Origin of the sequence: Streptomyces sp. NBC_01142, assembly GCF_026341125.1 — a bacterium.
Taxonomy (GTDB): Bacteria; Actinomycetota; Actinomycetes; order Streptomycetales; family Streptomycetaceae; genus Streptomyces.
In genome coordinates, this window is the sequence record NZ_JAPEOR010000001.1 from 111169 (window position 1) to 167391 (window position 56223).

Consider the following 56223-nt stretch of genomic DNA (forward strand, 5'->3'; position numbering starts at 1 on the left):
GTCGAGCAGACCGTCGAGGCCGGTGCGAAGGCGCTGCTGCGCGGCAGCGCCGAGGGCAATGTGCTCTCTCCGTCGGTACTGACGGACCTCGCGGCCGACTCGCCGGTCCTGCAGCAGGAGGTCTTCGGCCCGGTCGCGATCATCGTGCCCTTCGACGGGGAGGACGAGGCGGTACGGATCGCCAACGACACTCCGTACGGCCTGAGTGGCGCCGTGCACACCGGTGATATCGAGCGCGGTGTGCGGCTCGCCCAGCGGATCAACACCGGCATGATCCACATCAATGACAGCACCGTCCACGACGAGCCGATCGTCCCGTTCGGCGGCGAGAAGCACTCCGGCAGCGGGCGGCTGAACGGCGAGTCGATGATCGAGGCGTTCACCACCCAGAAGTGGATCTCGGTGCAGCACGGTCGCTCGCAGTTCCCCTTCTGACGCCTGCCGATCCCCTTCCGATCCCCCCTCTTCCGGTCCGCTTTCGATTCTTCTGCCCCTTTCTGGGATCTTCTCGGCCACGGCCCCTTGCGGACAGAACCTGTCCGCAAGGGGCCGTAGCTTGAGTGGTGTCAGAACGGCTCCGGAAGGCGGACATCATGGTCACTCACGTTCCCGCAGAGGCCCAGGGCGACGAGCGCGGCGCGCTTCTCTCGTTCGTCGAGGCGCAGCGCGGCGCCGTCCGCCGCTCGGTCCTCGGACTGACCGAGGAGCAGGCGGCGAGCCGGCCGAGCGCCAGTGAGCTCTCGCTCTCCGGACTGCTCAAGCATGTCGCGGAGACGGAGCTCAACTGGCTGCGGATGGCGCAGCAGCAGCCGAACGAGAAGGAGCGCAACGAGGAGACCTGGCCGGACAGCTTCCGTCTCGTCGGGGACGAGAGCATTCCCGGGATACTGGCCTTCTGGGAGAAGGTCGCCAAGGAGACCGAGGAGTTCATCGGCTCGGTGCCCAGTCTCGACGACACCTTCCCGCTGCCCGAGGCGCCCTGGTTCCCCAAGGACGGCGCGGTGTCGATGCGCTGGCTGCTGCTGCACCTGGTGGAGGAGATCGGCCGGCACGCGGGCCACGCGGACATCATCCGCGAGTCGCTGGACGGCAAGGGCGCCTTCGACCTGGTCGCCGAGGAGCAGGGCGGCAGCTGGGGCTAGTGCTGCGAGATCACCCTTCGCCCGCCTGCCGCCCCTCCGCCAGGTCCCGTACCGCCCGCTCCAGCCGCGTCTGCCGAGTCTCCGGCGTCGCGGCCTGGAGCAGCGGGAGCATCACGAGGTAGCGGGCGGTCCGGTCGAGCGCGTCGAACGCCGCACGCGCCGCCGGGTCCGCGGCGAGCGCCGCCGCAAGGTCGTCCGGGACAACAGCTGTCGCTTGCGAGGCGTACGCGCGGTCCCAGCGGCCGTCCTCCTGGGCCCGTTGGACCTCGGCGAGGCCGGGCTCTCGCATCCGGCCCGCCACTGCCAGCGCCGCGACCTTCTCGACATTCACCCGCGACCACATGCTTCTCGGTCGCCGTGGCCCGTACTTCTGCAGGTAATACCGGTCGTCCAAGCCCCGACGCTGCCCGGAGATCCAGCCCCAGCACAGCCCCACGTCGACCAGTTCGCCGTCTGTGACCGACGCGATCCCCGACGCCTTCTTCGCCACTTTGACCCACACGCCCTCGCGACGGGTGTGATGCTCGGCCAGCCAGTCCTCAAAGGCCGCCGCATCCGGGAACGCGACGACTTCCACCCCGTTGAACTCCTCCATGCGGGCCAGGCTAGCCCGGCCGAGCCCCGGTGAATTCCCGGTCACAGCACTAGGCCATCAATTGGCCCGGGCTCTTGCCCTGGCCGCCCCGGCCCTCGCCCTCGCCCCGGCCCTCGCCCTCGTCGGTGACGTGGTCGGTGCTCTCGACTGCGGCGGCCCGTTCCCGCAGACGGGCCGCAGTCTCGTCGTCGTAGAGCCGGTCGGCTATGTCCGCCCGCAGCTCGAGGAGACGGACGAGCTGTGCGGGGGTGGGCCGCTCGTCCTCCAGGCCGAGCGCCCGGTCCAGGATCTTCGCGGCGCCCGCCAGGTCCTGCTTGGAGTCGGCGAACAGCGTCGCCATGTGCAGGGCGCGGGCGAAGGTCTCCTTGGGGGCCGGCCGGTGGTGCTGGTCCTCACTGGTCTGTTTGCCAACGCGAATGCAGTTGCCGCCGGGGTCCGTCATCAGGAACTGGCGCACCCCGTAGCTCATGTCCTTGAGCGGCCCGATCCGCGGCAGACCGCGGGTCGGGATCTTTCCGTACGCTGCCTTCAGACCGGTCCGGAAGGACTCGTACAGCGAGTCGACGTCATCGGTGAGGACGTAGCAGGTGCTGAGCGATGCTGCGGGGTCGTACTGCTTCATGCCGAAGAACTGCAGCTCGATGCCGCCACGCTCCACGACGGCGTACGGATTGGGGCTCTTCTGCTGGAAGGTCACCTCGAAGCCGAGCGCGGTGTAGAAGTCGAGCACCGGCTGGAGGGTCTGGCACGGCAGGATCGGAATCGTCTTCTCGGCCATGCCAGCTACTCTAGTCAAAGTTGAATAGAAGCGACAGTGGGCAGTGGTTGTGCGGCGCATTGTCAGAAGCCTGCGAACAGGAGAACGAGGTACGCGGATGTCTGCGATCCGGTTGCTGGTCCTCGGAGCCGTACGCCAGCACGGGCGGGCGCACGGCTACCAGGTCCGCAATGACCTGGAGTACTGGGGCGCCCATGAGTGGTCGAACGCCAAGCCCGGGTCGATCTATCACGCACTGAAGCAGATGGCGAAGCAGGGACTGCTGCACGCACATGAGATCGCGCCCTCGACGGCCGGCGGGCCGCCGCGTACCGAGTACGAGATCACCGAGAAGGGTGTCGAGGAGTACTTCGGGCTGCTGCGTGAGTCCCTGACCGTCCACGACCAGAAGATGGACATGCTCTCGGCCGGCATCGGCTTCATCGTCGACCTCAAGCGGGAGGAGGCCGTGGCGCTGCTGAAGGAGCGGGTGCGCGCCCTGGAGGAGTGGCGGACCTCGGTCACCGAGTACTACACGCCGGAGGAGGGGCCCGAGTCGCTGGGGCACATCGGCGAGATCATGAACCTGTGGGTGCACTCGGCGGACCGCGGGGCGGAGTGGACGCTCGGCCTGATCGAGCGGATCGAGCGCGGTGCGTACACCTTCTCGGGGGAGGGTGACGGCTTCGTCGGCGTCCTCGCGGACGGCGAAGAGAATCCGTACGCGACGGGTGTCCGGCATGAGGGCGATCGGCACTAATCAAGTTTGACCAATCGCGGATCCCGAGTTGCCTTCGGGCTCGTAGTCAAGTTTGACTACCTGTCTTGAGGGTGCTGGAGGAGACGTATGACGGACGCGATCGTCATCGAGGGCGTGCGGAAGCGGTACGGGGAGGAGCGGGCGCTGGACGGGCTGGACCTGGTGGTGGCGCGCGGCACGGTGTACGGGGTGCTCGGGCCCAACGGTGCGGGCGAGACAACCGCCGTACGCGTCATGGCGACGCTGCTGCGGCACGACGAGGGCGTGGTGCGCGTCGCCGGTCACGACGTACGGACCGAGGCCGGCGAGGTACGGCGCCGGATCGGGCTGCTCGGCCGGCACGCGGCGGTCGACGAGAGGCTCGGCGGCCGGCAGGACATGGATGTTCGGGCGGCTGTACCACCTGGGCGCGCGGCGGGCGGGTGCGCGGGCGGGCGAACTGATCGCGGTGTTCTTCCCGCTGGCGGTGGGGCGGTTCCGGCGGCTCGATCACTGAGCCGCCGGAAGTGGTGGGCCGCTGAGCGGAACCTTCGCGGGGTTGGCGGTGTAACAGGGGCAGAGCTGTTCATCGCGGACCCCGGGGGGAGTTCATGCAGTCGTTCACGCCGCGCTTCATGCAGTCGTTCACGCCGCGCTTCATGCAGTCGTTCACGCCGCGCTTCATGCAATTGCTTGCGCGGTGGTTCGTTCAGGGGGCGGCGGGGATCGTCGGCGGGCTGAGGTCAGTGGTGGAAGGCCGTCGCCGCCGCCGTGTCCGAGCTCAAGGGGTGCGGCTGACGGCGCAGTTCCGGCAGCAGCCGTTGGAGGTCCTCCAGCAGCAGCTCGGCCAGATCGGCGGAGAAGCCGTTGCGGCAGACCACGCGGAGTACGGAGAGATCCTCGCGGTTCGCCGGGAAGGTGTACGCCGGCACGAGCCAGCCGTGCTCGCGCAGCCGCCGCGAGACGTCGAAGACATCGAAGCTCTTCACGTCGGGCGCGGTGGTGAGGGCGAACACGGGCAACTGATCGCCCCGCGTGAGGAGTTGGAAGTCACCCAGCGCCTCGATCCGTTCCGCGAGCGCGAGGGCCACGTCCCGGGTCGTCTGCTGGACAGCCCGGAAGCCCGCCCTGCCCAGCCGCAGGAACGTGTAGTACTGGGCGACGACCTGCGCGCCGGGCCGGGAGAAGTTGAGGGCGAAGGTGGGCATATCGCCGCCCAGATAGTTGACCTTGAAGACCAGCTCCTCGGGCAGCTCGGCGGGCGAGCGCCACAGGGCCCAGCCGACCCCGGGATACACCAGGCCGTATTTGTGGCCGGAGGTGTTGATCGAGCTGACTCGGGGCAGCCGGAAGTCCCAGACCAGATCCTCGTCGACGAACGGCGCGAACATCGCGCCGGAGGCCCCGTCGACATGGACGGGGATGTCGAGGCCCGTGCGCTCCTGGAGGGAGTCCAGCGCCGCGCAGACCTCGGCGACCGGCTCGTACGACCCGTCGAAGGTCGAGCCGAGCACGGCCACCACCCCGATGGTGTTCTCGTCGCAGAGATCGGCCGCGGCCTGCGGGTCGAGATGGAAGCGGTTGCCCTCCATCGGCACCAGCCGCGGCTCGACCTCCCAGAACGTGCAGAACTTGTCCCAGCAGACCTGGACGTTGACGCCCATCACGAGATTGGGCCGGGCGTTGGCGGGATAGCGGCCGGTGTTGCGCTTCGCCCAGCGGTGCTTCAGCGCCATCCCGGCGAGCATGCAGGCCTCGCTGGAGCCGGTGGTCGAGCAGCCGACCGTGGCGGCGGGGTCGGGGGCGTTCCAGAGGTTGGCGAGCATCGCCACGCACCGCCGCTCCAGCTCGGCCGTGCGGGGGTACTCATCCTTGTCGATCATGTTCTTGTCCCGGCACTCCGCCATCAGGGTCCTGGCCTGAGGCTCCATCCAGGTGGTGACGAAGGTGGCGAGGTTGAGCCGGGAGTTCCCGTCGAGCATCAGCTCGTCGTGGACCAGTTGGTACGCCGTGGAGGGTGGCAGCGGGCCGTCGGGCAGCTGGTGCTTGGGCGGGGCCTGGGTCATTCCGCTGACCGGGTCGGCCTCCCCGTAGAAGGGATTGAGGGAGAGTCTGCGCGCTTCCCGCTCTTCCTCCTGGTCGGAGGAGTCTGTTGCGCCCTGGTGGAGTGGCATTGCTCGCTCTGCCGCCCTTCTCAGCTCTCGGAGGCCTCGGAGGCACTTCAACCGTGACCATATGGACAAAGTGGACCATCGGCTCGTCGGGCTTGCACCTCACGTGGCGTAAGGACTCAGGCTGAGGTGCGTACCGAGAAACGAAGGAGCGGAAGGCGATGAGCTACTCCGTGGGACAGGTCGCCGGGTTCGCCCGGGTGACGGTGCGCACGCTGCATCACTACGACGAGATCGGACTGCTCTCCCCGGGCGGACGCAGCCATGCGGGCCATCGGCGTTACGACGACGCCGACCTCGACCGGCTGCAGCAGATTCTGTTCTACCGGGAGCTCGGCTTCCCGCTCGACGAGGTCGCGGCCCTGCTCGACGACCAGGCCACCGGAAGAGCTGACCCGCAGGAGCATCTGCGCCGGCAGCACGGGCTGCTGACCGCCCGGATCACCAAGCTGCAGGAGATGGCCGCCGCCGTCGAACAAGCCATGGAGGCGAAGAAGATGGGCATCAACCTCACGCCCGAGGAGAGGTTCGAGGTCTTCGGGGACAGGGACCCGGAGCAGTACGCGGAGGAGGCCGAGCAGCGCTGGGGCGGCACCGACGCCTACGCCGAGTCGCAGCGCAGGACGGCGTCGTACACCAAGGAGGACTGGCTCCGGATCAAGCAGGAGCAGGAGGAGTGGGGCGCCCGCTTCGTGGCCCTCATGGACTCCGGCGCGCCGGCTGCGGGCGAGGCGGCGATGGACCTCGCGGAGGAGGCGCGGCAGCAGATCTGCCGCCTCTACTACGACTGCACCTACGAGATCCACACCTGTCTCGCGGAGATGTACGTCGCGGACGACCGTTTCCGGCAGTTCTACGAGGACATCAAGCCCGGCATGGCCGAGTATCTGCACGCCGCGATCCTCGCCAACGCGGTGCGCAACAGCTGAGCGTCCTGGCCCGGGCTCGGTCTCACCTCAGGTCCGGGTCAGGATCACCGCCGTGCCGTAGGCACAGACCTCTGTCCCCACGTCTGCCGCCTCCGACACATCGAAGCGGAACATCAGCACCGCGTTCGCGCCGCGCGCCCTCGCCTGCTCGACCAGCCGCGCCATCGCCTGGTTGCGGGTCTCCACCAGGGTCTTCGTCAGGCCCTTCAGCTCGCCGCCGATCATCGATTTGAGACCCGCGCCGATCTGGCTGCCCAGGTGCCGTGAGCGCACGGTGAGGCCGAAGACCTCACCGATCACCTGCTCCACCCGAAATCCGGGAACATCGTTCGTGGTGACGACCAGCACATCGGAGCTTGTGCCCTGTCCGCCGCCGTAATCCTCGATGCCCATGTGCGTCCACCTTCCTGTTGCTGTCCCGAGGCTTCTGACCCACAGCTTTGTCCCAGTCCGAGCACAGTGCATCCTGGGCAGGCCGGTGGAACGTGGCGTCGCCCCGATGCGTTGATAGCTTTGGGCGGCCGACCACGCCGATCGACGATCGACCGACTATCGACTCTGGAGCCCGGACCTCGTGACTACCCTTGCGCTCGGACCGAGCTGGCTGGACCCGGACTATCTGATTGCGACCTTCGGGCTGATCGGTGTCCTGGTCATTGTCTTCGCCGAATCCGGCCTGCTCATCGGCTTCTTCCTGCCGGGCGACTCGCTGCTGTTCACCACCGGTCTGCTGGTGACGACGGGGAAGCTGGACGACCTCCCGCTGTGGGCGGTGTGCACGCTGATCGTGCTCGCCGCGGTCGTCGGTGACCAGGTCGGCTATCTCTTCGGCCGCAAGGTCGGCCCGTCCCTCTTCAAGCGCCCCGACTCCAAACTCTTCAAGCAGGAGAACGTCGAGAAGGCGCACGAATTCTTCGAGAAGTACGGCCCCAAGTCGCTGGTCCTTGCCCGCTTCGTGCCGATCATCCGTACGTTCACGCCGATCATCGCCGGTGTGAGCCGGATGAACTACCGCTCGTTCATCACCTTCAACATCATCGGCGGCACGCTCTGGGGTGCGGGCGTCACGCTGCTCGGTGCCGCCCTCGGCAAGGTCGAGTTCGTCCACAAGCACATCGAAGCGATCCTGATCCTGATCGTGCTGCTCTCGGTGCTCCCGATCGCGATCGAGTTCCTGCGGGCCCGCTCCAAGAACAAGAAGGAGGCGGCGGCCGGACCGGTCGTCGACGGCCCGACGGCCGCGCGCGGCCGCCACGCCAAGCGCTGAGAACGGCTACGGGCCCGGGGGCAGAAACCCCGGGCCCGTACGCGTACTCGCACGCCGTGTGCCGGCCCCCGCCCCCGCCCCCGGAGGCCGTACGCCGCTAGAAGCCGCGGGTCCGCTTGGCCGCGCGGCGTTCGGACGGGCCCTCGGCGCCCGGCACCCTGAGGAACAGCCGGGAGATCTCGCCTCCCAGGTTCACCCCGATCGCGATGGCCAGCGCCAGGGCGGCCGCCTTGGACAGCGAGGCGAGGCCCGCGTTCAGATCGTTCCTGGCGATCTCGAGCAGTCCGAAGTACGTCGCGCTACCGGGCAGCAGCGGGCCGATCGCGGCGGTGACGTACGGCAGCGCGGACGCGAACCGGTAGCGCGAGAGCATCTGCCCGAACAGGCCCACCAGACCGGCGGCGGCAGCCGTCGCGGCGACGGGCGAGACCTCCGCGGTGTCCGCGAGAGCCCCGTACACCACCCAGGCCACCCCGCCGTTGAGCGATGCCAGCAGCACCGTGTTGCGCTCCTGCTGGAGCAGTACGGCGAAACACAGCGACAGCCCCATCGCCGCCAGCGTCTGGATCCACGGCCGCTCCACGCTGTGGATGGCCGTCTCCGGGTTGAGGCCCGCATCCAGCGCGACGCCCAGATACAGCACCATCAGCACGCCGACGACGATGCCCACGACGAGATAGCCGACCTCCAGCAGGCGGGCGGCCGCGGTGATGTAGAAGCCGGTCAGACCGTCCTGCACGCCGGCGACCAGGGCTCGCCCCGGGATCAGCGCGAACAGTCCACCAGTGATCACCGCGGAGGCGCGTACGTCCAGGGGCGTCGCCGTCAGGGCCACCCCCATCGCGGCAGACGGCATGGCGGCGGCGACGAACTGATAGAACTCCGGCAGCCCGCGCCCCGCGCACAGCCAGGCCAGCCGGTCGCCGAGCATCGCGCTGATCGCCGCCGCGAGGAACACCAGCAGATCGCCACCGACCAGCACGGACGCCGAACCGGCCAGCAACCCGCTCGCCGCGGTGAGCACCCAGCCCGGGTAGGGGTGCCGGTTACGGCGGATCTCCGCCAGCCGCCGGTAGGCCTCCTCCAGCGAGACGTCGGAATCCTCCGCCTCCGTGCTGATGTCGTGGACCAGCCGGTAGACCGCGGCCAGGCGGGTGTAGTCGGTGCCCCGGCGCCGTACGGTCCGGTTCGCCGTCACCGGGTCGTCGACGAGCGACGGCTGATAAGTGATCGACAGCAGGGTGAACGTGACGGTCGGCTCGCAGCGGTCGAGGCCGTACGAACGCGAGATGGCGAACATCGCCGCCTCGACGTCCTCGGCGCCCTCGCCGCCCGCGAGCAGCAGCTCGCCGATACGCAGCGTCAGGTCCAGCACGCGGGGCACGGCGGGACCGGCCTCTTCCTGCCGCTGCACCGTCTCCGGCAGCGGCCGCTCACCGACCGGCATCCGCAGCATCGCCCGCATCCGGTCCTGCCAGGGCGCGTCCCTGGTGAGCCGGACCACGGGGATGCCGTGGGCGGGGGTGAAGGCGGGCGGCGAGGTCTTGGCGGTGTAGGTGCGGGGCGGGGCGAACGCGGACCCCTCCGGCTCGGCCGGCGCTTCGGTCGCCATCCCCGCCGGAACCGCGAACTCCGAGGACGGGTGATCCTCCTCGGACACATCCGGCTGTCCCACACCGGACGGTGAGGTGAAGGCGCTGCGCGCCTCGTCGGACTGAGGCTTCCGGTCCTCCGGACCCTCCGGCTCCGCCACCACTTCGCGATCCTCGCTCCCTCTTGTGTGTCGCCGTGTCAGCCCAGTATGGGCACGGACATGGGGCTCTCCGCACGGCGGGCGGGGTACCCCGTGGGTGCCCCGCCCGTCTCCTAGCCAGGTATGACGTGCTCATGCGTGAGGTGCGACGCGCCGCTGCGCCGGCCTGCGGCTTCCGGCCATCGGTCCGGGCCGGGCCGGGGCCGGGTCCGGTCCGGGTCCGGGACGTGCGAAGGGCGGCGCACCCCGAAGGTGCGCCGCCCTTACAGACTCCTCAGCGGCGGATCAGTGCGCGCCGCCCTGCGCCTCGAGGCGCTTGTAGGAGGCCTCGATCTCGGCCTCGGCCTCGGTGCGGCCAACCCAGTTGGCGCCCTCGACGGACTTGCCGGGCTCCAGGTCCTTGTAGACCTCGAAGAAGTGCTGGATCTCCAGGCGGTCGAACTCCGAGACATGGTGAATGTCGCGCAGGTGCTCCACACGCGGGTCGGAGGCCGGAACACACAGCAGCTTGTCGTCGCCGCCCGCCTCGTCCGTCATCCGGAACATGCCGATGGCGCGGCACTTGATCAGGCATCCGGGGAAGGTCGGCTCGTCAAGGATGACCAGCGCGTCCAGCGGGTCGCCGTCCTCGCCGAGGGTGTTCTCGACAAAGCCGTAGTCGGCCGGGTAGCTGGTCGAGGTGAAGAGTCGACGGTCAAGGCGGATCCGACCGGTCTCGTGGTCCACCTCGTACTTGTTCCGCGAACCCTTCGGGATCTCGATGGTGACGTCGAACTCCACGGGTGGCTCCTCCATGATCAACACATACTTCGGGTGGTTAAGTGTCCCTCACGCAGATGTGTGATCGCGAAAGGGGCTGGTGCGAGGTGCCAGAGGTCAGGACGTGGCAGCTCACCACGGGCGCCGCCGTGGTCGGCCTCGCCCTCGCTGCCGGGGCCGTGGCCGCGGCGGGTCCATGGGACTCCGGTCAGCGTAAGGCCGAGAAGGAGTGGGCGGCGGCTCGGAGCGACGCGGGTGGCGCACATCACCAGGCACCCGCGCGAAAGCGCCCCGCACCCGCGCCCAGCGCCCCCGGAGTGCTCGCCGGGCTGGGCGATGCGATGACCACCAAGGGCGATGCCCGGCCCACCGCGCCGGGCGACCTCGCCAAGATGCTCGCTCCGCTCCTCGGCGACCCCGGCCTCGGCTCGGTCCGTACGGCCTCCGTCATCGATGTCGCGACGGGCGATCGGCTGTACGGGAAGGCGGCCGAGGACGTCATGACCCCGGCCTCGACGATCAAGATCGCCACCTCGGTCGCGGCGCTCTCGGCGCTCGGCCCGGACCACCGCATCCCCACCACCGTCGTCGCCTCCAAGGACGGCAAGCAGCTCACCCTGGTCGGCGGCGGCGATGCCACCCTCGACAAGGCCCGTCTGGCCACGCTCGCCGACCGGACGGCGCGGGCCCTGCGGGACCGCGGGACGGCCACCGTCCGCCTCACGTACGACAGTTCGCTCTACAAGGGCCCCTGGCAGCACCCCATCGGCCGCGACAACGACAACATCGCCCCGGTCAGCCCGCTGATGGTGGGCCAGGGGCGGCTCAAGGGCACGGCCACGGGCGCCACCCGGCGTACCGGCGACCCGGCCCGTGACGCGGCCGGCGCTTTCGAGCGGCTGCTGACCGAGCGTGGCGTCGACACCTCCGCCGCCCCGGCCCCGGGCCGTCCGGCCGACGGAGCCACCCCCGTCGCCAAGGTGTTCTCCCGCCCGCTGTCGGCCCTGGTCGAGCGGACGCTGACCACCAGTGACAACGACATTGCCGAATCCCTCGCCCGCCAGACGGCGCTCGCGACGGGCGAGGAGGCGAGCTTCGCGGGCGCCGAGCGCGCCGTCACCAGGCAACTCGAGGACCTGAAGCTCCCGTTGACCGGAGCCCGCTTCGCGGACGGCAGCGGCCTCAGCCGTGAGGACAGGCTCTCCGCGCGTCTGCTGACCGAACTGCTGGCCCTCGCCGCCGATCCGGACCGTCCCGAACTGCGTTCCGTGGTGACAGGTCTGCCGGTGGCGGGCTTCAGCGGCACTCTGGAGAACCGTTACTCCTCGACGTCGCCCGGCACCGGCCTGATCCGCGCCAAGACCGGCACCCTCAGTGGCGTCAACACCCTGGCAGGCACGGTCGTCGCCTCCGACGGACGCCTGCTCGCCTTCGCCTTCCTGGCCGGGAACACCCCGTCCCGCGAGGCCGCCCAGCCCGCCCTCGACCGGCTGGCCGCCGCGCTGGCGTCGTGACGACCGGGCGGGCGGGGCAGCACGCACAGGCCAGGCAGGGCGTGACGTACAGGCCAGGCAGGGCGTCACACGCAGGCCAGGCAGGGCGTGACGTACCGGGCCGACGGGGCGTACGGGACGAACCGGCCGGTCCCAACACCTCACCGCTGTCGGATCCGACCACGTACGGTTGACGCATGACGAGCATCGGTGGTGCCGAGATGGTCGACTGGAACCTCGCTTTGGCGACCGCGACCCGCTTCGTGCGGCCGGGCCCCGACGTGAGCCGGGACGAGGCGCGTGCCGTCGTCGCCGAGCTGCGACGGCATGCCAAGGCCTCCGAGGAACATGTCCGCGCCTTCACCCGGATGATTCCGGAAGGCTCCCAACCGAAGGACACCCCGGTCCTGGTCGTGGACCGGGCCGGCTGGGTCAGGGCGAATGTCGCGGGCTTCCGCGAACTGCTCAAGCCGCTCCTGGACAAAATGCAGGAGCGTCGCTCGGGCAGCCCCGGCGGCGCCGTGCTCGGCGCGGTCGGCGGCAAGGTGACCGGCGTCGAGCTGGGCATGCTGCTGTCGTTCCTGGCCTCGCGGGTCCTCGGGCAGTACGAGACCTTCGCCCCCGCCACCCGTGAGCTGCCCGCCGGAGACCCCTCCGATTCGGGCGGTGGCGGCGGACGGCTGCTGCTGGTGGCCCCCAACATCGTCCATGTCGAGCGGGAGCTCGAAGTCGACCCGCACGACTTCAGGCTCTGGGTCTGTCTGCACGAGGAGACCCACCGCACGCAGTTCACCGGTGTGCCGTGGCTGCGTGACCATCTCGAGGGCGAGATCCAGTCATTCCTCGGGCAGACCGAGGTCGACCCGATGACCGTTCTGGAGCGGCTCAGGGAAGCCGCGCAGTCGCTCGCCGGCGCCCGCCCCGAGGGCGAGGAGGCCGAGGAGGGCCGTTCCATCGTCGAGCTGGTGCAGACCCCCGCCCAGCGGGAGATCCTCGGCCGGCTGACCGCCGTGATGTCGCTGCTGGAAGGCCATGCGGACTACGTGATGGACGGCGTCGGACCCGATGTCGTGCCGTCCGTCGCCGAGATCAGGGAGAAGTTCCAGCAGCGCAGGGCCCGCGGTGCGAGCCGCCTGGACCAGGCGCTGCGCAAGCTTCTGGGGCTCGACGCCAAGCTGCGGCAGTACCGCGACGGCGAGCGGTTTGTACGTGCCGTGGTCGAGGAGGTCGGTATGGATGGATTCAACCGGGTCTGGACGTCCCCCAACACCCTCCCCACCAAGGCGGAGATCGCCAAACCGGCGGACTGGGTCGCGAGGGTGCACCGTAAAGCAGAGTCGTGAGCGGGCGGCAGCCGACGGCAGGAGAACGCCCCCGCATTCACCCATCCGAGGGACCGTAGGCAATGGGTAGGCGTGCAATGCTCGGGGAACGGCTCGGTTCTGTCACCATCGACGCACTCTGCGTGACTGAGCGATCGAGTGACTGATCCTCCGTTCCGACTCCGACCGAGGCACCCCCCAACTTTTCACGAAGGGCACCGGACATGGGTCCCCATCCTGCGGTCGCGGCGATACGCCTGGCGGTCCGCCGCGTACTCCACGACGTACTCACCGAACACTCCGACCGCGTCGCGCGCTCCGTGGGCCACGCGGCCCCCGCGCACGCCGCCGCGGCCTGCGCGTCCTCCTCGGCCTCTGCGTTCCCCCTGACCCCCTCGTCCTCCTCGATGCATCCCGGGTCCGCGGGCGATCAGCCGCTCGTCCTCGTGGCGTGCTCCGGCGGCGCCGACTCCATGGCGCTCGCCTCCGCCCTCGCCTTCGAGGCCCGCAAGCTCTCCGTCCGCGCCGGCGGCATCACCGTCGACCACGGCCTCCAGGACGGATCCGATCTCCGCGCCACCGAAGTCGCCGCCCGTCTCACCGCGATGCACCTCGACCCGGTCGAAGCCATCAGCGTGCGGGTCGGCCGCGGCGGCGGACCCGAGGCCGCGGCCCGTGACGCCCGCTACGCCGCCCTCGACGACGCCGCAGAGCGCCATGGCGCCATCGCCGTCCTGCTCGGCCACACCCGCGACGACCAGGCGGAAACCGTCCTGCTCGGCCTGGCCCGCGGCTCCGGCATCCGCTCGCTGTCCGGGATGGCGGCCGTCTCGGGGGCGGCCGGCCGATACCGCCGCCCGTTCCTCCAGCTCGACCGGCAGACCGCACGCAAGGCCTGTCTGGTCCAGTCGCTGCCCGTCTGGGACGACCCGCACAACGCCGACCCGGCCTACACCCGCTCGCGGCTGCGCCACGAAGGCCTGCCGGCCCTGGAGAAGGCCCTCGGCAAGGGCGTCGTCGAGGCCCTTGCCCGTACCGCCCAGCTCTCCCGCGACGACGCCGACGCCCTGGACACCTGGGCCGCCGACGCGGACGCCTCCGTACGGGACGACGCCGGGCAGCTCGAGTGCGCCAAGCTCTACGCCCTGCCGCCGGCGGTCCGTCGCCGGGTGCTGCGCAGGGCCGCCATCCACGCCGGTGCGCCCGCCGGTTCTCTCTTCGCCCGGCACGTCGAGGAAGTCGACCGGCTGATCACGAGCTGGCGCGGCCAGGGAGCCATCAATCTGCCCGGCCGCGTCGAAGCGCGACGGCAGGGTGGCAGACTGGTCATTCGGCAAGGCTGACGCAGCTGCAGCGAATGCACAACGAAAGTGACCCGGGTGAACGAGAAGGACATGGGCACCGACCTTCAGTCGGTGCTCATCACCAAGGAAGAGATCGACGCCAAGCTGGCGGATCTGGCCGCGAAGATCGATGCAGAGTACGCGGGCAAGGACCTGCTCATCGTGGGTGTCCTCAAGGGCGCCGTGATGGTGATGGCGGACCTGGCACGTTCGCTGGCCACCCCCGTCACGATGGACTGGATGGCGGTGTCGTCGTACGGCGCGGGCACCCAGTCCTCGGGCGTCGTCCGGATCCTCAAGGACCTGGACACCGACATCAAGGGCAAGCACGTCCTGATCGTCGAGGACATCATCGACTCCGGCCTCACGCTCTCCTGGCTGCTGTCGAACCTCGGCTCGCGCGAGCCGGCCTCTCTCGAGGTCTGCACCCTGCTGCGTAAGCCGGATGCCGCAAAGGTCGCCATCGACGTGAAGTGGATCGGCTTCGACATCCCGAACGAGTTCGTCGTCGGCTATGGGCTGGACTATGCGGAGAAGTACCGCAATCTGCCTTTCGTCGGCACGCTCGCCCCGCACGTCTACGGCGGCTGACTCCCACGGGAACCCCAGCCCCCTTCTCGCCGTTGGAGCATGGGAAGGCGGGTTTGTCAGCCGTACCATGCGGTCGCGGTGACGATGCTGGGGTACCGTCCGAAGAACAGTCTTTTCTCACAGCAGCATTTACCTACGGGCAGGAGGGACGGGGCGTTTTCGCTCCGTATGGATGGACGTGAAGCGATACTTCCGTGGGCCGGTCATGTGGATCGTGCTGGCCGTCCTCGCCGTGGTCGTGTTGATGCAGGTCGTCGGCTCGTCCGGCGGCTACAAGACGGTGGACACCGGCGAGGTCGTCCAGGCGATCGACAAGAACCAGGTCGACCAGGTCAAGCTGACCACTGGCGACGAACAGATCATCAAGGTCGATCTCAAGGACGGCCAGAAGGTCAAGGGCAGCGACAAGATTCAGGCCAGTTACATCGGCACCCAGGGTGCTGATCTGGCCGAGAAGCTGCAGACGAAGTACGAGGCCGGCGACATCGAGGAGGGTTACACCGTCTCGCCGTCGAAGCAGAGCCCCTTCGTATCGGTGCTGCTCTCGCTGCTGCCCTTCGTGCTGATCGTCGTGGTCTTCCTCTTCCTGATGAACCAGATGCAGGGCGGCGGCTCCCGCGTCATGCAGTTCGGGAAGTCCAAGGCCAAGCTGATCACCAAGGACACCCCGAAGACGACCTTCGCCGATGTGGCGGGGACCGACGAGGCGGTCGAGGAGCTCCACGAGATCAAGGAGTTCCTGCAGGAGCCGGCCAAGTTCCAGGCGGTCGGCGCCAAGATTCCGAAGGGCGTGCTGCTCTACGGCCCGCCCGGTACGGGCAAGACGCTGCTCGCTCGCGCCGTCGCGGGCGAGGCGGGCGTCCCGTTCTACTCGATCTCCGGTTCCGACTTCGTCGAGATGTTCGTCGGTGTCGGTGCCTCCCGAGTCCGTGACCTCTTCGAGCAGGCCAAGGCGAACGCTCCGGCGATCGTCTTCGTCGACGAGATCGACGCCGTCGGCCGGCACCGCGGTGCGGGTCTCGGCGGTGGCCACGACGAGCGCGAGCAGACCCTGAACCAGCTGCTCGTCGAGATGGACGGCTTCGACGTGAAGGGCGGCGTGATCCTGATCGCCGCCACCAACCGGCCGGACATTCTCGACCCGGCGCTGCTGCGCCCGGGCCGGTTCGACCGGCAGATCGCCGTCGACCGTCCGGACATGCAGGGCCGTCTGGAGATCCTCAAGGTCCACCAGAAGGGCAAGCCGGTCGCCCCGGACGTCGACCTGGGTGCAGTCGCCCGTCGTACGCCCGGCTTCACCGGTGCGGACCTGTCGAACGTGCTGAACGAAGCCGCGCTGCTCACTGCGCGCAGCGACAAGAAGCTGATCGACAACCACTCCCTGGACGAGGCGATCGACCGCGTCGTGGCGGGCCCGCAGAAGCGGACCCGGATCATGTCGGACAAGGAAAAGAAGATCACCGCGTACCACGAGGGCGGTCACGCCCTGGTCGCGGCGGCTTCGCCGAACTCCGACCCGGTCCACAAGATCACGATCCTGTCCCGTGGACGGGCGCTCGGCTACACCATGGTCCTGCCGGACGAGGACAAGTACTCCACCACGCGCAACGAAATGCTCGACCAGCTGGCATACATGCTGGGCGGGCGCGCGGCCGAGGAGCTCGTCTTCCACGACCCGACCACCGGTGCGGCCAACGACATCGAGAAGGCCACGGCCACGGCCCGTGCGATGGTCACGCAGTACGGCATGACCGAGCGGCTCGGTGCGATCAAGTTCGGCGGCGACAACACCGAGCCCTTCCTGGGCCGGGAGATGGGCCATCAGCGCGACTACTCGGAAGAGGTCGCGGCGCTGGTCGACGAAGAGGTCAAGAAGCTCATCGAGACCGCGCACAACGAGGCCTGGGAGATCCTCGTCGAGAACCGTGACGTTCTCGACAACCTGGTCCTCCAGCTGCTGGAGAAGGAAACGCTGAACAAGGAGCAGATCGCCGAGGTCTTCTCGACGATCGTGAAGCGCCCGGCCCGTCCGGCGTGGACCGGTTCCTCACGGCGTACGCCCTCCACGCGGCCGCCGGTGCTCTCGCCGAGGGAGCTGGCGCTGACCAACGGCGCCAATGGCTCGAACGGCACGGTCCCGACGGATGTCACTCCGGCCACCCCCGGCATCGAGGTGGTTCCGGAAGAGCGTCCGGAGAGCTGATTCCGTTCAGCGCTCCGGTCGCACAGGACCCGGAATGAATGCCGCGTCCCCCAGGTTTTAGCCTGGGGGACGCGGCATTCTCGTATGCCCGCATGTGAAGCAGAGGAACGAGGCACAGATGACCGACCCGGTGACGCTGGACGGCGAAGGCACGATCGGCGAGTTCGACGAGAAGCGGGCCGAGAACGCCGTACGCGAGCTCCTCATCGCGGTCGGGGAGGACCCGGACCGTGAGGGCCTCCGGGAGACTCCGGCCCGTGTGGCGCGCGCGTACAGGGAGATATTCGGCGGACTGTGGCAGAAGCCGGAAGAGGTGCTCACCACCACGTTCGACCTCGGGCACGACGAGATGGTCCTGGTGAAGGACATCGAGGTCATGAGCTCCTGCGAGCATCATCTGGTGCCGTTCCACGGGGTGGCACACGTCGGCTACATCCCCTCGAACGACGGCAAGATCACCGGCCTGTCGAAGCTGGCCAGGCTGGTCGATGTGTTCGCCAGGCGGCCGCAGGTGCAGGAGCGGCTGACCACGCAGATCGCCGACTCGCTGATGGAGATCCTGGAGCCGCGCGGTGTGATCGTGGTCATCGAGTGCGAGCACATGTGCATGACCATGCGAGGGGTGCGTAAGCCCGGAGCCAAGACGATCACTTCGGCGGTCCGCGGGCAGCTGCGTCACCCGGCGACCCGCAATGAGGCGATGAGTCTGATCATGGCGCGCTGAGCCGCGCCTCAACTCCCGTACCGGGGGACGTGGTGACGCCGCCGACGTCCCCCACCACGCTGCGGCTTCGCGCCGCCGGGTCCGCCGCTCGGCGAGGACCTCCGATGCCCGCACCCCACGGGCTGGCCCACACCCATTTCCCGTTCCGCTGGCGGAGGGGCCGTGCAGGGTCGTCCCCGCAGGGGATTGGCGGCAGGACCGGGCCCACTAAGACAGGTCCCTGTATGCCGCCGACCCCGAGGAGTCGAGCCCGGAGGGGCCCCGGAACCCGCACCGGACAGGACCCCGCGCTACGGGCCCGGGCCACACGCGCCCGCCACCGGACGGGCTGGCCCACCCCCGTGCCCGTTCCGCTGGGGAGGGGCCGTGCAGGGTCGTCCCCGCAGGGGATTGGCGGCAAAACCCGGCCCACGAAAACGGGACCCTGTATGCCGCCGACCCCGAGGAGTCGAGCCCGGAGGGGCCCCGGAACCCGCACCAAACAGGACCCCGCACCACAGGCCCGAGCCACCCGCGCCCGCACCACGCAGGACCCCGCGCCACACGCGCCCGCACCACACGCGCCCGCACCACACGCGCCCGCACCAAACAGGACCCCGGGCCACAGGCGTCCGAACCGCAGGGCCCCTCAGGCCGACGTCGTGGCCGTGCCCTCGTCGTCGTCTTCCGGGAGTTTGCAGACTCGCTCCAGGAAGAACGCCGCCGCGATCACCGCGATCCCCGCCACCACCGAGAAGCCCGCATAGATCGCCTGGTCCCGGCGGGCCGGAACGTCGAGGAAGGCCAGCAGGAAGACGCCCGTACCGCCGTACATCCCGCTCACCAGCGCCGCCACCAGCGCGCTCGCCTGGCCGAAGACCACCGCGCGGGCCGCCATCAGCGGCTCCACGCCCTTCGCGTCGGGGCGCCGCTCGCGCTGGGCCCTCAGGCGGGCGCGGAGCGAGAGCGCCGTCGCGGTCAGGACGACCGCGATCACCGCCAGCACGATCGGCGCGGCCAGCGGCACACTCGGCAGCGTGCCGAGCGAGTCCCAGAGCCGGGCGCCGCCCCAGGACAGCACCCCGGCCGCGACGAAGAGACCGGCCAGCACTCCGAGCCGTAGTTGCTTCACCGCGCGTGTCCTTCGTGTTGTCGATTTGTCGCGTGCCGTCGTGTGGATCCCGCAGAGCCTAACGACTACTCGGGCAGCCGGAGTTCCAGGTCCGCGCGGGGCTGGACGCTGCCGACGCCCACGCCGGCCAGCAGCTCGGCCACCGGGCCGCGACCGGGCAGCTGCGCCTCGGGCTCCACGTCGTGCCACGGTGCGAGGACGAAGGCGCGCTCGTGGGCTCGGGGGTGAGGGAGGGTGAGGGCCGGGTCGTCGGAGACCACATCGGCGTACGCCACGATGTCGACGTCGATGGTGCGCGGCCCCCAGCGCTCGTCCCGCACCCGGTCGAAGGCCTCCTCGATGGCCTGGCCGCGCTCCAGCAGGGAGGACGGGGGCAGGGTGGTCTTGATGACGACCACCGCGTTGAAGTACGAGGGCTGGCTGCCGGGCGCGACGCCCCACGGCTCCGTCTCGTACACCGGGGATACAGCCTTGACCCGGAGGCCCGGGGTGTCCTCGAGGGCGTCGATGGCGCCCTGGAGCGTCTCCAGGCGGTTCCCCAGATTGGAGCCGAGCGAGATCACGGCCCGTTTCGGGTTGGAGAGGGTGATGTCCGCCGCATCGACCTGTTCCACCACGGAGGCGGGCACCGGCTGCACGGTCGGGTCGCTCTGCGTCCAGTTCGAGGGGAACGACGAAGAAACACTCATACTCGGCTCCGGGTGATCGTGATGGTGACATCGTCGAAGGGCACGGTGATCGGGGCGTCGGGCTTGTGGACGACCACCTCGACCTCCTCGACCCCGTCGTGCTTCAGGCACTTCTGGGCGATCCGCTCCGCCAGCGTCTCGATCAGGTCGACGGGTTCGCCCTCGACGACCGCGACGACCTCCTCCGCCACCACGCCGTAGTGCACGGTCTGCGCCAGGTCGTCCGCTGCCGCCGCCGGGCGGGTGTCGAGGCCGAGCACCAGGTCGATGATGAAGGTCTGGCCCTCTTCCCGCTCCCGGGGGAAGACGCCATGGTGCCCGCGGGCCTTGAGGCCGCGCAGCGCGACACGATCCACGCGAATCACTCCTGCTGTCGTAGGTCTTGCGGGCACAGGGCCGCGTGCGGGCGGCGCATGTCCACATTCGAATCTACCTGCGAGCACCGACAGCGCCCGCCCACGGGGGCTATGGACAGGGCACCACAAGGCTGGTAGCCGCCCATACCCGAGCGCCTGGATTTCCAACCCTCACATGCCCGCATACCCCCTTACGAGGGGGTGTCCTCGTCCTCTTCCTCGTCACTTTCCGCCAGTACGGGTGAACCGTGATGTGACCAGATCTTCCAACCGTCCGATGTGCGACGGAACACATTGGTGGCCACGACCAGCTGCCCGACGAGCGGTCCGAGTTCGCCCTCCTCGGCCGGGCCGCCGCTGAGGATGTTCTCCGTGCAGGTCACCAGCGCGGTGTCACCGGCCAGGCTCACCTTCACATCGGTGAGGAAGAACTGGATGTAGTCGGTGTTCGCCATGATCAGGGCGTATGAGCGGAGCACCTCGCCGCGCCCCGAGAGCACCGGCCAGCCCGGATGGATGCACGAGATCTCGTCGTTCAGCCAGAGGCCGGAGAGTTCGTCGAAGTCACCGCGCTCCATCGTTTCGTAGAACGTGGTGTTGGCCTCTTCGACCTGCTCTACGTCGGTACGGCTCACCGGGCGCCCGCGCCCTCGACGGCCCGCGCGACCCGGACGGCGTCGGCCGTCGCCCGTACCTCATGGACGCGCACCGCCCACGCGCCCTCGTGCGCCGCGATCGCGGAGACGGCGGCGGTGGCGGCGTCCCGCTCCCGGGCGGGCGGCGGGGCACCCTCCTTCGCCAGTACGTGCCCGAGGAACCGCTTGCGGGACGCGGCCACCAGCAGAGGGCGGCCCAGCGCGCGGAGCTCGGAGAGGTGGGCGACCAGGGCGAGGTCGTGCACGGCCTGCTTGGCGAAGCCGAGGCCCGGGTCGATGACGAGGCGCTCGGGCTCGATGCCGCCCTCGATGACCGCCTCCATGCGCTCGCGCAGTTCGGCGACGACTTCGGCGACGACATCGCCGTACACGGCACGGCTGTTCATGTCCTGGCTGAAGCCGCGCCAGTGCATGACCACGAAGGGGACGCCGGCCGCGGCGACGGCCGGGACCATCCGGGGGTCGGCGAGGCCGCCGCTGACATCGTTGACCAGCACCGCGCCGGCCGCGACGGCCTGTTCGGCGACGGCGGCGCGCATGGTGTCCACGGAGACGGTGACACCCTCGGCCGCCAGGCCGCGTACGACGGGAACGACCCGCCGCAGCTCCTCGTCCTCGTCGACCCGGCTGGCACCCGGCCTGGTCGACTCGCCACCGACGTCGACGAGGTCGGCGCCCTCGGTGACGAGCTCGAGGCCGCGCTTGACCGCGGCGGTGGTGTCGAACCAGCGGCCGCCGTCGGAGAAGGAGTCGGGCGTCACATTGACGACTCCCATGACCGCACAGCGATCCCACTCCGGCAGGCCGCTGGCCGTGCCCCGTCCGCGCAACGTACTCATACGCCCAGCCTAGGCCCGCCGGGCGGTCCGGAAGTCACGCCGTTGCACCCCGGCGGTGTGTCCCGGCCGCCCGCCCGTCGATATCGGGCGCGCGGCACACTGCCCTCACGCCGCGCGGACCTCGTGTTCGGCCGAGGGCACGGGCAGGTGCGCGCAGGGGCGCACCGGGCGGGCCCGGCGGCGGTGGGCGAAGGGACGGGGGAGCGACAGGTTCACAAAGCCCTCCGCCTGCATCGCCGCGAAGCCGATGCGCGGCAGGTCGCGGGTGCTGCGGAAGACCACGAAGCGCGGCTCCCAGCGTGGCCGGAACTTGGCGTTGAACTTGTACAGCGACTCGATCTGGAACCAGCGGGAGAGGAAGACCAGCAGTCCGCGCCAGAGCCGCAGCACCGGGCCCGCGCCGATCTTCTCGCCGCGTGCCAGTGCGGAGCGGAACATCGCGAAGTTGAGCGAGACCCGCTCGATCTTCAGGCCGGGAGAGGCCTGCAGGGCGGCGACGATCAGCAGTTCGTTCATGCCCGGGTCGGCGGAGCGGTCCCGGCGCATCAGTTCCAGGGACATGCCGTCCGTACCCCACGGCACGAAGTGGATGATCGCCTTCAGGTCGCCGTAGGGGGAATCGGGGTCTTCCTTGTGGGCGGTGGCGATCACCGCTTCGCCGTCGGCCGGGTCGCCGATCCGGCCGAGCGCCATCGAGAAGCCGCGCTCGGTGTCGGTGCCGCGCCAGTCGGCCGCGGCCCGGCGGATCTGCTCCAGCTCCGGGTCGGTCAGGTCACGGGCGCGCCGTACGCGGGTTTCGTAGCCATTGCGCTCGATGCGCTTCACCATCTGGCGTACGTTCCGCATCGCGCGCCCGGTGAGGGAGAAATCCGCGACATCCACCACCGCCTCGTCACCGAGCTCCAGCGCGTCCAGACCGGTCTCCCGCGTCCAGACCTCGCCGCCGGTCTCCGAACACCCCATCACCGCAGGGGTCCAGGAGTGCGCCTTGGCCTCGTCCATGAAGCGCTCGATGGCGCCCGGCCAGGCCTCGACGTCGCCGATCGGGTCGCCGCTGGCGAGCATCACGCCGGAGACCACGCGGTAGCAGACGGCGGCCTTGCCGCTGGGGGAGAAGACGACGCCCTTGTCGCGGCGGAGCGCGAAGTGGCCCAGCGAGTCACGGGCGCCGTGCCGCGTCAGCAGGTCGCGCAGCCGGCGCTCGTCGTCCTCGGTGAGGCGGGCGGCCGGGTGCTCGGGGCGGAAGGCCAGATAGATGGTGGTGATGGCGGTCAGGAGTCCGAGCGCGCCGAGCGAGTAGCCGACCGTCCAGGAGACCCGGCCGGCATAGTCGACGGGGCCCTCGAAGCCGAACAGCCCGAACAGCACGTGCTCGAGGCGGTCGGTGAGGCTGGGGCTGCCGACGACCCTGCCCGGGTGGGCGCTGACGATCACCAGGCCGAGGCCGAGCGAACCGGCGCCCATGAGGACGAAGTTGGCGAGCGCCTTCCAGCGGCTGCGCGGGTCGGGCAGCGCCGCGAATTCACGCCGGTGGCGCAGCAGCAGCGTCAGCAGTGCCAGCGAGAGCAGTACGCCGATGACCGAGTGCCGGTAGACGAACTGCCCAACGGCCCCTGCGGGCAGCAGAACCACGGCGGCCCGCCAGGCGCGGCGCTTGTGGCGCTTGAGCCCGTGCGCGAGCAGCAGCAGCAGTACGCCGGCGCTCAGCGAGAGCGCCGCCGCGAAGGGACCGGTGGCCCCCGGCAGCACCTCGGCGAGGGAATGCATCCGGCTGTGCCGGAAGCGGGGGAAGACTCCGGCGGCGATGTCGATCAGGCCGATGAGTGTGGCGGCCGTACCGACAAGCGCAGGTACCGATTCGGGGCGGGGGCCGCGCAGGATGCGACGTACCCCATCCGGAACCAACCCTGATTTGTCCCCATCTATCGTTGCAGACATCGCTTCCCGTGGCTCCGCGAGAGATCCTGTGTCCGTGGGCCTCACGTCAGTCGGCTCCGGACGATTTGCGCTCTCTAGGACGGCACTTCCGGGAGGCGGGTTCACTCGCCACCCGGAAATTCTCGAAGAAGAAAGCTTTCGTCACTCATGGGTCTGACCAGTAACAAAGTTCTGGCCTTGGCCGTCCTGGCAGCGGTGCTGCTGTTCGCCGCCACGATCTGGCTCTGGCCGCGCCTCGCCGGCCGCAGCTGGCGTGCCGTGACCGGCAGGATCGGACTGCTGCTGGCCACCCAGCTCGCGCTCTTCGCCTCGGTCGGCTTCGCCGCCAACAACTCCTTCCTCTTCTACGGCTCCTGGGCCGACCTCTTCGGTCAGGAACAGGACCTGGGCGTCGTGGTGGACCACTCGGCCGGCGGGAAACACATCAAGGTCGTCGGAAAACAGAAGCTGGATGTACCGGGTGGCTCGCAGCCCGCGACCGGTGGCCAGATTCAGAAGATCGTCATAGCCGGTGAGAAGTCGAAGATAGACAGCCCCGGTTACGTCTATCTGCCGCCGGAGTACTTCCAGGCGAAATACAAGAAGAACACCTTTCCGGCCACCGTCGTGCTGACGGGGTACCCCGGGACCGCGGAGAACCTGCTCAAGGGGCTGAAGTACCCCAGGACGGCCTTCCAGCAGGCCAAGGACGGCAAGATGCAGCCGATGATCCTGGTGATGCTGCGGCCGACCGTCGCTCCGCCGCGGGACACCGAATGTGTGGACATTCCGGGCGGACCGCAGACCGAGACCTTCTTCGCCAAGGATCTGCCGAAGGCTGTTTCGGAGACGTACCGGGTGGGGACCAAGCCGCAGAACTGGGGCTTTATCGGGAATTCCACCGGTGGTTACTGTGCCCTGAAGATTGCGCTGCACCACCCCGAGCAGTTCGCGGCGGGCGCGGGCCTCTCCGCCTACTACAAGGCCGCCGAAGACCCGACGACCGGTGATCTGTTCCACGGCGACAAGAAGGAGAGGAACCGGGCCAATCTCCTGTGGAGCCTGGACAATCTGCCGCAGGGGAGGTCGTCCTTCCTGGTCACCACATCCAAGGAGGGCGAGGGGAACCGCAGCGCGACGCTGGACTTCATCAAGAAGGTGAAGTCGCCCGCGCGGGTTTCGTCGATCACGCTCGACAGTGGCGGGCACAACTTCAACACCTGGCGGCGTGAGATTCCGCCGACCCTGGAGTGGATCAGCGGCCGGCTCAGCGCGGCGTAGTCGCTTCGATCGTTTCCAGCGCGACCTCGGTACGGGGGATGTCCTGTGCGTCCGCGTCGATGGAGCGGCGCAGTGCCTCGTGCAGCAGGGCGGGGGTGAGGACTCCGAGGAAGCGTCCGGTCTCCTCCTTGTCGATGACCGCGATCCAGCCGGCGTCGTGCTGGAGCATCGTGGAGAACGCCTGCTTGAGCGAGGCGCCGACCGGCAGCCAGGCCTCCATCCGGCGGGCGTGTTCGCGTACGGAGCCCTTCTTGCGCGCGTGCTCGGCGGAGATCCAGCCGTGCAGGTTGTTCTTGCTGTCCAGAACGACGGCCCAGCGGGAGCCGAGCTCCCGGGGCAGCGGGTCGTCGAGATGGACGACGGGCGGCTGCTCCAGATCGCCCTCCTCGATGGGGGTGACCGAGAGGCGCTTGAGGCCGCGGTCCGCACCGACGAAGTCCGCCACGTACGGGGTCGCGGGGGTGCCCAGCACGGCGGCCGGGGCGTCGAACTGCTCGATCCTGCCCTGCCCGTAGACGGCGATTCGGTCGCCGAGGCGGACGGCCTCCTCGATGTCGTGCGTGACGAAGAGCACGGTCTTGCGGACCTGGGACTGGAGTCTGAGGAACTCGTTCTGCAGATGCTCGCGCACCACCGGGTCGACGGCGCCGAACGGCTCGTCCATCAGCAGGACGGGCGGGTCGGCCGCCAGGGCCCGTGCCACGCCCACGCGCTGGCGCTGACCGCCGGAGAGCTGCTCAGGGTAGCGATCGCCGTAGACGGAGGGGTCGAGCCCCACCAGGTCGAGAAGTTCGGCGGCCCGCTCACGGCCCTTGCCGCGCTTCCAGCCGAGGAGATGGGGGACGGTCGCGGTGTTCTCCAGCACCGTCTTGTGCGGGAAGAGTCCGACCTGCTGGATCACATAGCCGATACGGCGCCGGAGCTGGACCGGGTCGATGGCGGATATGTCGTCCCCGTCCAGGAATATCCGGCCGCTGCTGGGCTCGATCAGGCGGTTGACCATCTTCATCGTGGTGGTCTTGCCGCAGCCGGACGGTCCGACGAGCGTGACCAGTTCGCCCTCGGCGACCTCGAAGGACAGGTCGTCGACGGCCGTGGTGCCGTCCGGGTACCGCTTGGTGACGTGCTCGAAACGGATCATGGTTCCCCATTGTGACCGGTGTTGTGTGAAGGCCATGTTGCTGCACTGTGGCGGGCCTCGGCGATTGTCAGTGCTCAGGGATATGGTCGCCAGACATACGTTCGGCATGGCTTTCGGTACGACTGGGGAGGTGGGGGTGGATGAGTACGGAACGCGCTGCGCAGAGCTGTCTGGCGGCCAATGACTGGATCTGCGGGGAGTACCTCCGCACCCGCAGCCAGGAGTTGACCGACGCGACCGTCCAGCATGTCTGGATCACGGTGGTGTCGGTGCTGATCGGTCTCGCCGTGGCCTTTCCGCTGGCGCTGCTCGCCCGCGCGAAGCCGCGGTTCGCGGGTCCTGTGCTGGGTCTGACGACCCTGCTCTACACGATTCCGTCGCTGGCGATGTTCTCGCTGCTGCTGCCGGTCTTCGGACTGTCGGCGGCGCTGGTGGTGACCGGACTCGTGCTGTACTCGCTCACGATCCTCGTACGGAACATCATGGCCGGCCTCGACGCCGTGCCCGCCGAGGCGCGGGAGGCCGCGCGCGGGATGGGATACGGACCGGGGCGGCTGCTCTGGGAGGTCGAGGTGCCCCTGGCGCTGCCCGCGTTGATGGCGGGACTGCGGATCGCGACGGTCTCGACGATCGCGCTGACAACAGTCGGCGCGCTGGTCGGCAAGGGCGGTCTGGGCAATCTCATAGACGACGGCGTACAGACCACCTTCAAGGCGCAGGTGCTGGCCGCGTCCGTGCTCTGTGTGCTACTGGCGGCCGTCGCCGACCTGCTGCTGCTCGGAGTCCAGCGTCTGCTGACACCCTGGACCCGAATACGCACGGCACAGGCAGGCACGGCGAAGGGGACGGGCTGATGGGGGTAGTGGCCGACGCGTGGACCTGGCTCACCACCGGCTCCCACTGGTCGGGGGAGAGCGGTGCCTGGCACCGGCTGGGCGAGCATGTCTACGTCAGCGGGGTGGCCCTCGCGCTGGCTTGTGCGATCGCCCTGCCGATCGCGCTGTGCCTGGGGCACCTCGGCAAGGGAGGAGCGCTCGCGGTCAATATCTCCAACGCGGGCCGGGCGATCCCCGTCTTCGCGGTCCTCGCCCTCTTCATGCTCACACCGCTGCGCAGCGCCGGCTATGCGCCGACGATCATCGCCCTGGTGCTCTTCGCCGTCCCGCCGCTGCTGACCAACGCCTATGTGGGCATGCGCGCGGTGGACCGTGCGGTGGTGGAGGCCGCGCGCGGGATGGGGATGTCGGGCGGACAGCTCTTCCTGCGGGTCGAACTGCCCCTTGCCTACCCACTGCTCATGACCGGGGTGCGGTCGGCCGCCGTGCAGGTGGTGGCCACGGCCACCATCGCCTCGATGGTGGGCCAGGGCGGGCTGGGCCGGATCATCACCGCCGGCTTCAACACGTACAACACGCCGCAGGTCGTGGCGGGCGCGCTCCTCGCGGCGCTGCTCGCGCTGCTCGTGGAAGGGGTGCTGGTGGCGGCCGACCGGCTGCTGAACCCCCTCCGCCGGTCCGTGTCGCCCGCGCGGTCGGTGCGGTCACCGAAGTCGGCGCAGAACGTGGAGCCGGCGCAGGACGTGGAGTCCGTGGAGTCCATGAAGTCCGTGAAGTCGATGAAGTCCGTGTGGCAACGCTTTCAACCCCTTTGCTGTGGACGGAGAACCTGATGAGCAAGACCTCGCGCATCGCGGGAGCAGTACTCGGTGTGGTCGCCCTGACGGGTTCTCTCGCCGCGTGCGGTGGCGACAGCCTGGAGCAGGAGAAGGGCGGCTCGGCATCGGGCGGCGGCTCGGGCAAGAAGGGCACGCTCGTCGTCGGCGCGGCGTCCTTCACCGAGTCCAAGGTTCTCGCCGAGCTCTATGCGCAGATCCTGGCGGACGCCGGATACTCGACGTCCGTCACCACCGTGAAGAACCGTGAGCTGTACGAACCCTCCCTGGAGGAGGGCGAGATCGACGTCGTACCGGAATACGCCGCGACCATGGCCGAATTCCTCAATGCCAAGGTGAACGGGCCGAAGGCGCCCGACGACAAGCCGGTGGCATCCAGCGATGTCACCGCCACCGTCGCGGCGCTCACCGGGCTCGCCGAGCCGCGCGGACTGAAGGTGCTGCCGGCCGGCGCCGCCGTCGACCAGAACGCCTTCGCGGTGAGCAAGGAATTCGCCGAGAAGAACAAGCTCAAGACCCTTTCCGATCTTGGGAAGTCGAAGCTGAAGGTGAAGATCGCGGCGGGCGACGAGTGCGAGGTGCGGCCGTTCTGCGCGCCGGGTCTGAAGAAGACGTACGGCATCGATGTGTCGGGCATCGACCCCAAGGGCGTCGGCACCCCGCAGTCCAAGCAGGCGGTCAAGGACGGTGACGACCAGCTGGTGCTCACCACCACCACGGACGCGGTGATCGACGGCCTGGTCTTCCTCGACGACGACAAGAAGCTCCAGAACGCCGACAACGTCCTTCCGGTGGTCAATGCCAAGGACGCGGGTTCCAAGGAGATAGCCGACGCCCTCGGCAGGCTCACCAAGGCGCTGACCACCGAGGATCTCGCCGAGTTGAACCGCAAGGTGGACGCCGAGCGCGCGAAGCCGCAGGACGCGGCAAGGGCGTATCTGGAGTCCAAGGGCCTGCTCAAGAAGTAGTGACGGGCCGGCCCGGCGTTCTTCCTTCAGAGATTTGCCGGGCCGACACCCCATTTGGTGTCTACGCACGGTAAATTTCGGGCCATGCCACGTGGACGCCACCGTCATTCCCCACCTCTTCACAGGCTGCTGCCGCCTTCGGCGGTCGCCGGAGCGTCGGTTCTGTGTGCCGCCGGCGCGTGGTTTCTGGCGGAGCCAATGGTCCTCCGTTCGCTGGTCGCCGCGGCGGCGGCCGCGGCCGTCACCGGCGCGGTCCTCATGCGCAGTTGGGACCGGAGCGCCGGCCGTCGCGTCGCGGAGCTCACGCGCGCCCGTGAGAGCGACCAGTGGAAGACCGAGGAGCGCATAGCCGAGCTCGAGACGGACGTGGAGGAGTCCCGCGAGCTGCGCGCCAAGCTCGACGCGAAGCTGCGCGCCAAGCGGGTCGAGCTCGCTGCGCTGCGCGGGGAACACGCCGCGCTGTTGCGGCGGTACGCGACCGCCGAGACCGAGCGGGCCACCGCGCTCGAGGGCCGCAGGCAGCTCGCACTCGAAGCGGCCGCCCCGGCCAAGGCACTGCTCCCGGCCGGGCCCGCCCCCACCCCGGCGACGTATCTCCGTGCCGCCAAGGCCCTGGAGAACCTGTCGCGCAACGCCGCCGCTCAGGAGGCGAAGCGCACCGTCGAAGAGGCTCGCCGCCATGACCTGGCCGAGCGCGCCCGTGAGGCGGACGAGCCGCAGGGGAAGCACGCGGCGGCCGCCGGGGGAGAGCAGCACACCCGCCCGTCGTCCGCCCTTCCCGCCAGGCGTCCCGTCCCGGCGGCGGCAACGATCGTGCCGTACGGACCGCGGCGCCGCCCCGCCAAGCGCCCCGAGGGCGGCTTCGACTTCTTCGGCACGGGCAACGGAGACGGCACGACCGACGCAGACGGCACCGGCACCGGCACGGGCACCGGCAACGCCAACGCCGACGGCAAGGCCGACGGAGAAGACGCGGGTGCCGGTACGCAGAAGGCGATCGAGGCCGTGCAGAACGAGGACCTCGCCGATGTGGTGGGCGAGGAGGCCCTGGCGGCCGCGCAGCGCCCGGCCGTCACGGGCGCGGTCGGCAAGGTCATCGACCTGACTGCGCACGACGAGACGGAGCAGATGGACGTCGTGGAGCTGCGCAGCGCGATCTCCTGACGCCGCCCGGCACGGCAGGGCCGGTTACCCGCAGGGCGCCGGTTTCCTGTGGGACCGGACACCCGCGGAGACGTCTACTTGCGGAGACGTCTACTTGTCGATGTCGCCGACGACGAAGAACAGCGAGCCCAGGATCGCCACCATGTCCGCGACCAGCGTCCCCGGCAGCAGCTCGGTCAGCGCCTGGATGTTGTTGAAGGACGCCGAGCGGAGCTTCAGGCGGTACGGGGTCTTCTCGCCCTTGGACACCAGGTAGTAGCCGTTGATGCCGAGCGGGTTCTCGGTCCAGGCGTAGGTGTGGCCCTCGGGGGCCTTCAGGACCTTCGGCAGCCGCTGGTTGATCGGCCCGGGCGGCAGGTCCGCGATCCGGTCCAGGCAGGCGTCCGCGAGCTCCAGCGCGTTGTGCGTCTGGTCGAGCAGGACCTCGAAGCGTGCCAGGCAGTCGCCTTCGGTACGGGTGACGACCTTGAGGGTGTCCTGGAGGTCGGCGTATGCGAGGTACGGCTCGTCGCGGCGCAGGTCGAAGTCGACGCCCGAGGCGCGGGCGATGGGGCCGCTCACTCCGTACGCATGGACCGCCTCGGCGGAGAGCGCGCCCACGCCGCGCGTACGGCCCCGGAAGATCTCGTTGCCCAGGACCAGGCGGTCGTAGATGTCCATCCGGGAGCGCAGCGCGGCGACGGCCTCGCGGGCGCGGCCCAGCCAGCCGGCCGGGAGGTCCTCCTTGAGGCCGCCGACCCGGTTGAACATGTAGTGCATCCGGCCGCCGGAGACCTCCTCCATGACGTGCTGGAGGTCCTCGCGTTCCCGGAACGCATGGAAGATCGGGGTGATTCCGCCCAGTTCGAGGGGGTACGACCCGAGGAACATGAGGTGGTTCAGAACCCGGTTGAGCTCGGCGAGGAGCGTACGGGTCCAGACCGCGCGCTCCGGGACCTCCATGCCGAGCATCCGCTCGACGGCCATGACGACACCGAGCTCGTTGGAGAACGCGGAGAGCCAGTCGTGGCGGTTGGCCAGCATCACGATCTGGCGGTAGTCGCGCGCCTCGAAGAGCTTCTCGGCGCCGCGGTGCATATAGCCGATGACCGGCTCGGCGTGCTGGATGCGCTCCCCGTCGAGTACGAGACGGAGGCGCAGCACGCCGTGCGTGGAAGGGTGCTGGGGACCGATGTTGAGCACCATGTCGGTGCTCTCCGCCGCGCCGCCGATGCCGACCGTCGTCTCCGTCATGGGCGACAGTATCCCCCGTCGGGGCTCCGTCCCGAAGCCCGGTGCTTCATCGCCGGACGGGCTTGATCTCCGCCGGGCGGGTTTGATCTTCGCCGGGCCGGATTCATTTTCGTTGCAGCAGCCAGCCGAAGTCGCCGAGGCCGCCCCGCGCCGTCAGCTCCGCCGCCTCCCCCGCCGAGGCCAGGGCGCGGACGTAACCCGCCGGGTCGGTCGAGGCGAGGGCGAGCGGGGGTCGCTCGCCCGAGATGCCCAGGCGGGCGAGGGCCTCGCGCTGGGTGGTCAGCTCCGCCCCCGGCAGCGCGCAGGCGTCCAGCGCCACATGCGCCGTGATGTCGCAGGTGCCGTCCGGGACGGGGTGTACCTCCCGGCCCTCCCGGAAGCCCGTGAGCGTGCCGAACGGAGGCCGTGCCCGTGCGGCGTGCGCGTAGTCGACGGCGACCGCGAGACCCGACCGAAGGGTGCCCACCGCCCTCGCCCATGCCTCGTCGCGCGGACGGCCGATCTCCGCCCGGGTGCCGGGCTCCGTAAGGGGCCACCAGCGCTCCAGCCACTCCGCGTCCGGGCCGGAGACCGGTTCGCCGAGGCGTTCGGTGCCGTCGCGCCGTACGAGGACGTACCGCGCCACCCCGTCCGGGTCCGCCTCGGCGACGTCCACCGGCACATTGTCCAGCCACTCGTTGGCGAACAGGAGCCCGCTCACGCCCGCGGGAGGCTCGGCGGTCCACTCGATGCGGGGGTCCAGACCGGCGGGGCGGCCCGCGCGCTCGACGGCGTACGCCCGTACCGGAAAACCGGGAGGGAGCGCTGCCAGTACGGCGGTGAGCAGTTCGCCGCGGCCCGCGCCGATGTCGATCAGCGCCACCTCGTCCTCGTCGGGACCGAGATTCTCCGCCGTGGTGTGCAGCAGCCGGGAGACCGCGGAGGCGAAGAGCGGCGAGGCGTGCACGGACGTACGAAAGTGTCCGGCCGGTCCCTCCGGCCGCAGATAGAAGCCGTCAGACCCGTACAGAGCGGCCTCAGCCGCTTCCCGCCATCCGCGCCACTGACACGTCTCACCGGTCACGTCATACGTCACGCTGACAAGTCTCCACCTTGCGGAGTAGTCGCCCACTCACCGGATCGACCCTCCGGTTGACCCCTGCACCTATCTCCTGTCCCTACTCTGGGTTACGTGCAACGCCTCTATGACTTCATCCGCAGACACCCGACGGGCGTCGACACCTTCTGGGCTGTCGTGCTCTTCGCGTTCGCCATGCTGGGGGTGGTCCAGACTCCGGGCCAGCACCGCGTTCCGGCGGTTCTGATCGCCCTGGTGCTGAGCTTCGTGGTCGCGCTGCGCCGCCGTATGCCGGAGAAAATGCTGGTCCTGGCCGCGGCCATGGGCGTTGCTCAGCTTGTGCTGGATGTCGAGGTCAACCCCGCCGACTTCGCGATGCTGGTGATCATCTACACCGTCGCCGCCCGCGACGGGGCGCGCTGGGCGGCCCGGCTCGCGCTCGTCGGCGGGCTGTCCGCCGCTCCGCTCGCGGCGATCCGCTGGCCCGTGGAGAAGGACGGCAGCGTCGCCAGTCATGTCTTCTTCGCGGTCATCACGACGGTTCCGTTCGTCCTGGCCTGGGTGCTCGGCGACTCGATACGCACCCGGCGGGCGTACTTCGCCCAGCTCGAGGAGCGCGCCACCCGGCTGGAGAGGGAACGCGAGGCGCAGTCGAAGGTCGCCGTAGCGGCCGAGCGGGCCAGGATCGCCCGCGAACTGCACGACGTCGTGGCGCACAACGTCTCGGTGATGGTGGTGCAGGCGGACGGCGCCGCCTATGTCCTGGACGCCGCCCCCGACCAGGCCAAGCAGGCACTGGAGACCATCTCGACCACCGGCCGCCAGGCGCTGGCGGAGATGCGCAGGCTGCTCGGCGTACTGCGTACCGGCGATGCCCCGGAGAGCGGTGAGTACGTCCCGCAGCCGGATGTGCAGCAGATCGAGGACCTGGTCGAGCAGGTGCGCGGCGCGGGCCTGACCGTGGACTTCAAGATCGAAGGGACGCCGCGGCCGCTGCCGAGCGGCGTCGAGCTCACCGCGTACCGCATCGTGCAGGAGGCGCTGACCAATACGCGCAAGCACGGCGGCCCGGAGGCCGGGGCGAGCGTGCGCCTGGTCTACTTCGACGACGGGCTCGGACTGCTGGTGGAGGACGACGGCCGCGGCTCGGCGCACGAACTGTACGAGGACGGCGGCGCCGACGGCCGCGGCCACGGGATGATCGGCATGCGCGAGCGCGTCGGTATGGTCGGCGGCACGCTGGACGCCGGGCCACGGCCCGGCGGCGGCTTCCGGATCAGCGCACTGCTCCCCCTCAAGCCCGCCCACTAGGCCTGTAGACCCAGGCGACCAGACAAGGACCCGTACATGTCCATCCGCGTGATGCTCGTCGACGACCAGATGCTGCTGCGTACCGGATTCCGCATGGTGCTCGCCGCGCAGCCGGACATGGAGGTCGTCGCGGAGGCGGGCGACGGCGCGGAGGCGATCGACAACCTCCGCTCGACGGCCGTCGACGTGGTGCTGATGGATGTACGCATGCCGAGACTGGACGGTGTCGAGGCGACGCGGCGCATCTGCGCCCAGCCCAACGCTCCCAAGGTGCTGATCCTGACCACCTTCGACCTGGACGAGTACGCGTTCTCCGGGCTGAAGGCGGGTGCCAGCGGCTTCATGCTCAAGGATGTGCCCCCCGCCGAACTCCTCAGCGCGATCCGCTCGGTGCACAGCGGCGACGCGGTCGTCGCGCCGTCCACGACGCGGCGGCTGCTCGACCGCTTCTCGCCGATGCTGCCGAGCAGCAGCAAGGAACCGCAGCACAAGGAGATCGGGAAGCTCACCGAGCGGGAGCGCGAGGTGATGCTGCTGGTTGCGCAGGGTCTGTCCAACGGCGAGATCGCGGCGCGGCTGGTGCTCTCGGAGGCCACGGTCAAGACGCACGTGGGCCGCATCCTCACCAAGCTGGGCCTGCGGGACCGGGTGCAGGTGGTGGTGCTGGCGTACGAGACGGGCCTGGTGCGGGCGGGCGGCGGGGCGGCCTGAGCCGCACGCCGCTGTCTTCGCGGAGCACATCCGTACGGACCGGGTGAGTGTGCCGCACGTGTGCCGCACGTGGCCGACCGGATCGCGGTGTTCGCGGGGCCGGCGCCGGAGGCGAACAGGGACGGGCCCCTGCGGCTTGTACTCCTTCTGCCGCCTATCGCAGCACCGTCTCGAGGAAGTCGCTGCCCAGCCGGGCGACGGCGGAGACGTCCAGCTGGTGCAGTACGTACCGGCCACGCCGGCGGGTGGAGGTGAGCCCGGCCTTCTTCAGCACGGACAGATGGCGGGAGACCTCGGGCGCGGTGATGCCGTAGATGTCCGCCAGTTCGCTCGTCGTGTACGGGGCGCGGGCGAGGTTGCGGCACAACTGCATGCGCATGGGGTGGGCGAGAGCCTCCATCCGGAGCTTCAGCAACTGGACGGGGGCGGGACCGGGGAGGGCCGGTGAGCCGACCGGGTAGTGGATCACGGGCCGCCAGCCCGGCGCGTGCAGCACCAGCAGATGGGGCCAGCCGAAGCTCGACGGCACCAGCGTGAGCCCGGCGCCCACGGCGGGATCGACGGCCGTCGTCCGCCCGTCCGCGAGCTTGTCGGCGCTGATACGGGTCCCCTCCTCGTCCACGGCGAGCGCGGGGGAGACGGCGTGCAGGGCTTCGGCGAGGCCCTTGCGGCGCAGCAGTTCGGTCTTGTGGCGGGCGTCGGCGGCGAGCTGGGGCGCGACGCGGCGCCAGGTGTCGGCGAAGAAGGCCTGGTCGCAGTCCTCGACGAGCCTGCGCAGCCAGACGCGTACACCCGTGGGGTCGGTCAGCAGCCGGCGGGTGAAGTCCAGCTGGCCGGGGCCCCGGCCGGCGGCGAGTTCGAGGGCGCGCTCGCGGCGCGCCGGGTCGCCGAGGGGCGACGCGCCGCCGGTGTCGTAGGTGGTGGAGCAGGTGAACTCCAGGGCGGCGGAGACGAATCGCTCGTCGTCGAGCCGGTCGAGGAGGTCCAGTTCCTCCGCGAGGGTCGCACCGGTGCGGCCGCCCGGACCGCCGGCGGCCGCGGGGAGTCCGGCGAACGGCATGAACAGGTCCGAGAACGTCGACCGCCACAGGCAGTCGGCCTCGCACAGCCGGTCGGCGAGATCGGGCTTGAGCCCGGCGGCCGTGGCGGTCGCCCAGCCGTGCAGTCCGGGGTGGTGCCCCGGCTCGGCAAGTGCGTGCAGTGCGACGCACAGCTCGGCGAGGGGAGAGATCTCGAAGACGATGCGCTCGGCGGGCAGGCCGGCAATGTCGATGGTTACGCTCACGTGCCCATGGTGCGGGTACGCGGGGCGGACTTCGCACCGTTTGACGGGGCTCGTCAATCGGCGCGACGGGCGGGGCGGGGGGCGCGCAGCGTGAAGGCATGAACGCCATGCATCAGCACATGATCGACAACTACCGGGCGTACCAGCACGGTGAGCAGGCTCCGCCGCAGCCGGGGCGCCACGACTGGCAGATGGTGCGGGAGGTCCGCGACTACCGCCGGCTCCAGGCGACCCTGAAGCCCCGCCGCTCCCCGAAGCGCCTCCGCTCCCCGAGCCGCCTCCGCACCGCGCTGACACGGGCCCTGCGCCTGCACCGGCGCCCGGCGGACTGCACCTGAGGCAGTCCGGGGCGCGGCCCGGGGGCTTGTCCCCATCCCCCCGCCCTGGATGGGGGCTTGGGGCGCCCCGGCGGTGGGCTGGTCGTAACGGGGCTGCGCCCGCGCCCGGCCGCCGCAGCGCGAACTGCGGGCGGGGGCCACTGGCTTGGCCGGCGTCCCTGGCTGGGGCCACTGGCTTGTCCGGCGTCCCGGGTGGGGGAACGCCGCGGGCGCGGCTCGAGCAGTTCGTCCGTCACCTCGTTGCCGGCAAGATCCGAACGGCCCCCCCTAGCCCACCCGGCGGGCGAACTCCCTCACCGCGGAACGTACGTCCTGGGCCGTCCACTCAAGGCCCTCCGACCCCACCGTCATCTCCGTCACCGAGATTCCCGGCGGGCAGCCGTCCGTGAACCACCTTCTGAAGAGCGTCACTCCGGTTTCCTCCGACTGCCGCACGGCCGCCTCGTTCAGCACCTCCGGATCTCCCGCCAGCCAGACGTGGAACTGGTGCGTATGCGGCTCCTCCGGGTGGACGCGGGACCAGCCGATCCCCGCCTCCGCGAAGCCCTCGCGCAGCCCCGCCGCGACCACCTTCGCGTGGGCCACGTACTCCGGCAGCCTCGGCAGCTCCCGCTCCAGTCCCAGCAGTGCAGACAGCGCCGCCGGGTACTGCTGGAAGACCTGGCCGCCGTACCGGTGGCGCCACGTCCTGGCCTCCTCCACGAGCGACGACGGACCCGCGAGAGCTGCGCCCGACAGCCCGTCCAGGGACTTGTAGAACGACACGTACACGCTGTCCGCGAGGGACGCGATCTCGTCCAGCGGGCGCCCGAAGTGGGGGGCGCACTCCCACAGGCGCGCGCCGTCGAAGTGCACCACCGCATCACGTTCCCTCGCCGCCTCCACGACCTCCACCAGCTCGTCCCACGTCGGGAGTACGAAACCGGCGTCCCGCAGCGGCAGTTCCAGCATCAGCGCCCCGAACGGCTCGTCGAAGTCCCGTACTTCGTCGGCCGTCGGGAGCCGCGGCTCGCTCGTCGGATGGACCGTACGGAGCCCGCTCACCACGCTGAACGCGTCCCGTTCATGCCGCTCCGGATGGGCCGTCGGATGCAGTGCGACCGTCCGGTTCCCCGTCCGCCCCGCCCAGCACCGCAGCGCCACCTGCTGCGCCATCGTCCCGGTCGGGAAGAACGCCGCGGCCGGGAATCCGAGCAGCTCCGCCACCCGCTGCTCCAGCTCCTCCACCACCCCGCTGCCGTAGACATCGGTCCACTCGTCCAGGTCGTAGACCGCACCGGCGTCCGCCGTCAGCGCCGCCAGCCGCTCGCCGACGCGAAAGTCCGCCGACGCACGCCACAGCACCCGGTCCGACGCGCGCCATGCGGCGAGCCTGCGCTGCCGCTCGTCCTGCTCGCTCTTCTCTGCCATCCCCTGATCATCCCCCGGTGATTTCCGGCTCCGGGCATCACCCACAGCCTGTGGACAACGGGATGGCCCCGGGAAACGCTGGCGTAGCATGACGAGAAATCGTCCGGTACCCCCCGCGGACTGGAACGGAAGGCCCCGCCGCGTGAACGCCACAGCACCACAACCGCTCGACCCACGGGAACGCCCCGCCCGCCTCACCGTCGGCGTCGTCGGGGCCGGCCGCGTCGGCCCGGCCCTCGCGGCATCGCTCCAGCTCGCCGGTCACCGCCCGGTCGCCGTCTCCGGTGTCTCCGACGCGTCCGTGCGCAGGGCGGCCGCACTGCTCCCGGACGTACCGGTGGTCACTCCCGCCGAGGTACTCGCCAGGGCCGAGCTGGTGCTGCTGACCGTCCCCGACGACGCACTGCCCGCGCTGGTCGAGGGACTCGTCGAGACCGGTGCCGTACGGCCGGGACAGCTGCTCGTGCACACCTCCGGCCGGTACGGCACGAAGGTGCTCGACCCCGCCCTGCGGGCCGGTGCGCTCCCGCTCGCGCTGCATCCCGCGATGACCTTCACCGGCACCGCCGTCGACGTCCAGCGGCTGGCCGGCTGTTCCTTCGGCGTGACCGCCCCCGACGAACTGCGCCTGGCCGCCGAGGCCCTGGTCATCGAGATGGGCGGCGAGCCCGAGTGGATCGAGGAGGAGGCTCGTCCGCTCTACCACGCGGCCCTCGCCCTCGGTGCGAATCACCTGGTCACGCTCGTCGCCCAGTCGATGGAGCTGCTGCGTACGGCCGGAGTCGCCGCCCCGGACCGGATGCTCGGCCCGCTGCTCGGCGCCGCGCTCGACAACGCCCTGCGCTCGGGCGACGCCGCGCTCACCGGTCCGGTCGCCCGGGGCGATGCCGGCACGGTCGCGGCGCACGTCGCGGAGCTGCGCAAGCACGCGCCCGGCACGGTCGCCGGCTATCTGGCGATGGCCCGCACCACCGCCGACCGCGCGCTCGCGCACGGCATGCTCAAGCCGGAAATGGCAGAGGATCTGCTGGGTGTCCTCGCGGAGGACGACCCGCGATGACCTCTACGAACCAGATGACCTCTACGAACCCCATGAACCCGACCAGCCCGACCAGCCCGACCAGCCCGATCAACCCGGCGGGTCACGCGGGCCAGGCGGGCCCAGTGACCCCGACAAGCCCTGTACCCCAGACGAGCCGGACAGGCCCCGTGACCCCGATGCGCCGCAGCTTCGCACTCGTACAGACCCGTGACGACCTCCACGGCGCCCTCGACCGCCACGGAGCCCCGGGCCGCACCGCCGTCGTCATGACCATGGGCGCCCTCCACGACGGGCACGCCGCCCTCGTCCGCGCCGCCCGCGCGCACGTCGGCCCCGAGGGCTTCGTGATCGTCACGGTCTTCGTCAACCCCCTCCAGTTCGGCGCCGGCGAGGACCTCGACCGGTACCCCCGTACCCTCGACGCCGACCTCAAGACGGCCGAACAGGCCGGCGCGGACGTGGTGTTCGCCCCCTCCGTCGATGAGGTCTACCCGGGCGGCGAACCGCAGGTCAGGATCGTCGCGGGCCCCATGGGCGAGGTCCTCGAAGGTGCCTCCCGCCCCGGTCACTTCGACGGCATGCTCACCGTCGTCGCCAAGCTCCTCCACCTCACCCGCCCCGACGTCGCGCTCTTCGGGCAGAAGGACGCGCAGCAGCTCGCCCTGATCCGCCGTATGGTCCGCGATCTGAACTTCCCGGTAGAGATCGTCGGTGTACCGACAGTCCGCGAGACAGACGGGCTCGCGCTCTCCAGCCGCAACCGCTATCTCTCCACGGACGAGCGCCGCACCGCTCTCGCCCTGTCCCGGGCCCTGTTCGCGGCCCACGACCGCCTCGCCGCCCAACAGGCCCTGCACGCCCGCGCCGAGGCCATCCCCGGCACGCCCGAACGTGCCGCCGCGCTCTCCGCGATCGGCGAGGCGCGCGCCGCGGCCGACGCGCACGCGGTGGCCCAGGCAGGACCGTGCGGCGGCGCCGACGCCGTCCGTGCGGCGGCCCGCGCCGTTCTGGACGAGGCCGCGCGGGCCCGGCCGCCGCTCGTCCTCGACTATCTGGCCCTGGTCGACCCGGCCACCTTCGCCGAGGTTCCCGACGACCACACCGGAGAGGCGATCCTCGCCATCGCCGCGAAGGTCGGCGCAACGCGCCTGATCGACAACATCCCCCTGAGTTTCGGAGCACCGAAGTGACCGGAATACGGCTGAACGCCCCCGCACCCGGCTGGGCCATCGAGGCCGATGTCGTCGTGGTCGGCTCCGGCGTCGCGGGCCTGACCGCCGCGCTGCGCTGCGCGGCCACCGGGCTGAGCACGGTCGTGGTCACCAAGGCCCGCCTCGACGACGGCTCCACGCGCTGGGCGCAGGGCGGCATCGCGGCAGCGCTCGGCGAGGGCGACACCCCCGAACAGCATCTGGACGACACCCTCGTCGCCGGGGCGGGCCTGTGCGACGAGGAGGCGGTACGCACCCTGGTCACCGAAGGTCCCGACGCCGTACGCCGCCTGATCGCCACCGGAGCGCACTTCGACACCTCCGAGGCCGGCGAGATCGAGCTCACCCGCGAGGGCGGCCACCACCGCCGCCGTATCGCGCACGCGGGAGGCGACGCGACGGGCGCCGAGATCTCCCGGGCGCTCGTCGAGGCCGTACACGCCGCCGGGCTCCGCACCATCGAGAACGCCCTGGTCCTGGATCTGCTGACCGACGCCGACGGCCGTACGGCCGGCATCACCCTCCACGTCATGGGCGAGGGCCAGCACGACGGCGTCGGAGCGGTCCACGCCCCCACCGTCGTCCTGGCCACCGGCGGCATGGGCCAGGTCTTCTCCGCCACCACCAACCCCGCGGTCTCCACCGGCGACGGCGTCGCGCTCGCACTGCGCGCAGGGGCGGAGGTCTCCGACCTCGAGTTCGTGCAGTTCCACCCGACGGTGCTCTTCCTCGGCGTGGACTCCGAGGGCCAGCAGCCCCTCGTCTCGGAGGCGGTACGGGGAGAGGGCGCCCATCTGGTCGACGCGTCCGGCACCCGCTTCATGCTCGGACAGCACGAACTGGCCGAGCTCGCCCCCCGCGACATCGTGGCCAAGGGGATCATGCGCCGGATGCAGGAACAGGGCGCCGCGCACATGTATCTCGACGCCCGCCACTTCGGCGCCCGGATGTGGGAGCAGCGCTTCCCCACGATCCTGGCGGCCTGCCGCGCCCACGGCATAGACCCGGTCACCGAGCCGATCCCGGTCGCCCCGGCCGCCCACTACGCCTCCGGGGGCGTACGCACCGACCTGCGCGGCCGCACCACGGTCCCGGGCCTGTACGCCTGCGGCGAGGTCGCCTGCACCGGCGTCCACGGCGCGAACCGTCTCGCCTCCAACTCCCTCCTCGAGGGCCTGGTCTTCGCGGAGCGCATCGCCGCCGACATCGCCTCCCGCGCCCCGCACGGGGCCGGTGAGCCGGCCGCGCCCGCGACCCCCTCCGTACTGCCGCTCATCGCCCCCGAGGCGCGGGCCGACATCCAGCGGATCATGTCCGAGGGCGCGGGCGTGCTCCGCTCCGCCCGGAGCCTGACCGATGCGGCCACGGCGCTCGACGCCGTGCACGACAACGCCGTCCACGACGCACAGGGCTCGGTCAAGACCGCCGAGCCCGGCGTCGAGTCCTGGGAGACGTCGAACCTGCTGTGCGTCGCCCGCGTGCTGACCACCGCGGCGCTGGAGCGCGAGGAGACCCGCGGCTGCCACTGGCGCGAGGACCGCCCCGAGCGCGACGACACCAGGTGGCGCCGCCACCTGGTCGTACGCGTCGCCCCCGATCGCAGCCTTGTGGTCCACCGCACCGAGAACACCGCATTCGCCCCCACCGTCCCCGACGCCCCCAGGGAGCCGTAACCGTGAGCACGCCCGAAGAACGTCCGCGTCCCGTGGACGTACCGCTGATCCAGATCGGCGCTCCCGACCGGACCGCCCCGGCCGCGGGTGGCTGCGGCGACGGCTGCGGTTGTTCCGGCGGGGAGGAGGGGTACGACGACCTGGAGTGCGGCCTCGACCCCGGCCTCGCCCAGCTCCTGCTCGACGCCGGCCTCGACCCCGTACAGGTCGAGGACATCGCCCACCTCGCCCTCGGGGAGGACCTCGACGGCGGCGTGGATGTGACGACCGTGGCGACCGTCCCCCAGGACGCCGTCGCCACCGGCGACTTCACCGCCCGCGAGGCCGGTACGGTCGCGGGCCTGCGGGTCGCCGAGGCGGTCCTGTCCATCGTCTGCACGGACGCTTTCGAGGTGGAGCGGCACGTGGAGGACGGCGAGCGTGTCGAGGCGGGCCAAAAGCTGCTGTCCGTCACCACCAACACCCGTGATCTGCTCACCGGCGAACGCAGCGCGCTCAACATCCTGTGCCGCCTCTCCGGCATCGCCACCGCGACCCGCGCCTGGGCGGACGTCCTGGAGGGCACCGGGGCCAGGGTTCGTGACACCCGCAAGACCACGCCCGGCCTGCGCGCCCTGGAGAAGTACGCGGTGCGCTGCGGCGGCGGCGTCAACCACCGCATGTCGCTCTCCGACGCCGCGCTGGTCAAGGACAACCACGTGGTGGCGGCGGGCGGCGTCGCGCAGGCCTTCAAGGCCGTGCGGGACCGATTCCCCCAGCTGCCCATCGAGGTCGAGGTGGACACCCTCGACCAGGTCCGCGAGGTCCTCGACGCGGGTGCGGACCTGATCCTCCTGGACAACTTCACTCCGGCTCAGACGGCGGAGGCCGTCGCGATCGTCGCGTCCCGCGCCGCTCTGGAGTCCTCCGGCCGTCTCACCCTGGACACCGCCCGCGCCTATGCCGAGACGGGTGTCGACTACCTCGCGGTGGGCGCTCTCACACACTCCTCCCCGATTCTCGACATCGGCCTCGACCTGCGAGAGGTCGAGGGCTGATGCTGCTCACCATCGACGTCGGCAACAGCCAGACGGTGCTGGGGCTCTTCGACGGCGAGGAGATCGTCGAGCACTGGCGGGTCTCCACCGATCCGCGCCGCACCGCCGACGAACTCGCCGTGCTCCTCAACGGCCTGATGGGCATGCACCCGCTGCTCGGCGACGAACTGGGCGACGGCATCGAGGGCATCGCGATCTGCGCGACCGTCCCCTCCGTGCTGCACGAGCTGCGTGAGGTGACCCGCCGCTACTACGGCGACGTCCCGGCCGTCCTCGTCGAGCCGGGCGTCAAGACCGGTGTGCCGATCCTGGTGGACAACCCCAAGGAGGTCGGCGCGGACCGCATCATCAACGCGGTCGCCGCCGTCGAGCTGTACGGCGGCCCGGCGATCGTCGTCGACTTCGGTACGGGGACGACCTTCGACGCGGTCAGCGCGCGCGGCGAGTACGTGGGCGGTGTGATCGCCCCCGGCATCGAGATCTCCGTCGAGGCGCTCGGCGTCAAGGGCGCCCAGCTCCGCAAGATCGAGCTGGCCCGCCCGCGCAGCGTGATCGGCAAGAACACGGTCGAGGCGATGCAGTCCGGCATTGTGTACGGCTTCGCGGGCCAGGTCGACGGTGTCGTATCGCGGATCAAGCGCGAGCTGGCGGACGATCCGGACGAGGTCACCGTGATCGCGACCGGCGGGCTGGCCCCGACGGTGCTGGGCGAGGCCGCGGCGATCGACGAGCACGAGCCCTGGCTGACCCTGATCGGCCTGCGCCTGGTCTACGAGCGCAACGTCTCCCGCATGTGAAGGTGCTCCCGCATGTGAAGCCGCTCCCGCATGCGGGCCCGCTCCCTTGTGCGGGCCCGCTCGGGTAGGTGAGGTGTGAGCCCGCTCCCGCAGGTGAGGCCGTGGGTCAGGGGTCCGGCGTGGACGCCGCCGCGCCGGATCTATCCGCATTAAGCGGATTTTGTCCATTTAGGACGTATCGTCAGGCCATGCCCACGCCATACGGATCCCGTGGCGGCATGGCGTTCGGTGCGGACGAGCTGCGTGTGCTCCGACGCGCCCTCGCCATCGCCCTCCATCCCGTCTCTCTCGCCGACGAGGACGTCCAGGACTGTCTGCGGCTGGCCGATTCCGTGGACGAGGCGGTCCGCGAGGCCGGTCGGCTGCGCGCATTCCTCCTCGCCGACCTCGCCCGCTACCGCGACGCGCTCCCCGGCACCGCCGCCGGCTATCTGGAGCTCCTTCAGGACGCCCTGGCCGCCGGCTACGACCCCCGCCCGGAGGATCTGGCCGCGCTGCGCACCCTGCGCGGCACACCGTCCGCAGCGGCCGTCCTGCGCCGCTGTCAGGCGCTCGCCGAACTGTCGGTACGGGCCCGTCTGGCCGGCCGCCCGGTGAGCACCCCGGACACCGTCGAGGCCCCGCCCGTTCTCACGGCCCCGGCGGTCTGCGTGCCTGCCCCCGTCGTCTCCGTCTGCCCCGCCCCGCGCACCCGGCTCCACGCGCTCCCCGGCGGCCGTGCCGCCGACGAGCCGAAGCCGAGGCCGCAGCCCGGCCCGCCCGCACCCGGCGAGCGCCCGGTGCCGAAACCGTCCGAAGCCTTCCCGCCCCGCCGCAAGCCGGTGCCCCCACCGGAGCAGCGCGCCGCCGGATAGCTACTCTGGGAGCCATGGACTACGTATCCGCGCTCGTGCCCCCGGTGGTGATGGCCGCCTTCTTCATCGGCCTGGTCGTGACGATCGTCAAGAGCCAGGGCGGCCCGAACAAGGCCAAGGAGGACGCGGTGGTGGATGCGGCGCTGGCCCGCGCCGAGTCCGCCGGGCAGGCCGCGCACAGCGACTGACCTCCCGCTTCCGCGGGGGTGCGCATCCAGGACGTACGACTGATTTTCAGTCGTACGTCCTTTTTGTTACGTCAATAACCAGCCATTCCGACATCTCCCACTATGGTGGCGACGTGCCCCGCCAATTGGGAGAGCTCGAAGACGCCGTCATGACACGCGTCTGGCAATGGAACCGGCCGGTCACCGTCCGCGAAGTCCTCGAAGACCTTCAGCAGGAACGGTCCATCGCCTACACCACCGTCATGACGGTAATGGACAATCTCCATCAGAAGGGCTGGGTGCGCAGGGAAGTCGCCGGACGGGCCTATCGATATACCGCGGTCTCCACCCGCGCCGCCTACTCGGCCGCACTGATGAACGAAGCCTGGTCCAAGAGCGACAACCCGGCGGCCGCACTTGTCGCCTTCTTCGGCATGATGTCGCCGGAGCAGCGCGAGTCCCTCCTCGCCGCCGTCCGCATGGTTCAGGACGACGAGGCCGCCGAGGGCGGTACCGCCCCGGGGCGATAGCGTCGGCCCATGCCTTATGCCGCAGCAAATGCCATCACCGTCCGGCGGGCCAGGACCAGCGATGTGTCCTCGGTCCGCCGACTCGTCGATCCGTACGTCGGTGAAGGCATCCTGCTCGACAAAGCGACGGTCACTCTTTACGAAGCCATCCAGGAGTTCTGGGTCGCGGAACGCGACGAGGACGGCCGCGTGGTCGGCTGTGGCGCACTGCATGTCATGTGGGAAGACCTCGCCGAAGTACGCACTCTCGCCGTGGACCCCGCCTTCACGGGATGCGGCATCGGTCATCACGTACTGGACAAGCTGTTGCAGACCGCCCGCGGGCTGGGTGTGCGCCGGGTTTTCTGTCTCACCTTCGAAGTCGACTTCTTCGAGAAGCACGGCTTCGAGGAGATCGGTGAGACTCCGGTCGACGGAGATGTCTACAGCGAGCTGCTGCGTTCCTATGACGAGGGCGTCGCCGAGTTCCTCGGGCTCGAACGGGTGAAGCCGAACACCTTGGGCAACAGCCGGATGCTTCTGCACCTGTGATCACCACAAGAGCCGGAACCCTATGTCCGAATCGCGCACGTTTCCCGCGTTCTTGAGGTTCTGAACCTCTGTCAAGGGTTTGTGTTTTTCAAGGAAAAGCGGTTTCCTTTCCGCGTACTGCATTTTCGATGAAAGGAAATCCGGTGGCACAGAAGGTTCAGGTCCTTCTTGTCGATGACCTCGACGGTGGCGAGGCGGACGAGACCGTGACGTTCGCTCTGGACGGCAAGACCTACGAGATCGACCTCACCACCGCCAATGCGGACAAGCTCCGTAGTCTGCTGGAGCCGTTCGCCAAGAGCGGCCGGCGTACCGGCGGCCGTGCAGCGTCCGGTCGTGGCAAGGGTCGTGCGGCAGCGGGCGGCAACAAGGACACCGCGGCAATCCGTGCCTGGGCCAAGGCGAACGGTTTCGAGGTCAACGACCGCGGCCGCGTCCCGGCCACGGTGCGCGAGGCCTACGAGAAGGCCAACGGCTGACTCTTCGCTCTGTTCGCACTCCTGGCACGCGGAGAATTCGTACGCAGCAAACGGACCCGGTGGCACTCTGTCGCCGCCGTGTCCACGATTCGTACGAAATCGGGGATGCCGCCGTATCCGGCACTGTTCCCGAGGGGGGCAAGGGCCGGCAGCGTCGGCTCCACCTCGCGCCCCGGCACGGGGGGTCGCAGCCATGCGGCGGCCCCCTGGGAGCCAGGCCATCCGGGGGGCGGCGGGGCGGTCATTCGTCCGCCCGCGCCGATGGCGGTCAGATCGAGATCGATCGCGCCCCATTCCAGCCAGTCGAGCAGCCCCGGCAGCTCTTCGGCGCTTCCCGCGGCCACCAGGAGCCGCATTCTGCGCCCCATCAGGGCCACGGGCCCCGAGAGATCCAGTCGGCGCAGTACTGCCGCGCCGACTTCGGCCGGCAGCTCCAGCACGTCGAAGCGCAGCCCGGTGAGCAGCTGCACCGGGGGCCCGTCCGCCGCGGCCCAGCCGAGCTGGTTCTCGTACCACTGTGCGGTGCCGCCGTCGAAGGGCGTACGGGGAAGCGGAACGGTGAAGGCCATACTCCGGGAACTCCCGATGTGCCCCGACAGTTACGCAGTGTGTGGTTTCGGTTGCACAGGGTGTCCGGGTTGGGGGCGTACGGGCGCATTCGGTGGTGCAAGGTTGTTCGCCCGTAGCGGAGGGAACCGGTGTGCGCCGCATGGAGTGTCAGTGCTTGCGGGTAAGACATCCCTAGTGGGGAGGGGCGACACGCCTGCTTGGCCGTCTCACGTTCGCCATCGGCGTAGTGATGGTGAGGGTAACTGCCTGGCCTGCGGGAACATCGTCTCGCACCATCGGGTTGGAACAGTTGTCGGCGTTCAGGGGTCAGGAGGCCACCGACGGGTGTCGGCAGTTGGAATGAGCGGTCCCCGCTTGCGGGACTAAGCTGCGGAAGGACAGGGAGGGGACCGACCCCTTACTGCCTGACCGCTCTGAGGAGCGATTAACGATGTTCGAGAGGTTCACCGACCGCGCGCGGCGGGTTGTCGTCCTGGCTCAGGAAGAAGCCCGGATGCTCAACCACAACTACATCGGCACCGAGCACATCCTCCTGGGCCTTATCCACGAGGGTGAGGGTGTCGCCGCTAAGGCCCTGGAGAGCCTCGGGATTTCGCTCGAGGCGGTCCGCCAGCAGGTGGAGGAGATCATCGGGCAGGGGCAGCAGGCCCCGTCCGGGCACATCCCCTTCACCCCCCGTGCCAAGAAGGTCCTGGAGCTGTCGCTCCGCGAGGCTCTTCAGCTGGGCCACAACTACATCGGCACCGAGCACATCCTGCTCGGCCTGATCCGCGAGGGCGAGGGCGTCGCCGCCCAGGTCCTCGTGAAGCTGGGCGCCGATCTCAACCGGGTGCGGCAGCAGGTCATCCAGCTGCTCTCCGGATACCAGGGCAAGGAAGCCGCCACGGCAGGCGGCCCGGCCGAGGGCACGCCCTCGACCTCCCTCGTCCTGGACCAGTTCGGCCGGAATCTCACCCAGGCCGCTCGTGAGTCCAAGCTCGACCCGGTCATCGGGCGCGAGAAGGAGATCGAGCGGGTCATGCAGGTGCTGTCCCGCCGTACGAAGAACAACCCGGTCCTCATCGGCGAGCCCGGCGTCGGAAAGACGGCGGTCGTCGAGGGACTGGCGCAGGCCATCGTCAAGGGCGAGGTGCCCGAGACCCTCAAGGACAAGCACCTCTACACCCTCGACCTCGGCGCGCTGGTCGCCGGCTCCCGCTACCGCGGTGACTTCGAGGAGCGCCTGAAGAAGGTCCTCAAGGAGATCCGCACCCGCGGCGACATCATCCTGTTCATCGACGAGCTCCACACCCTGGTGGGTGCGGGCGCCGCCGAGGGCGCGATCGACGCCGCCTCGATCCTCAAGCCGATGCTGGCGCGAGGCGAGCTGCAGACCATCGGCGCCACGACGCTGGACGAGTACCGCAAGCACCTGGAGAAGGACGCCGCGCTCGAGCGCCGCTTCCAGCCCATCCAGGTCGCGGAGCCGTCGCTGCCGCACACCATCGAGATCCTCAAGGGCCTGCGGGACCGTTACGAGGCCCACCACCGGGTGTCCATCACGGACTCCGCGCTGGTCGCCGCCGCGACGCTCGCCGACCGGTACATCTCGGACCGCTTCCTGCCGGACAAGGCGATCGACCTGATCGACGAGGCCGGTTCCCGGATGCGCATCCGCCGGATGACCGCACCGCCGGACCTCCGTGAGTTCGACGAGAAGATCGCTGGTGTCCGCCGGGACAAGGAGTCCGCGATCGACTCGCAGGACTTCGAGAAGGCCGCCTCGCTGCGCGACAAGGAGAAGCAGCTCCTCGCCGGCAAGGCGAAGCGCGAGAAGGAATGGAAGGCCGGCGACATGGATGTCGTCGCCGAGGTGGACGAGGAGCTGATTGCCGAGGTCCTCGCGACCGCCACCGGCATTCCGGTCTTCAAGCTCACCGAGGAGGAGTCTTCCCGTCTGCTGCGCATGGAGGACGAGCTTCACAAGCGCGTCATCGGCCAGAAGGACGCCATCAAGGCCCTCTCGCAGGCGATTCGCCGTACGCGAGCCGGTCTGAAGGACCCGAAGCGCCCCGGTGGCTCGTTCATCTTCGCCGGCCCGTCCGGTGTCGGTAAGACCGAGCTCTCCAAGACGCTCGCCGAATTCCTCTTCGGTGACGAGGACGCCCTGATCTCCCTCGACATGTCGGAGTTCAGCGAGAAGCACACGGTTTCCCGTCTCTTCGGTTCCCCGCCCGGATACGTGGGTTACGAAGAGGGCGGCCAGCTCACCGAGAAGGTGCGCCGGAAGCCGTTCTCCGTCGTCCTCTTCGACGAGGTCGAGAAGGCCCACCCCGATATCTTCAATTCCCTTCTGCAGATCCTGGAGGACGGTCGTCTGACCGACTCCCAGGGCCGCGTCGTGGACTTCAAGAACACGGTCATCATCATGACGACCAACCTCGGGACCCGGGACATCTCGAAGGGCTTCAACCTGGGCTTCGCCGCCCAGGGCGACGTCAAGACGAACTACGAGCGGATGAAGGTCAAGGTCAACGAAGAGCTCAAGCAGCACTTCCGGCCCGAGTTCCTCAACCGTGTCGACGACACGGTCGTCTTCCACCAGCTCACCGAGGAAGACATCATCCAGATCGTCGACCTCATGGTCGCCAAGGTGGACGAGCGTCTGAAGGACCGTGACATGGGCCTCGAGCTCAGCCCCACGGCCAAGTCGCTCCTCGCCAAGAAGGGCTACGACCCGGTTCTGGGTGCCCGGCCGCTGCGCCGGACGATCCAGCGCGAGATCGAGGACATCCTGTCGGAGAAGATTCTCTTCGGCGAGCTGCGCCCCGGTCACATCGTGGTCGTGGACACCGAGGGCGAGGGTGAGGAGAAGAAGTTCACCTTCCGCGGCGAGGAGAAGTCGGCGCTGCCCGACGTCCCGCCGATTGAGCAGGCGGCCGGCGGCGCCGGTCCGAACCTCTCGAAGGACGCGTAAGCGTTCTGAGTGGCTGAAGGCGAAGGGGCTGCCCCGGACCAGCAATGGTTCCGGGGCAGCCCCTTTCGCTGTGTCCAGCCGGGTGGTGCGTACAGATCCGGGTGCCTACAGCCGGGTGCGTACGGCCGCTCGGATCAGCAGACCAGCGGCTTGCGCCAGGAGCACTCGAGGTCGGCCGGCGGCTCGGCGCTGCGCGGAGCCCGCGGCGGTACGGCGGTGATCGCACCGTCGCCCGTCCGGGACGAGGCGAGCGTGACGACGATCGCGTCCTCGATGCTCTTCACCGAGGAAGCCAGGTAGTTGTTGAGGACGACGCTGTAGACGAGCTCACGACCGCCCGCGTCGGTGACGTACCCCGAGAGGGCAGAGGCGCCCGTCAGGGAGCCCGTCTTGCCGCGGGCGTTGCGGGCGGCCGGGGTGGTGCACATGCGGGTGCGCAGGGTGCCGCCGATGGCGCGGTCGGGGTGGCAGGCCACGGGCAGGGACGCGTACCAGTCGGCGTACCAGGGCGCGTCCCGTACGGACAGCAGCAGGGCAGCCAGCTGCCCGGCCGGGAAGACGTTCATCCGGGACAGGCCGGAGCCGTCGACCTGGCGGAGCGTCGAGGTGGTGACGCCCTCCTTCTTCAGATAGCCGTCGATGCCGGCCAGCCCCGCGCTCCAGCTGCCGTGGCCGGACGTCTCGTGGCCGATCGTCTTGGTGAGCGCCTCGGCGTGCATGTTGTTGGACAGCTTCATGAACGGGAGCATCAGCTCCTTGAGCGGCATGGAGCTGTGCGAGGCGAGGGGCTTGGCGTCCGGCGGGGTGGGGCGGCCCGGGCGGGGGCTGCCGGCGACGCGTACGCCGTGCTCGGCGAGGGCTTCGGCGAAGACCGCGGCGGCGTAACCGGTCGGTTCCCAGACGCTGATCCACTCCTTGGTGGCGCTCGCACCGACGGGGATGTTCCCGCTGATGGTGAGGGTGTTCGTGCCGTGCTGCCGTTCGACGGCGAGGGTGTCGGGAGCTCCCTCGGCGACTGTGGTGCCGCGGATGTCGAGGCGTATGTAGTCGGTCTTCGGGGTGAGTGTCACCTTGGGCCTGTCGCCGGGCTTCGCACCCGGAAGGGCCTCGACGATCACTGTGCCGGAGTCGTAGTCGGTGTCGGGCGCGACGGTGAGTGCGGAGATCTGCGCGGAGTAGTACGAGGACTCGTCGTCGGCGGCCCAGGAGCGGCCCAGCCGCTGGGTGTCGAAGCGGGTGTCGTCGGCCACGAGGCGGCCGGTGACGCGCCTGAGGCCCGTCGCGGCAAGATCGGCGGCGAGCCGGTCGTAGTCCTCGGCGAGGGTGGTGGGGTCGCCGCTGCCGCGCAGATAGAGGTCTCCGTGCAGGGTGGAGCCGTGGCGGCGGCCGGTGGACAGGACGTCGGTCCGGTAGCGGTAGTCGGGCCCGAGCAGGGCCATGGCGGCCGTGGAGGTGGCGAGCTTGGTGTTGGAGGCGGGCATCAGGCGGTCGGTGCCGTCCCGCTGGTAGAGCCGCTCCCCGGTGGCGGCGTCGGCGACGACCACGCTCGCGGCCCCGCCCTCCATCCGGGCATCGGCCAGGATCTTGTCCAGGGCGGCCTTCAGGCCGGTGTCGGAGGGGCCGGCCCCGGCGGGCGAGCTCCAGGTGAGTGTGCAGGCGAGCCCGAGGACGACGGGCCAGATCCATCCGCGGGGACGGTGCACACGGCGGGCGCCCCGGCGGTTCACACGATTCACGGGTCTACTCATGGCACAGGAGCATCCCGGACCGACGTGCGCTCGGGAAGAACGCCCGCGAGGGCATGTCCGAGGTGTCCCCCGTCACTTTTTCGGCCCTTGAAACGAGCCCTGATAAAGCGCTCGGAGGGGCGGTCACCGGTGGAATCCGTGACAAGGCGCACAGGGACAATTGGGGCTACTAGCCAGAATAGTGCTATCAATTCGGACATATCACCCACCTTGGAGTCGGGGGAGGTGGGCGTCTCGGCCCCCTTGCGCCCCGAGGGGGCCGGATCCGGGGCCGATGTCGGATCGGCGCCGCCTGGACATGGGGTTAAACCACCCCGAGTGGGCATATGGCGGCCCTTTTGGGGCGCGCGCAGCGGGGGCTCGAAGGGCGTCAAGGGGCGGCGTCACGCGAGAACGTTCTACGACGTGATGTCGTAGATGGGTGATTTGAGGCGAGTTGGGGGTGCGGGTTACCAATGTGTGGCCAGCCCGGCGAGTGCGCCGGGTCCATTCATGCCCGGAGGTTCACCCGTATGTCGAAGCGCGCCCTGATCCACCGTCTCCGCCCGTCCGTGCTCCGTACCCGTAGTGCCGTCGCGGCCGCCGGCATCGGCGCCGTGATGGTCGTCGGGGCAGGTGCGGGCGTCGCCTCCGCAAGTGCGGGCCAGGCGCCGGTCGCGGATCCCGCCACCGTTGTGGCCGCCGAGGCCGTCGCCAAGGCGAAGCCCGCCGCGAAGGTGAAGCCCGCCAAGAAGGCCGTGGCCTGGGTGAAGCCGGTCAGCGGGTACACGCTGACCGCGAGCTTCAACCAGGGTGGCGCCATGTGGTCGCAGAAGCACTCCGGCCAGGACTTCGCCGTCCCGGTCGGCACCACGGTCAAGGCCGCGGGCGCCGGCACCGTCGTGAAGGCCGGCCCGAACGGCGGCGGCGACGGCCCCGCGTACGGCAACGCCATCGTGATCAAGCACGCCAACGGCAAGTACTCGCAGTACGCGCACCTGTCGCAGGTCAACGTCGGCATCGGCTCGACGGTCAAGGCCGGCCAGACCATCGCCAAGTCCGGCAACACCGGCAACTCGTCCGGCCCGCACCTGCACTTCGAGATCCGTACGACCCCGAACTACGGCTCGGCGCTCAACCCGATGTCGTTCCTGCGTACGGTGGGCGTCTCCATCTGACGCTGTGACCCGCCCAGCGGGACCGATCGTTGCGAGACCGCTTACTGCGGGCTCGCCCCGTGCGGCCCGTGATGTGCCTGGTTCACCAGATCGACGGCGACCTCGAGGACAGCCCTGCGCTTGTCCTCCGGGTCGCCTTCGACGTCTTTGAGTACGAACATCCCGGCGTGCATCGTGAAGAGCGCGCTGATGCAGCGGACCTGGTCGGCCAGATCCGCCCCCGGCTCCTTGATCAGTTCGAGCATCACCAGCATGCGGTCCTTGAAGGTCTCGCCGATGCTCAGGTCGCGCATGGTGGCCTGGTTCTCCTGCATGAAGCGGAAGAGCGGGGCCGCGTCGGTGAGTGCCTGGCTGTAGCGGCGCAGGATCTCCTGTTTCGTCTCCAGGGTGTGGGGCTGGGTCTGCCCCCACGCGATCAGCTCGTCGATCGGCCTGGTCAGATCCTGGAAGAGGCTGATCAGGATGTCTTCCTTGGTCTTGAAGTGGTAGTACAGCGCGGCCTTGGTGACCTCGAGCCGCTCGGCGATCTCGCGCAGCGAGGTCTTCTCGTACCCGTGCTCGGCGAAGAGTTCCAGGGCGACGTCCTGAATGCGCTGACGGGTGTTGCCTCTGGCCATGGGGCACTCCTGGAAAACTTACTTGACGCCCGGCTAGTGACGGGTCTACCTTCCCCAGTGTAGTCAACTAGCCGGGCGGCAAGTAAGTGCCAGGGGAGCGGGAACAGTGGCCGATATAGCGAAGTACGAGAATCAGCCGGCAACAGCCGGGGCGGATGGGCAGCCGAAGGCGCGCAGCGTCCGGGTCGTGATCCTCGCCCTCATGATCGCGATGCTGCTGGCCATGCTCGACAACATGATCGTCGGCACCGCGATGCCGACCATCGTCGGCGAGCTCGGCGGCCTCGAGCATCTGTCCTGGGTCGTCACGTCGTACACCCTGGCCACCGCGGCCTCCACCCCGATCTGGGGGAAGCTCGGCGACCTGTACGGCCGGAAGAGCACCTTCCTCATCTCCATCGTGATCTTCCTGATCGGCTCGGTGCTGAGCGGCATGGCCCAGGACATGGGGCAGCTGATCGGCTTCCGCGCCGTACAGGGACTGGGCGCGGGCGGCCTGATGGTCGGCGTGATGGCGATCATCGGCGATCTCGTTCCGCCACGGGAACGCGGCAAGTACCAGGGCATGATGGCCGGGGTCATGGCCATCGCCATGATCGGCGGGCCGCTGGTCGGCGGGACCATCACCGACCACCTGGGCTGGCGCTGGAGCTTCTACATCAACCTGCCGCTGGGCGCCGTCGCGCTCGCGATGGTCACCGCCGTGCTCCACCTGCCCAGGAAGGAACGGACAAAGGCGCGTATCGACTATCTCGGCGCCGCGCTGCTGACCGTGGGCATCACCGCGATCGTGCTGGTCACCACCTGGGGCGGTACGGAGTACGCCTGGGACTCCGCCGTGATCATGGAACTGGCCGCCATCGGCGTGGCCTCGCTCGTCGGCTTCTTCTTCGTCGAGGCGAGGGCGGCCGAGCCGGTCGTGCCGCTGCACATCTTCCGCAGCCGCAACTTCACGCTGATGTCGGTGATCGGCTTCCTGACCGGTTTCGTGATGTTCGGCGCGGTGCTGTTCCTGCCGCTGTTCCAGCAGTCCGTGCAGGGCGCATCGGCGACCAACTCGGGGCTGCTCCTGCTGCCGATGCTGCTCTCGATGCTCGTCGTCTCGATGTTCGCCGGGCGGGTCACCACCAGCACCGGCAAGTACCGGATCTTTCCGATCGCCGGCGGCGGACTGATGGTGGCCGGGCTGTTCCTGCTCGCCCAGATGGACACCGGGACGTCACGGCTGACCTCCGGGATCTACATGGCGGTGCTCGGCGCCGGCATGGGCTTCCTGATGCAGATCACCATGCTGGTCGCGCAGAACAGTGTCGAGCAGAAGGACATGGGCGTCGCCTCCTCCGCGGCCACCCTCTTCCGTACGCTCGGCAGCTCCTTCGGCGTCGCCCTCATGGGCGCCCTGTTCACCGGCCGGGTCCAGGACGAGATGGCGGCCCGGGGCGGATCGAAGATCACCGAGGGCTCCGCGCAGCTGGATGCCGCGAGCCTGGCGAAACTGCCGGACTCGGTCCGTGAGGCGTACGAGTTCGCCGTGGCGTCCGGGACGCATGCGGCGTTCCTGCTCGGGGCGATCGTTGCGGTGGTCGGCTTCGTCGCGGCGTTCTTCGTCAAGGAGGTGCCGCTGCGCGGTGCCGGACCGGCGCAGGCCGCCGACCGGCCCACGGACAAGGTGCCCGAGACGGTCTGACCACGGCAGAACCCCCGCAGAACCAGAACCCCCCAGAAGCCCGCAGAACCAGAACCCCGCAGAACCACGGCCGACGGCCCCCGGTGTGTACACCGGGGGCCGTCGGCCGTGTTGCGTGCCGGCACCGCGTGCGTGCAGAGCACCACTGCGTTGCCGGCCTGCCTGGCTCGTCCGGGACAGCCGCGCCTCGCCGAGGACGCCATGGACCGCGAGCCCGGCAAGAACGGAAACAATCCCCCTAGTGCGGGGGCGGCATCATCGGGAAGCTGCCGGTGTTCGTCGGCGCGTGCTCGGGGAGCCAGAGCACCGCGACCGCACCACCCGACATCCCCAGCGGCACCGACATGCCCTCCGGCGCCGCATTGCGGAAGGTCAGCCGCGCGCCGAGGACCCGTGCCTGGCCGGCCGCGATGGTCAGACCCAGGCCGTGGCCCGTCCCCGCGCGGTCGCTGGCCCCTGTGCGGAACCGGCTCGGCCCCTCGCGCAGCAGCTCCTCGGGGAAGCCGGGACCGTGGTCGCGCACCCGCACCACCCGGCCCTCGACCGTGACCTCGACCGGCGGCTTGCCGTACTTGGCGGCGTTGGCCAGCAGATTGAACAGGATGCGTTCGAGCCGCCGCGGATCCGTTCTGACCCATGACTCGTGCACGACCCGGACCACCACATCGGAGTTGAGCAGTGCGATCCGGCGGCTGACGAACTCCCCGAGCGCGATCTCCTGGAGCTCGGCCCGCTCCGACGCGCTGTCGAGCCTGGCCACTTCCAGTACGTCCTCGACCAGCGTCCGCATGGCCTGCGCCCGGTCCCGTACGAGCTCGCTGGGGCGGCCGGGCGGCAGCAGCTCGGCCGCGGTGAGCAGCCCGGTCACCGGAGTCCGCAGCTCGTGCGCGATGTCCGCGGTGACCCGGCGTTCCGCCTCGATGCGCTCGTGCAGTGCGTCGGTCAGGGCGTCGACGGCGCGGGCCAGATCGTCGGTCTCGTCACGTACGACACCGCCGATCGCGTCCCGTACGCGTACCTCCGTGTTGCCCTGCGCAACATGGCCGGCCGCCGAGGCGGCCTTGCGCAGCCGGCGCGAGAGCTGCCCGCCGATGAGCACACCGAGCGCGCACCCGCCGAACACCACCGAGACCGAGCCGATGATCAGCGCCCGGTCGAGGTCCTTCATGACGGTGGCGCTGCGGCCGGTGAACTCGGTGTGCAGGGAGAGGACATCGCCGTTGCCGAGCGGCGCGGCCGCCCAGATGTCGGGCGCGCCCCCGTGCCTGTCGTCCACATAGGTGCCGCGCCGCTTCTCCCGCATCAGCTTCTGGAGGTCCCTGGGCAGCGCGGGGTCGTTGACCTTGGTGCTGAAACGAGGGTCGCGGTTCTTGGAGGTCTCGTACCAGCGCTGTGCGAGCAGCACCCGGTCCATCTGCACATCGCGGGCGTTGTCCAGCATCGAGACGCGGGCGGCGTTGTGGACAACCAGGCTCAGCGCCATGGCGATCAGCGCGCCGACGGCTGCGATCGCGATGCTGATCTTCCAGCGGACTCCGGTGCGCAGTGCGAGTCTCTTCATGCCTTGAGCTTGTAGCCGAAGCCACGGACCGTTTCGATCCGGTCCTGCCCGATCTTGGTACGGAGCCGCTGGACATGGACGTCCACCACCCGGGTGTCGCCACCCCAGCCGTAGTCCCAGACCCGCTCCAGGAGCTTGTCGCGCGAGAGTACGGTGCCGGGCGCGGCGGAGAACTCCAGCAGCAGCCGCATCTCGGTCGGCGTCAGCGCCACCTGCTCACCGCTCTTGCGGACCTCCATGCCCTCCGTGTCGATCTCCAGATCGCCGAAGGACAGCGCCCCCTGCTCCTCGTCCGCCGGGGCGGCTTCGCCCGGCGCGGGCCCGCCCGCGTGTCCGAAGCGGCGCAGCACCGCGCGGATTCGCGCGACCAGCACCGCACCGTCGAAGGGCTTGGTGACGTAGTCGTCGGCGCCGGCCTCCAGGCCCAGCACCACATCGATCGAGTCGGCGCGCGCGGAGAGCATGATCACGGGCACGGTCGACTCGTCCCGGATGCGGCGGCACAGGCTCACCCCGTCCAGGCCCGGCACCATCACATCGAGCAGCGCGATGTCCGGCCGGTTCGCGCGGAACGCCTCCAGCCCCAGGAGCCCGTCGGGCATCGCCGTCACCACGAAGCCGTCACGCTCCAGCGCGAGCTGGGTGGCCTCGCGGATGACGTCGTCGTCCTCGACGAACA

General features: G+C 69.8%; 54 protein-coding genes and 1 pseudogene (2 of these 55 cut by a window edge). 33 read left to right on the plus strand and 22 right to left on the minus strand.

What is annotated here, in order from left to right:
• Both OG883_RS00600 and OG883_RS00605 read left to right on the plus strand, forming a co-directional pair.
• Window positions 1-435, plus strand: partial view of an aldehyde dehydrogenase family protein gene (locus tag OG883_RS00600; protein WP_266533394.1) — the 3' end only. The gene continues 1023 nt to the left of window position 1, outside the view; the window shows 435 of its 1458 coding nt (coding positions 1024-1458); the start codon falls outside the window, past its left edge; the stop codon is at window positions 433-435.
• A gap of 158 nt (window positions 436-593) precedes the next feature.
• Entirely contained in the window at window positions 594-1142 is a 549-nt protein-coding gene (locus OG883_RS00605; protein ID WP_266533396.1) for a DinB family protein, read from the plus strand.
• Window positions 1143-1152: 10 nt separating this feature from the next.
• Here the strand turns inward: OG883_RS00605 and OG883_RS00610 are convergent, their stop codons facing one another.
• Both OG883_RS00610 and OG883_RS00615 read right to left on the minus strand, forming a co-directional pair.
• Window positions 1153-1737 carry a YdeI family protein gene (locus OG883_RS00610; RefSeq protein ID WP_266533399.1) on the minus strand — a complete coding sequence of 195 codons (585 nt, stop codon included), beginning with the start codon at window positions 1735-1737 and terminating at the stop codon, window positions 1153-1155.
• A gap of 49 nt (window positions 1738-1786) precedes the next feature.
• Window positions 1787-2515, minus strand: coding sequence for a VOC family protein (locus OG883_RS00615; RefSeq protein WP_266533402.1), 729 nt, complete (start codon window positions 2513-2515; stop codon window positions 1787-1789).
• Window positions 2516-2612: 97 nt separating this feature from the next.
• Between OG883_RS00615 and OG883_RS00620 the strand changes: the two genes are divergently transcribed.
• Complete coding sequence (locus OG883_RS00620; protein WP_266533405.1) at window positions 2613-3254, plus strand: PadR family transcriptional regulator; 642 nt, start codon at window positions 2613-2615, stop codon at window positions 3252-3254.
• An 87-nt stretch (window positions 3255-3341) separates the two neighbouring features.
• Window positions 3342-3699 (plus strand): annotated as a pseudogene (locus OG883_RS00625) (ATP-binding cassette domain-containing protein); the annotation flags it as partial.
• Window positions 3700-3976: 277 nt separating this feature from the next.
• Here OG883_RS00625 and OG883_RS00630 read toward each other — a convergent pair.
• Complete coding sequence (locus tag OG883_RS00630; protein ID WP_266533408.1) at window positions 3977-5407, minus strand: glutamate decarboxylase; 1431 nt, start codon at window positions 5405-5407, stop codon at window positions 3977-3979.
• A 158-nt stretch (window positions 5408-5565) separates the two neighbouring features.
• Between OG883_RS00630 and OG883_RS00635 the strand changes: the two genes are divergently transcribed.
• On the plus strand, window positions 5566-6333 hold the full coding sequence (locus OG883_RS00635; RefSeq protein WP_266533411.1) for a MerR family transcriptional regulator: 768 nt from the start codon (window positions 5566-5568) through the stop codon (window positions 6331-6333).
• 27 nt (window positions 6334-6360) lie between these two features.
• On the opposite strand, the gene OG883_RS00640 is transcribed toward OG883_RS00635, so the two are convergent.
• Window positions 6361-6726 carry a YbjQ family protein gene (locus OG883_RS00640; protein WP_266533414.1) on the minus strand — a complete coding sequence of 122 codons (366 nt, stop codon included), beginning with the start codon at window positions 6724-6726 and terminating at the stop codon, window positions 6361-6363.
• Window positions 6727-6907: 181 nt separating this feature from the next.
• Here OG883_RS00640 and OG883_RS00645 point away from each other — a divergent pair, with 181 nt between their 5' ends.
• On the plus strand, window positions 6908-7600 hold the full coding sequence (locus tag OG883_RS00645; RefSeq protein ID WP_266533417.1) for a DedA family protein: 693 nt from the start codon (window positions 6908-6910) through the stop codon (window positions 7598-7600).
• A 97-nt stretch (window positions 7601-7697) separates the two neighbouring features.
• Here the strand turns inward: OG883_RS00645 and OG883_RS00650 are convergent, their stop codons facing one another.
• Both OG883_RS00650 and OG883_RS00655 read right to left on the minus strand, forming a co-directional pair.
• Window positions 7698-9356, minus strand: coding sequence for a threonine/serine exporter ThrE family protein (locus tag OG883_RS00650; RefSeq protein ID WP_266533419.1), 1659 nt, complete (start codon window positions 9354-9356; stop codon window positions 7698-7700).
• 282 nt (window positions 9357-9638) lie between these two features.
• Entirely contained in the window at window positions 9639-10133 is a 495-nt protein-coding gene (locus OG883_RS00655; RefSeq protein WP_108151010.1) for an inorganic diphosphatase, read from the minus strand.
• Between the two features lie 86 nt (window positions 10134-10219).
• Between OG883_RS00655 and dacB (OG883_RS00660) the strand changes: the two genes are divergently transcribed.
• From dacB (OG883_RS00660) to folE, 6 genes are all read left to right on the plus strand, one after another.
• Complete coding sequence (gene dacB / locus OG883_RS00660; protein WP_266533421.1) at window positions 10220-11626, plus strand: D-alanyl-D-alanine carboxypeptidase/D-alanyl-D-alanine-endopeptidase; 1407 nt, start codon at window positions 10220-10222, stop codon at window positions 11624-11626.
• A gap of 176 nt (window positions 11627-11802) precedes the next feature.
• A complete protein-coding gene (locus OG883_RS00665; RefSeq protein WP_266533424.1) occupies window positions 11803-12948 on the plus strand; it encodes a zinc-dependent metalloprotease in 1146 nt (381 codons plus the stop codon).
• A gap of 203 nt (window positions 12949-13151) precedes the next feature.
• Complete coding sequence (tilS, locus tag OG883_RS00670) at window positions 13152-14270, plus strand: tRNA lysidine(34) synthetase TilS (protein ID WP_266533435.1); 1119 nt, start codon at window positions 13152-13154, stop codon at window positions 14268-14270.
• Between the two features lie 51 nt (window positions 14271-14321).
• The gene (hpt, locus tag OG883_RS00675; protein ID WP_266541131.1) at window positions 14322-14861 is read left to right on the plus strand and encodes a hypoxanthine phosphoribosyltransferase; all 540 of its coding nucleotides are present in this window, start codon (window positions 14322-14324) and stop codon (window positions 14859-14861) included.
• A 172-nt stretch (window positions 14862-15033) separates the two neighbouring features.
• On the plus strand, window positions 15034-17064 hold the full coding sequence (gene ftsH / locus OG883_RS00680; RefSeq protein ID WP_266533438.1) for an ATP-dependent zinc metalloprotease FtsH: 2031 nt from the start codon (window positions 15034-15036) through the stop codon (window positions 17062-17064).
• 118 nt (window positions 17065-17182) lie between these two features.
• Window positions 17183-17788, plus strand: a complete 606-nt coding sequence (folE, locus tag OG883_RS00685; RefSeq protein WP_266533440.1) for a GTP cyclohydrolase I FolE — start codon at window positions 17183-17185, stop codon at window positions 17786-17788.
• 628 nt (window positions 17789-18416) lie between these two features.
• On the opposite strand, the gene OG883_RS00690 is transcribed toward folE, so the two are convergent.
• From OG883_RS00690 to OG883_RS00715, 6 genes are all read right to left on the minus strand, one after another.
• Window positions 18417-18899, minus strand: coding sequence for a DUF3180 domain-containing protein (locus tag OG883_RS00690; RefSeq protein ID WP_266533442.1), 483 nt, complete (start codon window positions 18897-18899; stop codon window positions 18417-18419).
• Between the two features lie 65 nt (window positions 18900-18964).
• Window positions 18965-19588: a 2-amino-4-hydroxy-6-hydroxymethyldihydropteridine diphosphokinase gene (gene folK, locus OG883_RS00695; RefSeq protein WP_323180857.1), complete on the minus strand. Its 624-nt coding sequence runs from the start codon at window positions 19586-19588 to the stop codon at window positions 18965-18967.
• Window positions 19585-19944 (minus strand): dihydroneopterin aldolase, encoded by a 360-nt coding sequence (gene folB / locus OG883_RS00700; protein ID WP_266533446.1) that lies wholly within the window; start codon window positions 19942-19944, stop codon window positions 19585-19587. Before folB ends, folK begins: the two co-directional genes overlap by 4 nt.
• A gap of 191 nt (window positions 19945-20135) precedes the next feature.
• Entirely contained in the window at window positions 20136-20579 is a 444-nt protein-coding gene (locus OG883_RS00705) for a nuclear transport factor 2 family protein (RefSeq protein ID WP_266533448.1), read from the minus strand.
• Complete coding sequence (gene folP, locus OG883_RS00710) at window positions 20576-21439, minus strand: dihydropteroate synthase (RefSeq protein ID WP_266533450.1); 864 nt, start codon at window positions 21437-21439, stop codon at window positions 20576-20578. The genes OG883_RS00705 and folP overlap by 4 nt, the downstream gene beginning before the upstream one ends.
• Window positions 21440-21544: 105 nt before the next feature.
• Window positions 21545-23377: a phosphatidylglycerol lysyltransferase domain-containing protein gene (locus tag OG883_RS00715; protein ID WP_266533452.1), complete on the minus strand. Its 1833-nt coding sequence runs from the start codon at window positions 23375-23377 to the stop codon at window positions 21545-21547.
• Between the two features lie 147 nt (window positions 23378-23524).
• Here OG883_RS00715 and OG883_RS00720 point away from each other — a divergent pair, with 147 nt between their 5' ends.
• Entirely contained in the window at window positions 23525-24637 is a 1113-nt protein-coding gene (locus OG883_RS00720; protein ID WP_266533455.1) for an esterase family protein, read from the plus strand.
• Here the strand turns inward: OG883_RS00720 and OG883_RS00725 are convergent.
• On the minus strand, window positions 24624-25778 hold the full coding sequence (locus OG883_RS00725) for an ABC transporter ATP-binding protein (RefSeq protein ID WP_266533457.1): 1155 nt from the start codon (window positions 25776-25778) through the stop codon (window positions 24624-24626). The two genes, OG883_RS00720 and OG883_RS00725, sit on opposite strands and share 14 nt — an antisense overlap.
• A 140-nt stretch (window positions 25779-25918) precedes the next feature.
• Between OG883_RS00725 and OG883_RS00730 the strand changes: the two genes are divergently transcribed.
• From OG883_RS00730 to OG883_RS00745, 4 genes are all read left to right on the plus strand, one after another.
• On the plus strand, window positions 25919-26632 hold the full coding sequence (locus tag OG883_RS00730) for an ABC transporter permease (RefSeq protein WP_266533460.1): 714 nt from the start codon (window positions 25919-25921) through the stop codon (window positions 26630-26632).
• The gene (locus OG883_RS00735) at window positions 26632-27447 is read left to right on the plus strand and encodes an ABC transporter permease (protein ID WP_266533463.1); all 816 of its coding nucleotides are present in this window, start codon (window positions 26632-26634) and stop codon (window positions 27445-27447) included. The genes OG883_RS00730 and OG883_RS00735 overlap by 1 nt, the downstream gene beginning before the upstream one ends.
• On the plus strand, window positions 27447-28418 hold the full coding sequence (locus tag OG883_RS00740) for an ABC transporter substrate-binding protein (protein ID WP_266533465.1): 972 nt from the start codon (window positions 27447-27449) through the stop codon (window positions 28416-28418). The genes OG883_RS00735 and OG883_RS00740 overlap by 1 nt, the downstream gene beginning before the upstream one ends.
• A gap of 84 nt (window positions 28419-28502) precedes the next feature.
• Entirely contained in the window at window positions 28503-29582 is a 1080-nt protein-coding gene (locus tag OG883_RS00745) for a hypothetical protein (protein WP_266533468.1), read from the plus strand.
• A gap of 90 nt (window positions 29583-29672) precedes the next feature.
• Here OG883_RS00745 and OG883_RS00750 read toward each other — a convergent pair whose 3' ends face one another.
• Both OG883_RS00750 and OG883_RS00755 read right to left on the minus strand, forming a co-directional pair.
• Entirely contained in the window at window positions 29673-30815 is a 1143-nt protein-coding gene (locus tag OG883_RS00750) for an NADH-quinone oxidoreductase subunit D (RefSeq protein ID WP_266533471.1), read from the minus strand.
• 103 nt (window positions 30816-30918) lie between these two features.
• A complete protein-coding gene (locus OG883_RS00755) occupies window positions 30919-31890 on the minus strand; it encodes an SAM-dependent methyltransferase (protein ID WP_266533474.1) in 972 nt (323 codons plus the stop codon).
• Window positions 31891-31986: 96 nt separating this feature from the next.
• Between OG883_RS00755 and OG883_RS00760 the strand changes: the two genes are divergently transcribed.
• A complete protein-coding gene (locus OG883_RS00760) occupies window positions 31987-33183 on the plus strand; it encodes a sensor histidine kinase (protein ID WP_266533477.1) in 1197 nt (398 codons plus the stop codon).
• Between the two features lie 36 nt (window positions 33184-33219).
• Complete coding sequence (locus tag OG883_RS00765) at window positions 33220-33894, plus strand: response regulator transcription factor (protein ID WP_266533480.1); 675 nt, start codon at window positions 33220-33222, stop codon at window positions 33892-33894.
• Window positions 33895-34048: 154 nt separating this feature from the next.
• Here the strand turns inward: OG883_RS00765 and OG883_RS00770 are convergent, their stop codons facing one another.
• Window positions 34049-35179: a DUF5937 family protein gene (locus OG883_RS00770; protein WP_266533483.1), complete on the minus strand. Its 1131-nt coding sequence runs from the start codon at window positions 35177-35179 to the stop codon at window positions 34049-34051.
• Window positions 35180-35277: 98 nt separating this feature from the next.
• Between OG883_RS00770 and OG883_RS00775 the strand changes: the two genes are divergently transcribed.
• On the plus strand, window positions 35278-35517 hold the full coding sequence (locus OG883_RS00775) for a hypothetical protein (RefSeq protein WP_266533486.1): 240 nt from the start codon (window positions 35278-35280) through the stop codon (window positions 35515-35517).
• A 267-nt stretch (window positions 35518-35784) separates the two neighbouring features.
• On the opposite strand, the gene OG883_RS00780 is transcribed toward OG883_RS00775, so the two are convergent.
• A complete protein-coding gene (locus OG883_RS00780) occupies window positions 35785-36927 on the minus strand; it encodes a low specificity L-threonine aldolase (protein ID WP_266533488.1) in 1143 nt (380 codons plus the stop codon).
• A 142-nt stretch (window positions 36928-37069) separates the two neighbouring features.
• On the opposite strand from OG883_RS00780, the gene OG883_RS00785 reads away from it, so the two are divergent.
• From OG883_RS00785 to OG883_RS00830, 10 genes are all read left to right on the plus strand, one after another.
• Entirely contained in the window at window positions 37070-37987 is a 918-nt protein-coding gene (locus tag OG883_RS00785; RefSeq protein ID WP_266533491.1) for a Rossmann-like and DUF2520 domain-containing protein, read from the plus strand.
• A gap of 158 nt (window positions 37988-38145) precedes the next feature.
• Window positions 38146-39159 (plus strand): pantoate--beta-alanine ligase, encoded by a 1014-nt coding sequence (gene panC, locus OG883_RS00790; protein ID WP_266533494.1) that lies wholly within the window; start codon window positions 38146-38148, stop codon window positions 39157-39159.
• On the plus strand, window positions 39156-40853 hold the full coding sequence (locus OG883_RS00795) for an L-aspartate oxidase (protein WP_266533497.1): 1698 nt from the start codon (window positions 39156-39158) through the stop codon (window positions 40851-40853). The genes panC and OG883_RS00795 overlap by 4 nt, the downstream gene beginning before the upstream one ends.
• 2 nt (window positions 40854-40855) lie before the next feature.
• Window positions 40856-41890 carry a carboxylating nicotinate-nucleotide diphosphorylase gene (gene nadC, locus OG883_RS00800; protein ID WP_266533499.1) on the plus strand — a complete coding sequence of 345 codons (1035 nt, stop codon included), beginning with the start codon at window positions 40856-40858 and terminating at the stop codon, window positions 41888-41890.
• The gene (locus tag OG883_RS00805) at window positions 41890-42687 is read left to right on the plus strand and encodes a type III pantothenate kinase (protein ID WP_266533502.1); all 798 of its coding nucleotides are present in this window, start codon (window positions 41890-41892) and stop codon (window positions 42685-42687) included. The genes nadC and OG883_RS00805 overlap by 1 nt, the downstream gene beginning before the upstream one ends.
• A 218-nt stretch (window positions 42688-42905) precedes the next feature.
• Window positions 42906-43541: a hypothetical protein gene (locus tag OG883_RS00810; RefSeq protein ID WP_266541133.1), complete on the plus strand. Its 636-nt coding sequence runs from the start codon at window positions 42906-42908 to the stop codon at window positions 43539-43541.
• 14 nt (window positions 43542-43555) lie between these two features.
• Window positions 43556-43729, plus strand: coding sequence for a hypothetical protein (locus OG883_RS00815; RefSeq protein ID WP_266533504.1), 174 nt, complete (start codon window positions 43556-43558; stop codon window positions 43727-43729).
• A 113-nt stretch (window positions 43730-43842) separates the two neighbouring features.
• The gene (locus OG883_RS00820; RefSeq protein WP_266533506.1) at window positions 43843-44238 is read left to right on the plus strand and encodes a BlaI/MecI/CopY family transcriptional regulator; all 396 of its coding nucleotides are present in this window, start codon (window positions 43843-43845) and stop codon (window positions 44236-44238) included.
• 9 nt (window positions 44239-44247) lie between these two features.
• On the plus strand, window positions 44248-44769 hold the full coding sequence (locus OG883_RS00825; protein ID WP_266533508.1) for an amino-acid N-acetyltransferase: 522 nt from the start codon (window positions 44248-44250) through the stop codon (window positions 44767-44769).
• Window positions 44770-44912: 143 nt separating this feature from the next.
• Entirely contained in the window at window positions 44913-45248 is a 336-nt protein-coding gene (locus OG883_RS00830) for an Lsr2 family protein (protein WP_266533511.1), read from the plus strand.
• On the opposite strand, the gene OG883_RS00835 is transcribed toward OG883_RS00830, so the two are convergent.
• Window positions 45227-45817, minus strand: a complete 591-nt coding sequence (locus tag OG883_RS00835; protein WP_266533514.1) for an SCO3374 family protein — start codon at window positions 45815-45817, stop codon at window positions 45227-45229. The genes OG883_RS00830 and OG883_RS00835 overlap by 22 nt on opposite strands.
• Before the next feature lie 431 nt (window positions 45818-46248).
• On the opposite strand from OG883_RS00835, the gene OG883_RS00840 reads away from it, so the two are divergent.
• Complete coding sequence (locus tag OG883_RS00840; RefSeq protein ID WP_266533517.1) at window positions 46249-48774, plus strand: ATP-dependent Clp protease ATP-binding subunit; 2526 nt, start codon at window positions 46249-46251, stop codon at window positions 48772-48774.
• 134 nt (window positions 48775-48908) lie between these two features.
• On the opposite strand, the gene dacB (OG883_RS00845) is transcribed toward OG883_RS00840, so the two are convergent.
• Entirely contained in the window at window positions 48909-50456 is a 1548-nt protein-coding gene (dacB, locus tag OG883_RS00845) for a D-alanyl-D-alanine carboxypeptidase/D-alanyl-D-alanine-endopeptidase (protein WP_266541134.1), read from the minus strand.
• A gap of 578 nt (window positions 50457-51034) precedes the next feature.
• Here dacB (OG883_RS00845) and OG883_RS00850 point away from each other — a divergent pair.
• On the plus strand, window positions 51035-51679 hold the full coding sequence (locus tag OG883_RS00850; protein WP_266533520.1) for a M23 family metallopeptidase: 645 nt from the start codon (window positions 51035-51037) through the stop codon (window positions 51677-51679).
• 41 nt (window positions 51680-51720) lie between these two features.
• Here OG883_RS00850 and OG883_RS00855 read toward each other — a convergent pair whose 3' ends face one another.
• Window positions 51721-52296, minus strand: coding sequence for a TetR/AcrR family transcriptional regulator (locus tag OG883_RS00855; protein ID WP_266533523.1), 576 nt, complete (start codon window positions 52294-52296; stop codon window positions 51721-51723).
• Between the two features lie 115 nt (window positions 52297-52411).
• On the opposite strand from OG883_RS00855, the gene OG883_RS00860 reads away from it, so the two are divergent.
• Window positions 52412-53983, plus strand: a complete 1572-nt coding sequence (locus OG883_RS00860) for an MDR family MFS transporter (RefSeq protein ID WP_266541136.1) — start codon at window positions 52412-52414, stop codon at window positions 53981-53983.
• A gap of 238 nt (window positions 53984-54221) precedes the next feature.
• Here OG883_RS00860 and cseC read toward each other — a convergent pair whose 3' ends face one another.
• Complete coding sequence (gene cseC, locus OG883_RS00865; RefSeq protein WP_266533526.1) at window positions 54222-55544, minus strand: two-component system sensor histidine kinase CseC; 1323 nt, start codon at window positions 55542-55544, stop codon at window positions 54222-54224.
• Window positions 55541-56223, minus strand: partial view of a two-component system response regulator CseB gene (gene cseB, locus OG883_RS00870; protein WP_266533529.1) — the 3' portion only. The gene runs 19 nt beyond the window's last position; 683 of the gene's 702 nt are visible here — the last part of the coding sequence; the start codon falls outside the window, past its right edge — the gene reads right to left on this strand; it ends in the stop codon at window positions 55541-55543. Before cseB ends, cseC begins: the two co-directional genes overlap by 4 nt.

Coding starts and splice junctions, on each gene's coding strand:
- OG883_RS00725 (WP_266533457.1), bottom strand. CDS start 25,778: ATGATCCGTTTCGAGCACGTCACCAAGCGGTACCCGGACGGCACCACG.
- OG883_RS00665 (WP_266533424.1), top strand. CDS start 11,803: ATGACGAGCATCGGTGGTGCCGAGATGGTCGACTGGAACCTCGCTTTG.
- OG883_RS00610 (WP_266533399.1), bottom strand. CDS start 1,737: ATGGAGGAGTTCAACGGGGTGGAAGTCGTCGCGTTCCCGGATGCGGCG.
- tilS (WP_266533435.1), top strand. CDS start 13,152: ATGGGTCCCCATCCTGCGGTCGCGGCGATACGCCTGGCGGTCCGCCGC.
- hpt (WP_266541131.1), top strand. CDS start 14,322: ATGGGCACCGACCTTCAGTCGGTGCTCATCACCAAGGAAGAGATCGAC.
- folP (WP_266533450.1), bottom strand. CDS start 21,439: ATGAGTACGTTGCGCGGACGGGGCACGGCCAGCGGCCTGCCGGAGTGG.
- OG883_RS00615 (WP_266533402.1), bottom strand. CDS start 2,515: ATGGCCGAGAAGACGATTCCGATCCTGCCGTGCCAGACCCTCCAGCCG.
- OG883_RS00630 (WP_266533408.1), bottom strand. CDS start 5,407: ATGCCACTCCACCAGGGCGCAACAGACTCCTCCGACCAGGAGGAAGAG.
- OG883_RS00730 (WP_266533460.1), top strand. CDS start 25,919: ATGAGTACGGAACGCGCTGCGCAGAGCTGTCTGGCGGCCAATGACTGG.
- OG883_RS00635 (WP_266533411.1), top strand. CDS start 5,566: ATGAGCTACTCCGTGGGACAGGTCGCCGGGTTCGCCCGGGTGACGGTG.
- OG883_RS00810 (WP_266541133.1), top strand. CDS start 42,906: ATGGCGTTCGGTGCGGACGAGCTGCGTGTGCTCCGACGCGCCCTCGCC.
- OG883_RS00740 (WP_266533465.1), top strand. CDS start 27,447: ATGAGCAAGACCTCGCGCATCGCGGGAGCAGTACTCGGTGTGGTCGCC.
- OG883_RS00745 (WP_266533468.1), top strand. CDS start 28,503: ATGCCACGTGGACGCCACCGTCATTCCCCACCTCTTCACAGGCTGCTG.
- OG883_RS00715 (WP_266533452.1), bottom strand. CDS start 23,377: ATGTCTGCAACGATAGATGGGGACAAATCAGGGTTGGTTCCGGATGGG.
- OG883_RS00605 (WP_266533396.1), top strand. CDS start 594: ATGGTCACTCACGTTCCCGCAGAGGCCCAGGGCGACGAGCGCGGCGCG.
- OG883_RS00840 (WP_266533517.1), top strand. CDS start 46,249: ATGTTCGAGAGGTTCACCGACCGCGCGCGGCGGGTTGTCGTCCTGGCT.
- OG883_RS00640 (WP_266533414.1), bottom strand. CDS start 6,726: ATGGGCATCGAGGATTACGGCGGCGGACAGGGCACAAGCTCCGATGTG.
- cseC (WP_266533526.1), bottom strand. CDS start 55,544: ATGAAGAGACTCGCACTGCGCACCGGAGTCCGCTGGAAGATCAGCATC.
- OG883_RS00850 (WP_266533520.1), top strand. CDS start 51,035: ATGTCGAAGCGCGCCCTGATCCACCGTCTCCGCCCGTCCGTGCTCCGT.
- folE (WP_266533440.1), top strand. CDS start 17,183: ATGACCGACCCGGTGACGCTGGACGGCGAAGGCACGATCGGCGAGTTC.
- OG883_RS00735 (WP_266533463.1), top strand. CDS start 26,632: ATGGGGGTAGTGGCCGACGCGTGGACCTGGCTCACCACCGGCTCCCAC.
- OG883_RS00765 (WP_266533480.1), top strand. CDS start 33,220: ATGTCCATCCGCGTGATGCTCGTCGACGACCAGATGCTGCTGCGTACC.
- ftsH (WP_266533438.1), top strand. CDS start 15,034: ATGGACGTGAAGCGATACTTCCGTGGGCCGGTCATGTGGATCGTGCTG.
- OG883_RS00825 (WP_266533508.1), top strand. CDS start 44,248: ATGCCTTATGCCGCAGCAAATGCCATCACCGTCCGGCGGGCCAGGACC.
- OG883_RS00620 (WP_266533405.1), top strand. CDS start 2,613: ATGTCTGCGATCCGGTTGCTGGTCCTCGGAGCCGTACGCCAGCACGGG.
- OG883_RS00750 (WP_266533471.1), bottom strand. CDS start 30,815: ATGACGGAGACGACGGTCGGCATCGGCGGCGCGGCGGAGAGCACCGAC.
- OG883_RS00780 (WP_266533488.1), bottom strand. CDS start 36,927: ATGGCAGAGAAGAGCGAGCAGGACGAGCGGCAGCGCAGGCTCGCCGCA.
- folK (WP_323180857.1), bottom strand. CDS start 19,588: ATGAGTGTTTCTTCGTCGTTCCCCTCGAACTGGACGCAGAGCGACCCG.
- OG883_RS00720 (WP_266533455.1), top strand. CDS start 23,525: ATGGGTCTGACCAGTAACAAAGTTCTGGCCTTGGCCGTCCTGGCAGCG.
- OG883_RS00805 (WP_266533502.1), top strand. CDS start 41,890: ATGCTGCTCACCATCGACGTCGGCAACAGCCAGACGGTGCTGGGGCTC.
- OG883_RS00835 (WP_266533514.1), bottom strand. CDS start 45,817: ATGGCCTTCACCGTTCCGCTTCCCCGTACGCCCTTCGACGGCGGCACC.
- panC (WP_266533494.1), top strand. CDS start 38,146: ATGCGCCGCAGCTTCGCACTCGTACAGACCCGTGACGACCTCCACGGC.
- OG883_RS00775 (WP_266533486.1), top strand. CDS start 35,278: ATGAACGCCATGCATCAGCACATGATCGACAACTACCGGGCGTACCAG.
- OG883_RS00855 (WP_266533523.1), bottom strand. CDS start 52,296: ATGGCCAGAGGCAACACCCGTCAGCGCATTCAGGACGTCGCCCTGGAA.
- OG883_RS00815 (WP_266533504.1), top strand. CDS start 43,556: ATGGACTACGTATCCGCGCTCGTGCCCCCGGTGGTGATGGCCGCCTTC.